Here is a 55699-nt window from a genome sequence, read left to right on the forward strand (position 1 = left end):
GCGTATTGAACCAGGCCATTTCTCTTGGTTACTTCTCTTGACTCCGGGCATCCTGCCCTCCGCCCTTCGGGCCAGCTTCGCTGTTCGCCGCCGCTCCTGCGGCGGCGTGGGCCAGCAAAGAGAAGTGACTCGGGCGCCGCTAGGCGTCCGAAACCGCTCTGAAACTTCCGTCAGATGACCGAAACTGCTTCGTCGCTTGCGCAAGCAGCAAGCAAACCAGATCAGCCGAGCGCATCGCTGCGCTCAGCACCCAATCCTCAGTGAGTCCTGGCGTGCGCCGCCACCTTGCGCGTCTCGCGGGTCTGCAGCGCCACGCGCACCAGGTACACCACGATGGCTACGTTGCCAACCAGGGCGGCCAGTTTCAGCCAACCAAAGCGGTGCAAGGTTTCGTACAGCTCGATCGGGATCAGCGAGGCGGTGGCGATCACTGTGAACCATTCCGCCCAGTACTTGCCCATCAGCAGGCCTACGCCTTCGATGCCGAACAGCACGGCATAACCCAGCGCTACCAGGCCAACGGCCACGAAGCGGCTGGGGCCGAAGTCCTGCAGCATCGACACCATCCGCCAGCGCAGGCCGTTGCTGTCGGACAGCGACAGATGCTCCAGCCAGTGCACCAGCCGCTCGAAGTTCTGCTCGTGGTTGAGGTGGAACGCCGCTGCGGCGACCAGCAGCAGGCACACGGTCTTGATGATTTCGTAGGTCGCGATCACGCGCAGGCCGGCGCGGTGCGACGAGGTCCGCGGCGCGGGGCGCGCGGCGGGCTGGGCGACGGCGATGTTCTCGATCTCGGACATGGGCGTTCGGGCAGTCGGTCGGGCCATTGTTCCTGCCGCGGCATGAACGGACAGTGCGCAAAGACATGGGGGCTTTCCGGGGAATCCCCAAGCCGCAGGGATGCGGGGAGGCGCTCAGCCAGGCTGGCCGGCGCCGGCGACAGCCCGGGATCAGCAGCAGCGCCCGCCGCCGCCCTTGTAGCGGGCCTCCTGGCGCTCGCGGAAGAACTCGGCGTAGCTGGGCACCTTGCGCTCGGGGTGGTGTTCGCGCAGGTGCTTCACGTAGACCTCGTAGTCGGGCACGCCGCAGCAGAGGCGGACGGTTTGCACCGCCCGTTTCCGGAATGCCTGCAATCGCGCACGGATGTCCATCGTCAATGGGCCGCTGCGTCGGCCAGCGCTACGTAGGGTTCTTCGTTGGCGGTGGGGTGGTTGGTGCGCCAGGCCTTCACGAGGGCATTGAGGCAGAACAGCGTCATCGCCACCACCAGCGCCATGAAGATGGCGGTCATCACCATGTCCACGCGGTTGTTGGCGACGATCTGCTGCATCGCCGCCACGGTCTTGGCCGGTGCCAGCATCTGGCCGTTTGCCAGCGCGGCGGCGTACTTGTCCGCAGCGGCAGTGAAGCTGATCGGACCCACCAGCTTCTCGTAGCCGGCCGCCAACGTGCACACGATCAGCCAGATCGCCGGGATGCCCGGCACCCACACATAGCGCTCGCGTTTCAGTTTCACCACTACCACGGTGGCCAGCATCAGCGCGATCGCCGCCAGCATCTGGTTGGCGATGCCGAACAGCGGCCACAGCGTGTTGATCCCGCCCAGCGGATCGACCGCGCCCTGGTACAGGAAGTAGCCCCACAGCGCCACGCAGATCGCGGTGGCCAGCAAGTTGCCTACCCAGGACTCGGTAGCCTGCAGCGGCTTGTGGATGAGGCCGGCGATCTCCTGGATCATGAAGCGGCCCACGCGGGTGCCGGCGTCCACCGTGGTGAGGATGAACAGTGCCTCGAACAGGATCGCGTAGTGGTACCAGAACGCCATCATCCCCTCGCCGGGCAGGATGTTGTGCAGCAGTTGGGCCATGCCCACCGCCAGCGTCGGCGCGCCGCCGGCACGGCTGAGGATGCTCTGTTCGCCCACGTCCTTGGCCGTGCGGACCAGCTCGTCCGGCGTCACCACGAAGCCCCACTGGCTGATCGTCTGCGCCGCGTGCTCCACGGTGGTGCCGATGATCGCGCCCGGTGCGTTCATCGCGAAGTACACGCCAGGGTGCAGCGAGACGGCCGCCACCATCGCCATGATCGCCACGAAAGCCTCCATCAGCATGCCGCCGTAGCCGACCATGCGCGCCTGGCCCTCGTTCGCCAGCAGCTTAGGCGTGGTGCCCGAGGCGATGATCGAATGCCAGCCAGACACCGCGCCGCAGGCAATGGTGATGAACAGGAACGGGAACAGATTGCCCTGGAACACCGGGCCGCTGCCGTCGATGAACTTGGTCACGGCCGGCATTTGCAGCATCGGCGCGGCGAGGAAGATCGCCAGCGCCAGCAGCGCGATGGTGCCGATCTTGAGGAAGGTGCTGAGGTAGTCGCGCGGCGCCAGCAGCAGCCACACCGGCAGCACCGAGGCGCAGAAGCCGTAGCCGATCAGCCACCAGGCCAACGCCTTCGCGCCGAGATCGAAGATCGGCCCCAGCGCGGCCGAGTCGGCCACGAACCGGCCGGCCCAGATCGCCAGCAGCAGCAACACCAGGCCGATGATGGATACCTCCAGGATGCGGCCCGGGCGCAACCAGCGCAGGTAGACACCCATCAGCAGCGCGATCGGAATGGTCATGGCCACGGTGAACGTGCCCCACGGGCTGTGCGTGAGCGCCTTCACCACCACCAGCGCCAGCACGGCCAGCACGATCATCATCAGCACCAGCACGCCGATCATCGCCACGATGCCGGGGATCGGGCCCAGCTCCTCGCGCAGCATGTGGCCGAGCGAACGGCCGTCACGGCGCAGCGAGAGGCCGAGAATCATGAAATCCTGCACCGCGCCGGCGAACACCACGCCGAACAGGATCCACATCGTGCCGGGCAGGTAGCCCATCTGCGCGGCCAGCACCGGACCCACCAGCGGGCCGGCGCCCGCGATCGCGGCGAAGTGGTGGCCGAACACCACCCACTTGTCGGTGGGCACGTAATCCAGGCCATCGTTGCGCAGCACCGAAGGCGGCGCGCGGCTGGGATCGAGCCGCAGCACCTGGTGCTCGATGAACTTGCCATAGAAGCGGTAGCCGATCACGAACACCGCGATCGACGCGGCCACCAGCCAGATCGCGTTGATCGGCTCGCCGCGGCGCAGGGCGACGACGCCCAGGCACCAGGCGCCCATGATGGCAATGGCGACCCAGAGGATCTTCGCCGCCGGGCCGGGTTTGACAGTTGCGCTGTGCATGCAGGGAACTCCCCTGTGGAACTCCCGGCAAGAGTCTCGCCGCGCGTGGTGGGGGTCAATGCCGTGCGGCTTAGCCTTTGGTCGAATGGGGGGCTTGTCGAACAGTCTTCCAGCGGGCCGAAGGATTCGGTATCCGCATGGCTCCGTTTGCGCCGGTCAGGCACTTGTGCGCCTGTGGCGGTGAACCATCTGTGATGCGATGGGCGCCACGGAATTCCCGCCGCGCGTTCATGTGCCGGCACGCCAGCGTCATGCCCGCTCCACTAAAGTGAACCGGCCACGTCACCCAGCCGAGGTTGCGATGATCCGCGAGATCCTGAAGATGGGCGACCCGCGCCTGCTGCGCGTGGCACCGCCGGTGCCCGACGCGATGATCGGCAGCGCGGAACTCGTTGCCCTGATCGATGACATGTTCGACACCATGCAGGACGCCGGCGGCGTAGGGCTCGCCGCGCCGCAGATCGGCGTCGACCTGCAGCTGGTGATTTTCGGCTTCGAGCACTCCGACCGTTATCCGGATGCGCCCGAGGTGCCGCGCACCGTCCTGCTCAACCCCGTCATCACGCCGCTGTCGCAGGACATGGAAGAAGGCTGGGAGGGCTGCCTCTCCGTGCCCGGCCTGCGCGGCGCGGTGAACCGCTACAGCCTGATCCGCTACCAGGGCGTCGATCCCAGGGGCGAGCCGATCGACCGCCGCGCCGAGGGTTTCCATGCCCGCGTGGTGCAGCACGAGTGCGATCACCTGATCGGCCGGCTGTATCCCTCGCGCATCACCGACTTCAGCAAGTTCGGCTACATCGAAGTGCTGTTCCCGGGGATGGATGTGGCGGACGAATAAGGCGCGCGGCGCGGCTTCAGAGTTCCATCAGGTCGCGCCCGACGACCACGCGCCCCTTGAAGTGCCGGGCTACCGCGTCGTGCCATACCGCGTCGGGCACGGGTGGGTTGCCGCCGGGTACGAAGTGGTTGAGCACCAAGGTCTTCACGCCGGCCTCGGTGGCGATGCGGCCGACCTGTTCGGTGCTGGTGTGGGCGGCGAGCAGGTGTTCGCGCAGCCGCACGGCGTTCGGCTCGCTGGCGATCAGCTTGTCCAGCGCCGGCAGATACATCACTTCGTGCACCAGCACATCGGCGCCGCGCGCCAGCGCCACCAGGTTCTCGGAGGGCCGCGTGTCGCCGGAGAACACGATGCTGCGGTCCGGGCAGTCGAAGCGATAGGCGAAGGCCGGCGACACCGGCGGATGCTGCACCAGCGCCGCGGTGACCTTGACCCGCGCGTCCTGCATCACCAGGCCCGCTTGTGTGATCTCGTGCGGCACGATCAGCGGCGCCAGCGGCGGGCGGCCTTCGTCGGCGATGCGGGTGCGGATGTCGTAGTCATTCATCTGCAGGAACAGCTGCGTCATCGCTTTCAGCGGCGGCGGTCCCCAGGTGTCGACCCTGCTGTGCAGCGGTCCCGACCAGGCCAGCAGCAACAGGTTGCCGTAATCGGCGTTGTGGTCGGAATGCTGGTGGGTGATGAACACATCGCGGATCGCGCCGAGGTCCAGTCCCGCCTCGGCCATCTGCCGCGCCACGCCGTTGCCGCAATCGATCACGTAGATCGCGTCGCCCACCACGATCGCGCTGGCCGGTGCGGCACGCGCTGCCTTGGGCGTGGGGCCGCCGGCGGTGCCGAGCAGGATCAGTCGCGAGCGGGATGACGCGTCTGCCGCCCGCGACAACGCGGGGAACGCGGCCATCGCCGCCGAGAACGCGCCCGCCTTCAACAGGCGGCGACGCGAGGGGTTGTCCGGTGTGGTCATGCGGCACCGTGGCATGGAACGGCGCCATCGCGTCGCGGCTGGGCATCGATGGCGCTGGCAGTGTAGCGCGCGACTTGCAAAGCTCAGCCGCTGGAGCTGCACGGACATGTCTGCGTGGGTTGATGGCCTTGCCACGCGTCGCGCCATGCCGCCACCATCGCGTTTCGACATGGAAGGGACAGGGTGCATGCGCGACACGGTACGTTCGGCGGAAACGGCAGCTGCGAATGCGCGCAATCCAGGCATCGACCTGCTGCGTGGCCTGGCGATCGTGCTGGTGGTGTTCAACCACCTCGGAATACGCATCCCGCTGGAGAAGAGCGCACTGGCCAGGGTCGTGCCGACCTGGTTGCTGAACCGGCTCAACTGGAACGGCTACGAGGCCGTGTACGTGTTCTTCGTGATCTCCGGGTTCCTGATCACGGGCAATGCGCTGCGCCGCTGGGGCAGTCTCGCGGCCATCGACGCGCGCGCCTTCTACGCGCGGCGCTTCGCGCGCATCGTGCCGTGCCTGCTGGCCTTGCTGGCGGTGTTGAGCGTGCTGCACCTGCTGGGCGTGACGGACTACGTCATCCACCGGTCCGGGCAATCGTTGCCGGGCGCGCTGCTATCGGCGCTGGGCCTGCATCTGAACTGGTACGAGGGGCGCACCGGCTACCTGCCGGGTTCGTGGGATGTGCTGTGGTCGTTGTCGATCGAGGAGGCGTTTTACCTTGGCTTCCCGCTGGCCTGTCTGCTGCTGCGCCGGCATGCGCTGCTGGTGCCGCCGCTGGCGCTGCTTGCGTTGTCGCTGCCCTGGACGCGCGCCGCGCTGCACGGCAACGAGATCTGGCTGGAGAAGGCGTATCTGCCAGGCATGGCGGCGATCGCCACCGGCGTGCTCGGCGCCTTGCTGGCCGATGCCTGGCAGCCACCGCGCCGCACCGTCGCGATGCTGGGCTGGCTCGGCGCCACCGGCCTGGGCGCGGTGCTGCTGGACGGCGGTGCGCTGTGGCACTTCCTGCGCGACGGCTACATGCTGGTCCTCACGTTCTCCGCCTTGTGCCTGCTGCTGTGCTGCCAGTGGCGTTCCGGCGATGGCGCCAGGCCGCCGCTGCGCGGTTTCGGCTGGCTGCGGTCATGGGGTCGGATGAGCTACGAGATCTACCTCACCCACATGTTCGTGGTGCTCGCCGCGATACGCACATACCGCGCCTGGGGCGGCGATCCGGCGCATGGCTGGCTGTGGTACCCGCCGGCGCTGGGGCTGTGCTGGCTGTTGGGGTTGGCGGTGGAACGCCTGCTGTCCATGCCGTGCGAGCGATGGCTGCGCTCGCGGCTGATGAATGCTGCGCCGGGCGGCCGCATGGATGCGCAGCCAGCCTCATCGCGTAGATGCCGCTTCCAGCATGGAAGCCTGACCGCGACTGAACGCAAGGACGCGGCGACCTCAAGAACAGCTTGTCCAGGCCGATAATGCGGCCATGACGTCGCATGAATTTCATCCTTGTACCGGTACTGTCACAAGTACTGGTGCAGGCACGCACATGCCTGTGCGTGCCGGGCGCCGCGTGAACCAGATGTCCGGTCATGGGTCCCCGAGGACATGAGTCATTACAGCAAGCCGCCATCCGGCAACACCGTGGACTGGAACCATCCGGAGCTCCAGTCGCTGCTCAACAAGACCGAAGGCTGGAGCCTGGACAACCGGGGCGTGCACTCGCCCAGGGCCTGCGAACTGCACATCGGCTGGGGCGCCAGCACGGGCCGGCACGCCACCCTGGTCTACGAGCGCGAAGGGGTGATGGTGGTCGAGACGCAGTTCGCCATACCCAAGGGCGAGCATGTGCGCGTGGATCGCATCCAGGCGGGCGCGTTGCGCTCGAGCTGGGGCACCGTGGTGGACGGGCGCGAGGGTTTCCGCGCCGAGGATCGCGCCAACGGCATCTACGTGCACTGGGTGCACGTGCGCTGAGTTGCCGACAAGCCGTCGCGGCGCTGCGCCGCCTCAGCGGTTGCGCAGGCTGCGCCCGTAGGCGTGCACCTCATCCACCAGCACGCGCACGTGGTCGGGATCGACTTCCGGCGTGATGCCGTGGCCGAGGTTGAACACGTGGCCGGGGTGGTTGCCGTAGCTGTCGAGCACGGCACGCGCCTCGCGGCGGATCACCTCGGGGCTGGCGCGCAGGATCGCCGGGTCGAGGTTGCCCTGCAGCGCCACCTTGCCGGCCACTGCACGGCGGGCATCGGCCAGGTCGATCGTCCAGTCCACGCCCAGCGCGGCGCAGCCTGAATCCGCCATCTCGGCGAGGTGTGCGCCGGCGCCTTTGGAGAACAGGATCAGCGGCAGCTCGCGAGCGTGCGGGTCGGCCTTGAGCGCGGCCACGATCTGCGTCATGTAGCGCAGCGAGAATTCCCGGAACGGCGCGGGGCCGAGCAGGCCGCCCCAGGTGTCGAAGACCATCAGTGCCTGCGCGCCGGCCGCGGCCTGCGCCGCGAGGTACGCGGCCACGCTGCGGGCCAGCACGGCCAGCAGCTGGTGGGCGAGTTGCGGCGCGTTCCAGCACATCGCCTTCAGCGTGGCGAAGTCGCGCGAGCCGCTGCCTTCCACCATGTAGCAGGCCAGCGTCCACGGGCTGCCGGAAAAGCCGATCAGCGGTACGCGGCCGGCCAGTTCGCGGCGGATCAGCCGCACCGCATCCATCACGTAGCGCAGCTCGCCATCCATGTCGGGCACGGCCAACCGCGCGATGTCGGCGGCCGAGCGCACCGTGCGCGCGAATTGCGGACCCTCGCCATGGGCGAAGGAGAGGCCCAGGCCCATCGCATCGGGGATGGTGAGGATGTCGGAGAACAGGATCGCCGCGTCGAGATCGAAGCGCTGCAGCGGCTGCAGCGTCACCTCGCAGGCAAACTCCGGGTTCTGCGCCAGGCCCATGAAGCTGCCGGCGCGCTCGCGGGTGGCGCGGTATTCGGGAAGGTAGCGGCCGGCCTGGCGCATCACCCAGATCGGCGTGGTATCGACGGGTTCGCGCCGCAGCGCACGCAGGAAGCGGTCGTTCTTCAACGGTGCATTCATCGTCCGTAGGGGCCTTCCAGACCTTGCGCGAACATCACCCGGTAGCCGCGCTTGAGCTGGGCGTCGCGGGTTTTCTCGAACGCGGCGATGGCTGCGTCGCGCTCCAGGAACTGTTCGCGGCGCAGCGTGGCCTTGCCGCCCTGGTGGCCCGTCTCGCGGTACAGCGTCCAGCCGCCGAGCAGATCCTGCTCCAGCACGATCTGGACGTAGCGTGGCGGCTCGGCGCTGCCGGGCAGGTTTTGCAGGTAGAGGCGCATGGATGGCGTGGCGTCGAACGTGGACCGGCCTATCGCCGGTACCTACAGTTTATTAGGAGCCGACCCCGCTTTGTAGGAGCGCACCCTGTGCGCGAACGTCGCAGAGCGGACAATCGCGCGCGGGGCGGCGCTCCTAGCGTGGAGCGATGGCCTCGTGCAGCACGGCCAGTACCTGCGCCTCGGCCACCCCGCCCACGATTTCGGCTTCGCCGATGCTGCGCCACAGGATCAGCCGCAGCTTGCCGGCAGTGTTCTTCTTGTCCAGCCGCATCAGCGCCAGCAGCTGCTGTGCGTCCATGCCGGCCGGAACCGCCACGGGCAGGCCGAGCTTTTCCAGCAGGCGTTGCAGGCGCGCGGTGTCGTCGGCGGCCGCCATGCCCAGGCGCTCGGAAAGCCGCGCGGCCAGCAGCATGCCCACGGCCACGCCCTCGCCGTGCAGCAAGGTGGCGTAGCGGCCGGCGGTTTCCAGCGCGTGGCCGAAGGTATGGCCGAGGTTGAGCAGGGCGCGCTCGCCTTGTTCGGTTTCGTCGCGCGCCACCACGCCGGCCTTGTAGCGCACCTTGCGCGCGATCGCCTCGGCCACGGCGTCGTCGTCGCGGGCGGCCAGCGCGTCGGCGTGTGCCTCCAGCCAGGCGAAGAACGGCTCGTCGCCGATGGCCGCGCCCTTGACCACTTCGGCCAGTCCGGCGCGGTATTCGCGCACGGGTAGGGTCGTGAGCGTGTCGATGTCGGCCACCACCGCACGCGGCTGGTGGAAGGCTCCCACCAGGTTCTTGCCGGCCGGCAGGTTCACGCCGGTTTTGCCGCCTACCGAGGAATCCACCATCGCCAGCAAGGTGGTGGGCATCTGGATGAAGTCGATGCCGCGCATCCAGCAGGCTGCGCTGAAGCCGGCGAGGTCGCCCACCACACCGCCGCCCAGCGCGATCACGCAGGCGTCGCGGGTGGCGCCGAGCCCGGCCAGCGCGGCCAGTACGCGCTCCACGTTGGCAAAACTCTTGTGCGCTTCGCCGTCGTCGAGCAGGAAGCTCGACCAGTCGAGGCCATCCAGCCCCTGCGCCACGCGCTCCAGGTACAGCGGCGCCACCGTGGTATTGCTCACCACCAGGGCGTGGCGGCCGCGCAGCATGGTGCGCCAGCGCGCGTGGTCGCCGAGCAGGCCGCGGCCGATCCAGACCGGGTAGCTGCGCGCGCCGAGGGTGACGTCGATGGTGGTGGGGCTGCTTGCGTTCATGCGGTGGGCGAGGGTGTGGGGAGGGAGTGGCGTTGCCAATGCAGGTCGATCAGCGCAACGGCCTGCGCGCTGGTCGCCACGACGCCGTGGGTCGGGGGCAATACCAGGTCGGCGGTTTCGCGGTACAGCGGTTCGCGGACCGCCGCCATGGCCGCGAGGCGTGCGCGGCGGTCGACGCCGGCCAGCAGCGGGCGCTGGGTGTCGCGCGCCAGCCGCTCCAGTTGGTCCTCGATGCCGGCCTGCAGCCACAGTACGTAGCCGCGCGCCGCCAGCAGGGCGCGGTTGCGCGGATCGAGCACCGCGCCGGCGCCGGTGGCGAGCAGTACGCCTTCGCCGGCGCTGAACTCGTCCAGCAAGGTGCTTTCGCGTTGGCGGAAACCGGCTTCGCCCTCGATCGCGAACACAGTGTTCACGTCGGTGCCGGTGTGGCGCTCGATTTCGCGGTCGAGATCGACGAAGGCGAGGCCATAATGCGTGGCGAGCCGTCGGCCGAGCGACGTCTTGCCCGCGCCGGTCGGGCCGATCAGGAACAGATTGCGCGACGGATTCATGCGACAACTTTAACAGCAGGTGTTTGGATGGCCGAACGGATTTTGCTCGCCGGTTGCGGCGACCTGGGCATGCGGGTGGCAGCGCGCCTGCTGGCGCAGGGCGACGAAGTGTGGGCACTGCGACGCCGGCCGCCGGAGCAAACCCTGCCCGGGCTGCGCTGGCTGGGCGCCGACCTCGCCGCACCGCACAGTCTCGCCGGCCTGCCGGCGGGCATCACGCGGTTGGTGTACCTGCCTGCGCCGGACGCACGCGACAAGGCGGCGTACCGCACGCTGTTCGTGGACGGCCTGCGCCATCTGCTGCAGGCGCTGGACGGCGGTGCGCTGCGGCAGGTGCTGCTGGTGTCCTCCAGCGCGGTGTACGGCGAGCACGATGGCGACTGGGTGGACGAAGACACGCCGCCCGCGCCGCCGGGCTTCAACGGCGCGCTGCTGCTCGAAGCCGAACAATGGCTGGCCGCACAGGCCGTGCCGTCCACCGTGTTGCGCCTGGCCGGCCTGTACGGGCCGGACCGCCTGCAACTGGTCGAGCGCCTGCGCGCCGGTGTGCCGCGCGTGCCGCGCGCGCTGCCGCACTGGGCGAATCGCATCCATGTCGACGACGCGGCCACGGCGATCGTGCACCTGCTGCGGCTGCCCGCGCCGCTGCCGCTGTACCTGGGCGTGGACGATACCCCGCTGCCGCTGGACGAGCTGTACGACTTCCTCGCCCGGTTGATCGGTGCGCCATTGCCTGGCGAAGGTCCGGCGCCAGCCGGCGTAGGCAGCAAGCGCTTGAGCAATGCCCGCCTGCGGGCAAGCGGCTGGGTGCCTGGGTGGCCCGATGCACGCGACGGTTACGCGGCCTTGCTGGATACTTGAGCAAGGATGCGCACCCTTCACCGTTCGTGCTGAGCGCAGGACTGCGGGGAGGGAGTCGAAGGACTTCGGCCGCGGTCGCTTCGACGCCGCTTGCTTGCGCAAGCTACGCTCGGCGCGAACGGCGTCGAGGCCGGCGCCCCGGCTACCCCGAGCATGAGGAGAACACGCATGGCCAGTTTCCCGATCCCGCACGGCATGGTCACCACCGGCAACGACCTGCACGGTTATCGCGTGGTGCGCACGCTGGGCATCGTACGCGGCATCACGGTACGTTCGCGCAGCGTGGTGGGCAATATCGGCGCCGCGTTGCAGACCCTGGTGGGCGGCAACATCACGATCTACACCGAACTGTGCGAGAAGGCGCGCGAGGAGGCCTTCGAGCTGATGCTGCAGCATGCCGGCGCGATGGGCGCGAACGCGGTGATCGCGATGCGTTACGACGCCAACGACGTGGCCGAGGGCGTCACCGAGGTGTTGTCCTACGGCACGGCGGTGCAGGTGGAGCCGGCGGCCTGACGGCGGGCGCCGGCACCGGGTTCACGCATGCGTGAGCCCGGTCATGTGGCGATCGTCGTCGTACTCCACGCAACTGTCGGCAAGTGCCGGCAGGGTGGCCAGCGCGTGGCGGCTGAGCCGTTCGAAGTGGTGCAGGAAGCGCTCCATGGTGGACGCGTCCATCGCCAGCGGCGCGTGCCGAGCCAGCAGCTCCTCCTCGGTCTCGCCGCGCCAGCGGCGCACCACGTCCCAGTTCGGCGCCTGCAGCACGATCAGCGCGTCGAACTTGCGCCACAGCGGCTGGTAGCCGCGCAATTGCTTGTTGACCCAGTGGCGCCAGCTGCCGTCGGGGTCTTCCGTGCGCTCCAGCTCGTTCACCGGTTCATCCAGCGCGGCCTGCGACTGCGGCCGGATGCCGAGCGCCCAGCCTTCCACGATCACCAGCCGCGGCGGGCGGATGACGCGCTGCCAGCGCGAAGGCGGCATGCGGGTGTCGCGGCCCTTGTCGAAGCGCGGCCAGGATACCGGCAGCTTATCCGAGGCTTGCGGCAACGCAGCCAGCACCGAGAGCAGCAGCTCGATCTCGTGCGTGCCCGGCACGCCGCGGGTGCGCAGCAGCGGGTGGATCTCGTGGGCCATCAGCTCGCGGTCGCTGCGCGAGTAGTAGAAGTCGTCCAGCGACAGCACCTCGGTAGGCCAGCCGCGCGCCTCGGCCTGCGCTTTCATCTCGCGCGCCAGCGTGCTCTTGCCGCTGCCCTGCAGGCCGGACAGGCCGATGATGTAGGGGCGGCGCGAGCGGGCAATGCGCCCCGCGTACTGGTCCAGCAGGTGGCCGGCCAGTGAGGCGTTCGGGGCGGCGACGTGCGGCTTGCCGGCGCTCATCGGCGGCTTTCCGCTTCGGGTGGGCGCCGCCGGCCGTGGGCGCGGGCGGGGTGGGGGATTGGGTTAAGATGTACCGGCTTCATCCGCGTCATGATGGCGCGAGCGCGCCACGTTTCAAGGGAAAAGTTTCAAAGCCATGCTCAGCCCCGATATTCTGCAGACCTTCCGGCAACTGCTGGAGGAGGCGAAGGCCTCCGGCGACCCCGAGCCCACGGCGGTGAACCTGGCTAGCGTGGACGCCGACGGCCGCGTGGCCTCGCGCATCGTGCTGCTCAAGGGCGCGGACGAGCGCGGCCTGCGCTTTCACACCAATTACGACAGCGACAAGGGCGGCCAGCTGGCGGCGCATCCGCAGGTGGCGCTGTGCTTCCACTGGAAGCAGCTGCGTCACGGCGTGCAGGTACGCGTGGAGGGCGTGGCGCGCAAGCTGCAGGCGGAGGAATCCGACGCCTATTTCGCCACCCGCCCGCGCGGCAGCCAGGTCGGTGCCTGGGCCTCGCTGCAGTCGCAGACCCTGCCCGACCGCCACAGCTTCGACGAACGCGTGGCGCGCTACGAGCGCGAGTTCGAAGGTCGCGACGTGCCGCGCCCGCCGCACTGGGGCGGCTACCTGGTGGAGCCGGATATGGTCGAGTTTTGGTACGGCGCCGAGTTCCGCCTGCACGAGCGCGTGCGCTGGAGCCGGCACGGCCAGACCTGGACCCGTCGGCTGCTGTATCCGTGAGCAAGCGCGCGCCATGAGCCGTTCCGTGCCCGCCGAACATGCCGGGCAGCACGGTTTCGTGGTGCATACGCGTGGCCGCGGCTTCACCGAGATCACCGACAAGGTCGCCGACGTGGTGGCTGCCAGCAACGTGCACGTCGGCATCGCCCACGTGTTCTCCGCGCATACCAGCTGCTCGCTGCTGCTGAGCGAGAACGCCGATCCTACGGTGCGCGAGGACCTGGAACGCTGGCTGGCCCGCGCCGTGCCCGATGGCGATGCGATCTTCGAGCACGACGCCGAGGGTCCGGACGATATGCCGGCGCATGTGCGCGCCGTGCTCACCGGCGTCAGCCTGGTCGTGCCGGTGCACGGCGGCAAGCTGCAGCTGGGTACCTGGCAGGGGCTGTTCCTGTGGGAGCATCGCCGCGACCCGCACCAGCGCCGGGTCATCGTGACCGTGCTGGGTCACTGAGCGTGGTGGACCCTTACCCGCAGCGCATCGTCTGCCTCACCGAAGAACCCACCGAAGTGCTCTACGCGCTGGGCGAACAGCAGCGCATCGTGGGCATCTCCGGCTTCACCGTGCGACCGCCGCAGGCACGCAAGGAAAAACCCAGGGTCGCGGCGTTCACCAGCGCGAAGATCGGCGAGATCCTGAAGCTGGAACCAGACCTTGCGATCGGCTTCTCCGACATCCAGGCCGACATCGCCCGCGAGCTGATCAAGGCCGGCGTCGAGGTGTGGATCAGCAATCACCGCAGCGTGGACGGCATCGTCGCCTACATCCGCCGGTTGGGCGCGATGGTCGGCGCCCACGAGAAGGCCGAGGCGTACGCGCAGCGTGCGGAGCAGCACCTCGCCACGGTGCGCGCCGCGGCGGCGCAGTTGCCGCGCCGGCCGAAGGTGTACTTCGAGGAGTGGGACGAGCCGATCATCACCGGCATCCGCTGGGTGGCCGAGCTGATCCAGATGGCCGGCGGCGAGGACTGCTTCCCCGAGCTGGCGCGCGAACCGCTGGCGAAGCAACGCATCCTGCCGAACGGCGACGAGGTGGTGCGGCGGGCGCCGGACATCATCCTCGGCTCCTGGTGCGGCAAGCGCTTCCGTCCGGAGAAGGTGGCAGCGCGGCCGGGCTGGGACGCGGTTCCCGCGGTGCGCGACGGTGAGCTGCACGAGATCAAGTCGCCGATCATCCTGCAGCCGGGGCCGGCGGCGTTATTCGATGGCTTGGATGCGATTCATCGCATCATCGCGGCGTGGGCGGGGTGTCAGGGGTGATTTGCGGCAGCCCTCCCTAGTGAATCCCTCACCCTTCGGGAGAGGGTGCCGGCAGGCGGGTGAGGGTGCAGGCAGAGCGAGATGCTAGTGACTTGCGCAGGATGTCGGTAGCGCGCCTTGCCCGAACCCTCACCCCAACCCCTCTCCCAGAGGGAGAGGGGCTTAGAAGCAGATCACCAGACTTGCACGCGATCCTTGGCGTCGCGCCACATCGCCTGGCCGGGCTTGACGTCGAATGCCTGGTAGAAGTCCGGGATGTTCGACAGCGGCCCGTTCACGCGCCACTTGGCGGGGGCGTGTACGTCGCTGAGCAGGGATTGGCGCAGCATGGCGTCGCGCTCTTCGAAGATCCATCCCAGCGCATAGCCGAAGAAGAAGCGTTGCAGCGGCGTATAGCCGGCGATCTTCCCGCCCTTCTGGTATTCCGCGGTCTGCTTGAATGCATCCAGTCCGATCAGCACGCCGCCCAGGTCGGCCATGTTCTCGCCGAGGCTGGCGCTGCCATTGATGTGCAGGCCGGGCAGCGGCTCGTAGGCATCGAACTGCTTCACCAGCACGTTGGCGCGCTGGGTGAATTTCTGCGCGTCGTCCTTCGTCCACCAGTCGGCGAGGTTGCCCTTGGCGTCGAACTGGCGGCCTTCGTCGTCGAAGCCGTGGGTGATCTCGTGGCCGATGGTCGAAGCGGCGGCGTAGCCGTATACGACCGCATCATCGATTTCATCGTCCTGGAAGCCCGGGACCATGAACTGCGCGGCAGGCAGCACGATCTCGTTGTTCGACGGGTTGTAGTACGCGTTGTAGGTCTGCGGCGTCATGTCCCATTCGCTGCGGTCGACCGGCTTGCCGAACTTCGACACCTGGTCGTTGAACGCCCAGCGTCGCGCGTTCATCTCGTTCTGCGCCCAGGAATCGCGGCCGATCTGCAGTGCGGAGTAATCCTTCCACTTGTCCGGATAGCCCACCTTCTTGGTCACCGCAGCGAGCTTTTCCAGCGCCTTGGCCTGGGTGGCAGGGCTCATCCAGTCCAGCTTCTTGATGCGTGCGCCGTAGGCGTTGCGGATCGCCTCGACCAGGTCGTTGTAGCGCTGCTTGGCCTTCGCGGGGAAATAGTCCTGCACGTAGATGCGGCCGAGGATCATGCCGATGGCGCCGTTCTCCGCGCGCAGCGCCCGCTTCCAGCGCGGCTGCTGTTCCTGCTGGCCGGTGAGCGCGCGGCCGTAGAAGTCGAAGTGCTCGTCGTCGAAAGGCTTGCTGAGCGTGGCGGCATAACCGTCCACGAGATGTACGCGCAGGTAGTCGCGCAGCACCGGCACCGGCGTCTGCGCGAGCAATTTCTGCAGGCCGCCGAAGAACTCGGGCTGGCCGACGATGACGTAGGACGGGTCCAGCTTCCACGCTTGCAATTGCTGGTTCCACGCGACGCCCGGCGTGTACTTGCGGGTCAGCTCGGCGGGAGACATCTTGTTGTAGTTCTTCTGCGGGTCGCGCAGGTCGGCCAGCGGACGCGACACCTTGGCCAGGGCGGTCTCGAAGGCCATCACCTTGTCGGCGCTGGCGCTAGCCGCGGCGTCGTTCTCGCCCAGCAGCTTGAACATGTGCTGCAGATGCGCGACGTAAGCCGCGCGCACCTTGGCCACACCGGCCTCGGTGTTGAAGTAGTAGTCGCGCTCAGGCAGACCCAGTCCGCCCTGGCTCAGGTGGACCGCCATCACGTCGCTCTGCTTCTCGTCCTGCTGCACGCCGAAGTCGAACAGCGCATCGATGCCCAACGGCTGCAGCGCGAAGGCTTCGTCGAGCGCGCCCGGCGCGTCCTTGATGGCGTCGATGCGGTCAAGCTCCGGCTTCAGCGGCGCCAGGCCCTGGCGTTCGGCCAGGCCGTCGTCCATCGCTGTGCTCCAGAAATCGCCGATCTTCTGCTCGTCGCTGCCCGCCGCGGCGTCCTTCTTGGCAGCGGCATCCTCGCTGATCTTGCGCAGCTTGCCGTACAGCTCTTCCTGCACCAGCTTGCCGATGCCCCAGGTGGCTTCGGAGGCGGGGATGGGGTTCTTCTTCAGCCAGGCGCCGTTCGCGTAGCTGAAGAAGTCGTCGCCGGGATTCACCGAGCTGTCGACGTTCGCGGCCACTACGTCCGCCTTCGCCGCGGGCGCCGCCGCTGCCGTCGCGGCGCTGGCCGGGGCGGTGGAGGCTGCCGGAGCGGCGGAATTCGATGCCTGCGGCGGCGTGGCGTTGCTGCAGGCGCCGAGGGCGATGGCGACGGACGCGGCCAGCAGGCAGCTGGCCAGGCGGTGGGGGTTCGCTTTCATGCACGGGATTCCGGAAGAATGTCGGCGCATGCTAGCGGATCGGGGGATGGCCGGACCGGCGTGGGAGGCGTGACTTCCGACGTGGGTCAGCCCACCAGCGCCAGCTTCATCCCGAGGTCGAGCAGCGGCGCCGCCACCAGGACGCGCGCCAGCAGCAGGCCGATGATCACCACCGTCGGCGAAAAATCGATCATGCCCACCACCAGCCGCCCACGCAGCGGCCGCAGCAAGGGATCGACGATGACGCCGAGCAGACGCTGCAGTGGCTGGCGCTGGTCCGGGGCGAACATGCTCATCAGCGACCAGCCGAACACCAGCACCAGGTAGAACAGCAGCGCGAAATCGAGCAGTTCGGCCAGCGACAGCACGACCAGGCCGGGGATGTGCGGCAGCAGCCCCATCAGCGAGAACAGCGCCAGCCGTTTCAGCAGCATCGCCAGCCAGGCCACCAGCAGCGCGGCGAGATTGATGCGCCGCCAGTTCCCCAGTACGCGGCGGATCGGCGCCAGCACCGGGTTGGTGGTGCGGTAGATGAACTGGCTAAGCGGATTGTGGAAGTCGGCGCGGCAGGCCTCGGCGGCGAGGCGTAGCAGGAACAAGGTGGCGACGGCGTCGAAGGCGAGTTCGACCAGCAGCGCGAGGGCGTTCACGAGGTAGCTCACGAGGCCTCCTGGTCCAGTGCGGCAGCCAGTTCCGCGCCGCGGCGGGTGGCGGCGGCGACGGCGCGTGCGGTGATGCGCGGCAGGCCGTCGGCGGCGAAGCTTTCCAGCGCGGCCTGGGTGGTGCCGTTCGGCGAGGTGACGCGGCGGCGCAGTTCGGCGGGATCTTCGCCGCTTTCCACCAGCATGCGGCCGGCGCCGAGGCAGGTCTGCGCGGCCAGTGCGCGGGCGGTTTCGCGCGGCAGGCCCTGCGCCACGGCAGCCTCTTCCAGCGCCTCGACCAGGGCGAAGAAATAGGCCGGGCCGGAGCCGGACAAGGCGGTGACGGTGTCCATCAGCGCCTCGTCGTCGATCCAGCGGGTGAGCCCGGCCGCGGCCATGATGTGCTGCGCCTGCGCGCGCTGTGCCGGGCTGACCCGGCCGTTCGCGACCAGGCCGGTGGCGCCGGCGCCGATCAGTGCCGGCGTGTTCGGCATGCAGCGCACGATCGGCAGCGCGCCCAGCCAGCGTTCGAGCTGGTCCAGCCGCACGCCGGCGGCAATCGAGATCAGCAACGGGCGGCGACCCTGCAGCGCGATGCGCAGTTCCGCGTGCACCTTGGGCATCGCCTGCGGCTTCACCGCCAGCAGGATCACCTCGGCGTCGGCTGCGGCGAGCCGGTTCTCGGCGAAGGTCGCCACCCCGAAGTCGCGGCCCAACTGTTCGCGCGTTTCGGCCAGCGGCTCGGCCACGCGGATGTCGGCGGGCGCCAAGCCGGTGGCAAGCAGGCCGCCGATCAGGCTGCGGGCCATGTTGCCGCCACCGATGAAGGCGATGCGTGTCATGGGGGAACCCTGGATGATGGGGACGGCCGCATACCATAGAGCCTGTTCAAGGTCTCCGCCATGCCTTCGACTGCCCGCAAGGGGGAGGCCGAAGCCCGCACGGATACCGGGTGAAGCAAGCTTTGGTGACCGGGTGCGCAAACCATCGCGAAAGCTGGCCGCGCGGCCCGTGCCGCGAGTAGTATCGGCTCGCTGCAAGGGGGAGCCAGTGGCCGGGCCGCATTCGCGCATCGCGTCGCGCGCCGTGTCCATCCATCGCCTTTCCGCTGCAGCCATCGCCACAGCATCCTGACGACTGGTTGAGGGGAACCCCTGATGGACATCGCCGAACTGCTTGCCTTCTCGGTGAAGAACAAGGCATCGGACTTGCACCTTTCCTCCGGCCTGCCGCCGATGATCCGCGTGGACGGCGACGTGCGCCGCATCAACATCCCGCCGCTGGAGCACAAGCAGGTGCATTCGCTGGTGTACGACATCATGTCGGACAAGCAGCGGCGCGACTATGAAGAGTTCCTGGAGACCGACTTCTCGTTCGAGATCCCGGGCCTGGCGCGCTTCCGCGTCAACGCGTTCACCCAGAACCGCGGCTCCGGTGCGGTGTTCCGTACCATTCCGTCCGAGGTGCTCACGCTGGAGGACCTCGGCTGCCCGCGCATCTTCAAGGAGTTGATCGAGCAGCCGCAGGGCCTGATCCTGGTGACCGGCCCGACCGGCTCGGGCAAGTCGACCACGCTGGCGGCGATGGTCGACCACATCAACAAGAACGAATACGGGCACATGCTCACGATCGAGGACCCGATCGAGTTCGTGCACACCTCGCAGAAGTGCCTGGTCAACCAGCGCGAGGTGCATCGCGACACGCACGGCTTCAACGAGGCGCTGCGCTCGGCGTTGCGCGAAGACCCGGACTACATCCTGGTGGGCGAGTTGCGCGACCTGGAGACGATCCGCCTGGCGCTGACCGCCGCGGAAACCGGCCACCTGGTGTTCGCCACCGTGCACACCAGTTCGGCGGCGAAGACCATCGACCGCATCATCGACGTGTTCCCCGCCGGCGAGAAGCCGATGGTGCGCTCGATGCTGTCCGAATCGCTGCGCGCGGTGATCTCGCAGTCGCTGCTGAAGAAGACCGGCGGCGGGCGCATGGCGGCGCACGAGATCATGGTGGGCGTCCCGGCGATCCGTAACCTGATCCGCGAGGACAAGGTGGCGCAGATGTATTCGGCGATCCAGACCGGCCAGCAGTTCGGCATGCAGACGCTGGACCAGAACTTGCAGGACCTGGTCAAGCGCGGCCTGGTGTCGCGGCAGGAGGCGTACGCTTACGCCAAGAACAAGGACCTCTTCAGGTAAGCGGCAACGCGCGGAATCGCGGTACCGCGGCCGTTCCACCGATTTGCGTCTCCCGGAGGAGACAAGACCATGAGCGACTTCGATTTCACCTCATTCCTCAAGCTGATGGTGCACAAACAGGCGTCGGACCTGTTCATCACTGCCGGCGTCGCGCCGTCGATGAAGGTGCAGGGGCGCATCGTGCCGATCACGCAGAGCCCGCTGTCCATCCAGCAGTCGCGCGACATGGTGCTCAACGTGATGACGCCCTCGCAGCGCGAGGAGTTCGAGAAGACCCACGAGTGCCAGTTCGCGATTTCCGCGCAGGGCGTGGGGCGCTTCCGCGTGTCGTGCTTCTACCAGCGCAACTGCGTGGGCATGGTGCTGCGCCGGATCGAATCGAAGATCCCGACCATCGAGGAGCTGAGCCTGCCGGCGGTGATCAAGCAGCTGGCGATGACCAAGCGCGGCATCATCATCTTCGTCGGCGGCACCGGCACCGGCAAGTCGACGTCGCTGGCGTCGATGATCGGCTACCGCAACCAGAACTCGACCGGCCACATCATCACCATCGAGGACCCGATCGAGTACGTACACAAGCACGAAGGCTGCATCATCACCCAGCGCGAGCTGGGCATCGACACCGACAGCTGGGACAACGCGCTGAAGAACACCCTGCGCCAGGCGCCCGACGTGATCATGATCGGCGAAGTGCGCACGCGCGAGACGATGGAGCACGCGATCAATTTCTCCGAAACCGGCCACCTGTGCCTGTGCACGCTGCACGCGAACAACGCCAACCAGGCGATGGACCGCATCCTGCACTTCTTCCCGGAGGATCGCCGCCAGCAGCTGTTCATGGATCTGTCGCTGAACCTCAAGGGCGTGGTGGCGCAACAGCTGATCCCGACGCCGGACGGCAAGGCGCGCCGGGTGGCGGTGGAGATCCTGCTAGGCACGCCGCTGGTGCAGGACTACATCCGCCAGGGCGAGATCCACAAACTCAAGGACGTGATGAAGGAATCCAACCTGCTCGGCATGAAGACCTTCGACCAGAGCCTGGTCGAGCTCTACCACGCCGGCGAGATCAGCTACGAGGACGCGCTGCGCCACGCCGACAGCTCGAACGAGGTGCGCCTGCGCATCAAGCTGGCGCAGGGCGGCGACGCGCACACGCTGTCGCAGGGTCTGGAGGGCGTGGAGGTGGAGCAGCCCCGCGGCGGCGACAGCTTCGGCGGCGGCCTGCTGCAGCGCTGACGTCCCGCCGGATGTCCCGGAAATGAAAAAGGCGCCCATCGGGCGCCTTTTTCGTTCGCCGTCGCGGCGGCTTACTTCAGCGTGGTATGGCTGGTGACTACGATGCCGCTGTCGTCCACGTGCAGCTCGGCGTCGATGCTGTCCACGCGCTGCGCCTGCGCTTCCAGCGCGGTGAATTGCGCCTTGGAGCGGGCTGCGTCGGCGGCGGCCTGGGCGGCCTCGTCAGCCGGTGCGGCCTCGCCATTGATCGTGGGCTCGTCGCTCTTGCTCATCTCGGCGGCGGCGGCGGCGAGGCTGTCGGACTTCATCTCCATGAACTTCAGCCAGTCCAGGTACATCGCGCCGCTCAGGTGCATGCGCGCCATCTGGCCGGGTTCGCCGGACGGATCGCGCAGCGTGCCCGCCAGCTTGGCATCCTCGCCGGCGCCGATGCCCAGCGCGAGCGCCTTGTCGCCCGTAGCCAGCCACGCCGGTTCGCCGAGCATGGTGATCACGTCCTGCGGCAGCGACACCGGCGCGGCGTTCGCGGCCGGCTTCAACTTGGCCAGCGCGGGCACCATCATCTGACCGGTGGCGAGCAGGCCGGCGGGATCGCTGGTGCCCAGCACGATGCGGCCGGTGAAGTCCGGCAGGCTGCTGGTCTTGTCCGCACTCAGCGTGTCCAGCGCGAGGCGGATGCCGAGCAGGTTGCCGAATGGCGGGATCGCGGCCTTCGGCATCGCCTCGCCGAGCTTGGCGAAGCTGTCATTGAGATCGACCAGCATCGGGCAGGTGAACGGCTTGGCCGCCACTGCGTCGGCCTGGGCCGACCAGAAGCTGCGCAGCGTGGCCACCGGCAGCGCGAGGCTCAGGTCGAACGGCGCCGCGCTGGCGCCGCTGCCCAGGCCGGGCAGCTCCACCTTGAGGCCGCTGAAGACCTTGCTGATGTCCTCGGCCAGCGCCACGTCCAGGCGGCCGTCCTGGTGCTTGGCGTCCAGCCGGGTGTAGCCGAAGCTCAGCGACGGCATGCGCGCGGCGATGCGGCTGGCTTCGGGAGCACAGTCCGGCGAGCTCTTCAGCAGGTTCGCCACCGGTTCGCCGGTCTTGGCCGATTCGGCGCCGGCGTGGGCTTTCTCGATGGCGGCGATCAGCGGGTCGCTGCCGGAAATCACCAGCCGCAGCGCCCGGGTGAGGTCGAGCTGGCCGACCAGCCACTTCGCATAACCCTTGTCCTTGGCCAGCGTGGTGAGGCGGTCGTCGTCCTGCAGGCTCTTGGACGGGCGATCCAGACCCAGGGTCTGGCGCAGCAGCGGCATGGCGGCATCAGCCGGAAGTATCGCCGCCACCATCTGCTTGCCGACCACGGCGAGGATCAGTTCGGTGCCGGAGGCGGCGAACACCTGATGACGGTAACTCTGCGCACCGATCGCAGCGGTGTCGAGCTTCTTGCCGTAGGCGGTTTCCATCCGGCCCACGAAGCCCTCGAAGGCCTTGGGGTCGGCGAGTTCGACGCGCAGCACCGGCGCCATGCCTTCGCCGTAAAGCGCGAAGCGGCCCTTGAGGTCGAAGCCGGTGGATTTGGTGAAATCCTCTACGGTCTTGTTGTTCTTGTATTCGGCCGCAAAGGCCCGCACCAGGCGCGCGGCATCGGGGTCGTTGGCTTGCAGGCGGGTGGCGAACGCTTCCATCTGGGCGACCTGCGACGGCAGCTGCAGGTCGGCCTGCGCGAGCAGCGCGCGGCGCGTATCGTCGTCCAGCGCGGCCAGATTGGCGGCCGCATACGGCGTATCCGCCGGCACAAAGGCCAGCGGCGCGTTCTTGTCCTTGTGCGAGCAGGCTGCGAGCGCGACGCAGGCCAGTCCCAGCGCGATGAAGCGCGTCCTCGATTGCATGGTGTTCCCCGATGGTGGATGCCGCGTGCGCATTATGCCCGCATTGCGGCTTGCTGCGGTGCAAAACGGACGGCCATCCGGCCGTCCGCAAAGGGTTCCGGCTTGCCGGAAAGCGCGCTCAGCGCGCCAGCAGCTCGGCCAGCACAGCCATGCGCACGAACACGCCGTTGGCCACTTGTTCGAGGATGCGCGACTGCGCGCCGTCGGCCACGTCGTCGGCGATCTCGATGCCGCGGTTGAGCGGGCCGGGGTGCATCACCAGGCAACCCTTCGCGGCGCGCTTCAGGCGACGCTGGTCGAGGCCGTACTGGCGGAAATAGGCCGCTTCGTCGGGCAGGTCGGTGGCGGCCATGCGCTCCTTCTGCAGGCGCAGCATGATCGCCACGTCGGCGCCCTCGATGGCGCTGTCGAAATCCTCGGTGTAGCGGCACTGCGGGAACTCGGCAGCGTCCGGCAGCAGGGCGGCGGGGCCGCACAAGCGGATCTCGCCGACGCCCAGCGCGGCGAGCGCATGCACGTCCGAGCGCGCCACGCGCGAATGGCGGATGTCGCCGCAGATCGTCACCACGAGGTTTTCGAAATCCGGCCGGTGCTGGCGGATGGTCAACGCGTCGAGCAGGCCCTGGGTGGGGTGGGCGCGGTTGCCGTCGCCGGCGTTGACCACCGACACGCCGCTCATCGCGTGGCGCACCAGCTCCTCCGGCGTGCCGGAGACCTTGTGACGCACCACGATCGCGTCCAGGTGCATCGCCTCCAGCGTGTGCAAGGTGTCGTACAGCGCCTCGCCCTTGGCGGTGGAGGAGAAGCCGATGTCGAAGTTGATGACGTCGGCGCCGAGCCGGCGGGCGGCCAGTTCGAACGAGGTGCGCGTGCGCGTGGACGGCTCGAAGAACAGGTTGAGCACGGTGCGGCCGGCCAGCGTGTCCAGCTTGCGGGTGCCGTGCGCGCAGGCGTCGCGCAGGGCGATGGCGCGGTCGAGCAGGCGTTCCACGCTGGCGCGCGGCAAGTGTTCCAGCGTGGTGAGGTGGCGCAGGCGTGGGCTCATGGCAGGGCAGCGGAAGTGGGGGAGTCGGAAAAGGAGGGTGGTTCGGCCAGCCAGCGTTCGAGGATCACGGCGGCGGCCTCGGCGTCGATGGCGGCGGCATCGCGGCGCCGTTTCAGTCCGGCCGCGCGGGCGGTGGCGAAGCGGCGCGCGGCTTCCTGCGAGCTGTGGCGTTCGTCCACCAGCGCCACCGGAGTGCCGTAGCGCGCCTGCAGCTGCCCGGCGAAGCGGCGGGCGCGGCGCGTGGCGGGCTGCTCGCCGCCGTCCAGGGTGAGCGGCAAGCCCACCACCAGAGTCTCGGGCAGCCATTGCGCGCGCAGCGCATCGAGCGCGGGCCAGTCGGGTGCGCCGTCGCGCATCGCCACGGTGCCCAGTGCGCGGGCGCTGGCGGTGAGCCGGTGACCCACGGCGATGCCGATCAGTTTGCTGCCGACGTCGAAGCCGAACGCGCAGCCGCTCATGCGTGGCCCGCGTAGCCGGTGAGCTGCATCGGGTCGACGCCAACCAGGCCGGCGGCGGCGCTCCAGCGGTCCTCCAGCGGGGTGTCGAACACCACCCGTTCGCAGGCTTCGGCGGTGAGCCAGGCGTTCGCCATCAGCTCTTGTTCCAGCTGGCCGGCATCCCAGCCCGCGTAGCCCAGCGCCATGATCGCCTGGCGCGGGCCTTCGCCGGCGGCCATCGCCACCAGGATGTCGCGCGAGGTGGTCACCGACCAGGCGGCGTTGATGCGGTAGCTCGATTCCCAGTGACCGGGCTCGCGGTGCAGCACGAAGCCGCGCTCCTGCTGCACCGGGCCGCCGATCAGCACCGGCGCGTCGGCCAGTTCCAGGTCGTTGCATTCCAGTTTCATCTGCGCGAGCACGTCGCCGAAGCGGTACTGCGAGAGCTGGTTTACCAGCAGTCCCACCGCGCCTTCCTCGCTATGCTGGCAGAGCAGGGCCACGCCGCGCGAGAACGGCGGTTCGGCCAGTCTCGGCATGGCGATCAGAAAGTGGCCGGTGAGGGTGGGCGGTTCGGTGCGGCTCATGCGCGCATTGTAAGCCCGCGGCAGAGCGGCGGGATGAATTGGGTGCATCGGTGCCGCGCGCGCCGGGACTGCCGGCTGCCGGAGTCGGCGGTCCGGCAATGTCTATTTGCTGGTCATCACGCCGCCGGGCAGGAACTGCCAGGTGCGGGTGATGTAGAGCTCGTCCACCTTCGCCTCGGCGGGCAGCGGCGGGAACGGCGCGGCCAGCCGCACAATGCGCTCGGCGGCGGCGTCCAGCAGCGGCTGGCCGGAGCTGCGGATCACGTCGATGCTGTGGATACTGCCGTCGCGGTTGATCCCCACGTTGAGCAGCAGGTCGCCGTGCAGCTCGCGGCGGCGCGCCTCTTCCGGATAGTTGAGGTTGCCCACCCGTTGCACGCGGTCCGACCAGCCGCGCATGTAGGCGGCATAGACGTATTCGCGGGTGTTGGCCGAGATGTATTTCTTGCGCGGGCGCTTGGCGTAGGCCTCGGTCTGATTGCGCAGTTCGGCGGCGAGCTGCGCCATTTCCTGCTGGCGGCGCAGTTCCTGGGCGGTCGGCGCTTCCTGTGGCTGCACCTCGGTCCGTGCGGTGTCGCTGGCCACGCTGAAGCGGCTCTGCCCGCTGGTGGTGACCATGCGCTGCGGCGTGGCCTCGCGCGGTTGCGGGGTGGCCGCGGCCACCATCTGCTCGGCGGTGCCGGGATCGGGTTTGGGCAGGGCGCCGGAGAACGGCTGCGACGGCCGCGCGGCGTGATCGCTCTGGCCGCCGCCCTGGTTGTTCGCCTGGGCCAGGAAATCGGCCTTGTCCGGCATCTCGCGATTGGCCACGTTGACCAGGGTCACGTCCAGCGTGGGCAGGCCGGGCGTGGATTTGGCGAAATGGAAGGTGATGCCCAGCAGCAGCACGCCATGCAGCAGCAGCGAAAACAGCAGGGTCGCGCCGATCGGATCGGCGGCGGGGCGTGCGGCGGCGGAACTCACGGAGCAGTTTTCTCGAGGGCGTCGAACAGCAGGCCTGCGATATTAAGGCCGAATTGCGCGTCCAGTTCGCGCGCGCAGGTCGGCGATGTGACGTTGATCTCGGTGAGCCAGTCGCCGATCACGTCCAGGCCGACGAAGCGCAGGCCGCGCTTGCGCAGCTCCGGCGCCACCTGGGCGGCGATCCAGCGGTCGCGCTCGCTCAGCGGCACGCCTTCGCCGCGGCCGCCGGCGGCGAGGTTGCCGCGGAATTCGTCGCCCTGCGGGATGCGCGCCAGCGCGTAGGGCACGGGTTCGCCGTCGATCAACAGGATGCGCTTGTCGCCCGCGCTGATCGCCGGGATGAACTTCTGCGCGATGGCAAAGTGCCGGCCTTCGCCGTGCGGGCCACCGGCCAGCAGGGTTTCCAGCATGGAGTTGAGGTTGCTGTCGCCGGCCTTCACGCGGAAGATGCCGCGCCCGCCCATGCCGTCCAGCGGCTTCAGCACCGCTTCGCCGTGTTCGGCCACGAAACGGCGCAGCTCGGCGGGATCGCGCGAGACCAGGGTGGGCGCGCAGCATTGCGGGAACTGCAGCGCGAACAGCTTTTCATTGCAGTCGCGCAGTGCCCGCGGATCGTTCACCACGTTCACGCCGCCGCGCTGCGCGGCTTCCAGCACCATGGTGTCGTAGATGAACTGGGCGTCGACCGGCGGGTCCTTGCGCATCAGCACCACGTCCAGTTCGCGCAGGTCGCGCCACTGCGCCTCGCCGAGGCTGAACCAGTCGTGCGCGTCATCGCGTACCGCGAGCGGGCGCAGGCGCGCCCACGGCACCCCGTCGCGCAGCGCCAGGTCGCCTTGCTCCATGTAGTGCAAGGCATGGCCGCGGCGCTGCGCCTCCAGCAACATGGCCAGGCTGGTGTCCTTGGCCGGCTTGATCGCGCCGATGGGGTCCATCAGCACGGCGACCGAAAGCGACATCATGATTCTCCACGGCAAGGTTTTGCGGCGCGGCGCGCCGGCAACGGAACGGCGATGTTCGCCCACGCGGCCGGTTGCGACAAGCGCGGCAGCTATTCCGGTGCCGCGGAAGGTTCAAGGCTGCCGATGAGGGTCACATTGCGTGCTGCAAGGACGCTTTGCAACGCGATTGTTGCTTGACGCGATGGCGGGCAGGCAGTAAACAACGAGGCCTGTACATCCCGCCGCAGAGCGGGTGTTGCGGGTCGCGATACTGGGTTGTCTTGTCATGTGCACCGGCGGCATGCTTGTTGCCTGCTTTGGTGGTTGTCCTGGGCCCGACATGGGCGACAGGGGGGGGAGTGATGAATCTGAACGCGAACGCGAATGGTCTGGCCGGCCTGCGAGTCATGGTGATCGATGACTCCAAGACCATCCGTCGCACGGCAGAGACCCTGCTGAAGAAAGAGGGCTGCGACGTGTTGACCGCGGTGGACGGCTTCGAGGCCCTGGCCAAGATCGCCGACCAGAAGCCCGCCATCATCTTTGTCGACATCATGATGCCGCGCCTGGACGGCTACCAGACCTGCGCGCTGATCAAGAACAATCCGCAGTTCCGCGCCACCCCGGTGATCATGCTCAGCTCCAAGGACGGCCTGTTCGACAAGGCGCGCGGACGCGTCGTGGGCGCGGAGCAGTACCTCACCAAGCCATTCACGCGCGACGAGTTGCTCGGCGCCATCCATCACCATGTCAGTACGGTATCCAGCCGCTGACCACGGATTCTCGGGGGAACCTGTGGCCAACATTCTCATCATCGACGACTCGCCGACCGACGTGCGCGTGCTCACCACGCTGCTCGAACGGGCGGGTCATCAGGTGGCCTCCGTCGGCAACGCCGAGGAGGGCATCGAGCGGGTGCGCAGCGCACCGCCCGCGCTGGTCATCATGGACGTCATCATGCCCGGCATGAACGGCTTCCAGGCCACCCGCACGCTCACCCGCGATCCGGCTACCGCCGAGGTGCCGATCGTGATGATCACCACCAAGGCGATGGAAACCGACCGCGTCTGGGGGCTGCGCCAGGGCGCGCGCGCCTTCATCACCAAGCCGGTGAACGAGGGCGAGCTGCTCGCCTGCATCAACCAGCTGCTGGCGAGCGCGGCATGAACGCGCCGTCCGGCCTCACGCCGTTCGAGATCCTGGCCCGCTATGAGCGGCTCTCCCTGGCGCATGCCTCGGATACCCGCGAACGGATGGATGCGCCGGGCCTTTGGCGCGGCATCGGCTACCGCGTGGGGCCGCGCCTGCTGGTCAGCGAGATCGGCGAGATCAACGAGCTGCTGGCGATGCCGCCGCTCACCGTGGTGCCCGGCACCCGGCCCTGGCTGCTCGGCGTGGCCAACGTGCGCGGCAACCTGATGCCGGTGGTGGACTTCGGCCGCTTCCTGTTCGACGAACGCACGCCGCTGAGCGATCGCGCACGCCTGCTGGTGGTGCGCCAGGGCGGCGGCAGCGTGGCGCTGCTGGTCGACGAGGTGTACGGCCAGCGTACGGTGGACGAGGAGCAGCGGCGCGCGGCAGAGCAGGAGGACGACCCGCGGCTGACGCGTTTCGCCGAGCAGCGGGTGGGCGAGGGAGCGCAGCAGATGGCGATTTTCAGCATGAGCCGGCTGGTGCGGGCGCCCGATTTCCGCCAGGCCGCGGCCTGACGTCGCGGCGACCGCATGCAGCAGGTCCGGTGCCGTCGTGGGCCGGAAACTCCAGGGTGGCAGGTCTTTGGATCCGTTCCCGTCCACGGTGGCGAGGCCGATCCGGCGAAGTAGACGGATGAGGTGAACATGAGCACTACAGGGGGCGTCGGCAAGGAGCGTGGGAATACCGCACTCATTGTCCTGTTGCTGGTCGCGATCGGCTTTGCGGCACTGGATTTCTGGCAGCTCAACGTGAAGAACGGCGAGGACCGCCAGGCGGTCGCGTTGACCACGCAGATCCAGGTGCTGTCGCAGCAGACCGCGAAATTCGCGTTGGAATCGTCCGACGGCAACGCCGATTCGTTCAAGGAGCTAGAGAGCACCCGCAACGCGATCGACTCGGCGGTGCGCCGGCTGGACAAGGGTGACCCGGCCACCGGCATGCACCCCTATGCCGACAACAACGCCTCGCCCGTGGGCCGCGCGGCCAGCGCGCTGGACGGCGCCTGGAAGCAGCTGGACGACGACATCGGCAAGATCCTGCAGAACAAGGCCGTGGTGCTCGACTCCGGCCAGCGCGCGGGCACCGTGTCGCAGCAGATGCCGTTGCTCAACTCCAGCATGGACCAGGTGGTCAACATCCTGCAGCAGCGCAACGGCAGCGCCGAACAGATGCTGGGCACCTCGCGCCAGATGCTGTCGGCCGACCGTATCATCCGCCGCGTGCAGGAAGTGCTGCAGGGCGGCGACAACGCCCAGGCCGCCGCCGACGGCTTGCAGCGCGATGCCCAGCTGTACGGCAGCGTGCTGCAGGGCCTGATCGAGGGCAACCCGGGCAGCGGCGTGCGGCCGATCGGCGACGCCAACGCCCGCAAGATCCTCACCGGCATGCAAGGCGACTGGGGCAAGCTGGCCGACCCGCTGTCGAAGCTGGTGGCCGCTTCCGGCAACCTCGCCGCGGTGAAGCAGGCCGGCAACAAGGCCTCGCTGGATTCGCAATCGGTGCTGCTGCGCGCGAACGACCTCGCCGACCAGGTCGGCAAGCTGCCGCTGCGCCGCCTGTTCCCGAACGTGTGGTGGGGCTTGCTGGCCGCGATCGGCGCGGTGGCGTTCGCCCTGCTGCTGGTGGTCAGCCTGGTGCGCGACCAGCGCCGCCGCTTCGCCGAATCCACCTCGCTCAACCAGCGCAACCAGGAGGCGATCATGCGCCTGCTGGACGAGATGGGCGCGCTGGCCGAAGGCGACCTGACGGTGAAGACCACGGTGACCGAGGAGATCACCGGCGCGATCGCCGACTCGGTGAACTACGCCATCGACGAGTTGCGCACCCTGGTGACCACGATCAACGAGACCTCCGAGCAGGTCTCCTCGTCGGCACAGGAAACCCAGACCACCGCGCGCCACCTGGCCGACGCGGCCGAGCAGCAGGCGCAGCAGATCAGCACTGCGACCAGCGCGATCAACGAGATCGCCAGCTCGATGGACCACGTGTCGAAGAACTCCGCCGAATCGGCCGACGTGGCCGAGCGCTCGGTGCAGATCGCCTCGCACGGCGCCGAAGTGGTGCGCGAGACGATCTCCGGCATGGACTCGATCCGCGACCAGATCCAGGAAACCTCCAAGCGCATCAAGCGGCTGGGCGAGTCCTCGCAGGAAATCGGCTCGATCGTGGAACTGATCAACGACATCGCCGAGCAGACCAACATCCTGGCCTTGAACGCGGCGATCCAGGCGGCCTCGGCCGGCGAGGCGGGCCGGGGCTTCGCGGTGGTGGCGGACGAAGTGCAGCGACTGGCCGAACGCTCGACCAGTGCGACGAAACGTATCGAAACCCTGGTGCAGACGATTCAGTCCGATACCAACGAAGCGGTGAACTCGATGGAGCAGACCACCGCCGAAGTGGTGGCTGGTGCGCGCAAGGCGGAAGACGCCGGCAGCGCGCTGGGTGACATCGAACGCGTGTCGCACGACCTGTCCGCGCTGATTCAGAACATCTCCAGCGCGGCGCGTCAGCAGTCGGCGGCGGCGACGGACATTTCGCAATCGATGAACGCCATCCGGGAGATCACCTCGCAGACCTCGCAGGGCGCTAGCCGCACCGCCGATTCGATCGGTACCCTGGCGCAGCTGGCCAGCGATCTGCGGCGTTCCGTGGCCCACTTCAAGCTGCCGGGTTGACGGACTGGCAGCGACACTTACCGACTGAGGGCAGTCTCGATGGTGGCGTGGCGGCACGCGGCGCAACCGCTGAGAGAGGCGCATGAGACTTCAAGACCACATTGATTTCACCACCTTGCAGTGGGTCCGGCCCGAGCTGGAGCAGACGCTGTCGGACGCCCGCGAGTCGCTGGAGTCCTACGTCGACAACCCCGGGCGGGACGACGCCATGCGCGCCTGCGTCGGCAGCCTGCATCAGGTGCAGGGCACGCTGCGGATGGTCGAACTGCCCGGTCCGGCGATGGTGGCGGCAGAGATGGAAGCGCTCGCCATCGCGCTGCTGGACGGCCGCGTCGCGCAGCGCGAGGAAGCCTATACCGCGCTGATGCGCGGCATGATGCAGTTGCCCGACTATCTCGAACGCCTCGCCGGCGGCCACCGCGACGTGCCGGTGGTGCTGCTGCCGCTGCTGAACGATCTGCGTGCCAGTTACGGCCAGGAGGCCTTGTCCGAATCGGCGCTGTTCCGCCCCAACCTCGACGCGTTCCTGCCTACCCAGGCGCCTGCTGCGATGAGCGAGGCGCAAGCCGCAGCACGCCGCGGCGAGCTGGTCGAGTTGCGCCTGCAGTTCCAGCAGTACATGCTCGTCTGGTTCCGCGGCCAGTCGCAGGCGCAGCCGCTGGCCGGCATGCGCAAGGCGCTGCTGGCGATCGCCGCGCGCTGCTTCCACGTGCACGGGCGGCGCCTGTGGTGGATCACCGCCGGCGTGGTGGAAGGGCTGGAACACGGCATGCTCGGCGCGCATACCACCGAGCTGCGCCAGCTCATCGGCAGGGCGGACCGCCATATCCGCCAGTTGATCGACCAGGGCGAGGACAGCCTGCGCGGCGGCGAAGCCGACGAGCTGTGCAACCGCCTGCTCTACATCGTGGCGCAGTCGCGTCAGCACAGCTCGCACATGGAGCTGCTGCGCCGTACCTACGCGCTGGACAACCTGCTGCCCGACGCCGACGAGCTGGAACACGCCCGCGGCTCGATGGCCGGACACAACCGCGCCCTGCTCGACTCGGTCGCGCGCGCGCTGAAGGACGACCTGCTGCGCGTGAAGGAAGCGCTCGACCTGTTCCAGCGCCAGCCCGATGCCGATCCGGCCTCGCTGGCGCCGCAGTGCGAGTTGCTGGGGCGCGTGGGCGACACTTTGGGCATGCTGGCGCTGTCCGTGCCGCGCCGGGTGGTCGAGGAGCAGCGGCGCGTGCTCGACGAGATCGTCAACCGGATGCGCACCGCCGACGAGGACATCCTGCTCGACGTGGCCGGCGCGCTGCTGTACGTGGAAGCCTCGCTGGACGACCACATCGAGAGCCTCGGTGCGGGTGAAGAGCCGCCGCCGCACGACGCGACAGTGGCGCCGGGGCTGCCGCGCAGCGAAGCGCAAGGCATCCTCAGCACGGTGATGCAGGAAGCGATCCACAACACCGAGAAGGTGAAGGAGGCCATCGTCGCCTTCGTCGAATCCGGTTGGGATCACGCCGGACTGGTCGCCGCACCGGGCCAGATGAACGAGGTCGCCGGCGCCGCGCGCATGCTGTCCGCCGAACGCCCGGCCGAACTGGCCGAGGGCATCGGCCGCTTCATCCACAATGAGTTGCTGGCTGACCGCCGCGTGCCGAGCAGCACGCAGATGGATCACCTGGCCGACGCGCTGGCCGCGCTGGAGTACTACCTGGAGGCGGCGCGCGAGCATCGCGGCGGCCTGGCCCACATCATCGATGTGGCCGAGCACAGCCTCAGCCAGCTCGGCTACTGGCCGCTGCCGGCCGAACGGCCGCTGCCGGAGGCGCCGGCCGAGGCGCCGGTGTCCGATGCGCGGGACCACAGCGACGAGGCTCTGTCCGAGTCGGTCAGCCTGTATACCGGCAGCGATGCCAGCCATTTGTTCGTCGCGCCGGAAACGCCGCGCGAAACGCCGGCGCACGATGTCGACGGCCTGCGCTACGTGCAGACCGAACCCACTGCGCCGCCGCTTGCCGCCGATGCGGCCGACGACGCCGACTGGGTCGAGATCGAGGAGGAGATCGAGGAGCAAGTGCCGGCGCACGACGCGCTGGCCGGCGCGTTCCGCTTCGACCACCAGGCCGAAGGCATTGACGACGACATCCGCGAGATCTTCCTGGAGGAAATGCAGGAGGAGATCGCCAACCTGCGCGGCGGCGAAAGCATCTGGCTGGCCGACACCGCGCAGTTGGCCGCGCTGACCCCGATCCGCCGCTCCTTCCACACCCTCAAGGGTTCCGGCCGGCTGGTCGGCATCCCGGCGCTGGGCGAGTTCGCCTGGAAGGTGGAGGACATGCTCAACCGCGTGCTCGATCACACGATCGAGCCGCACGAGGGCGTGCAGGCGCTGGTGCGCCATGCCATCGACGCGCTGCCGCAGCTGCTGGCCTCGCTCAAGGGCGAGGGCACGCCGCATGCGCCGGTCGAGGCGATCATGCAGACCGCCAGCCGGCTTGCCGCCGGGGATGCATCCGCGCGGATCGAGGATCACGCGCCGCTCGCGCTGGAAACCGTGCGCCGCACCGTGCGCCGCCGCGTGCCGCGGTTCGACGACGCGGCCGCCGCGATTCCGTCCGCCGGCTTCACCGACGCCCACAGCGTCGCCGCGCCGGAACCGGCCGAACCGCCGATGTCGCTGGCTATCTCGCCGCTGCCGTCGGTCGATCCGGTGCTGCTGGAGATCCTGCGCAGCGAGGTCGCGCAGTACCTGCAGGCCATCCGTACGGCTATCCAGCGCAGCAGCGGCGACCTGCCGGTGGGCGAGGATCTGCTGCGCGCCGTGCATACCTTGCATGGCGCGATCGCGATGGTCGAGATCCCGCTGCTCACCCAGCTGCTGTCGCCGCTGGAGAGCCTGCTCAAGCGCGTGCGCCATGCGGGGCTGCCGCTGCCGGTGGAGGGCGTGCGCCTGCTCGACCGTTCGGCCGATGTGGTCGACCACACGATGGCCCAGTTCGACGTGGCCATGCCGCAGCTGCCTAGCGTCGACCTGCTGACCACCCAATTGACCGAGATGCGCGACCGCTATCCGGAGTCGCAGGTGGCGCACGTCGCTTCCGAGACCCATGCGGAGGCCCCGGTCGAGACCGCACAGCCTGCGGCCGAATCCGCGGAGCATGCAGTCGACACGACGCCGGCGGCACCTGCCGCAGGCGATCACGAAGCCATCGCGGCGCTGCCGGAAGATGGCGCGCACGACGATTACGCCAGCGAGCTGATGGCCGCGCTCGGCGCCTTCGAGCCGGGTGCATCGGTCCCGGCCGATCATGCGGCAGCCGATCGCGAGGCCGCCGAGCGTGCCGAGGCCGAACGCGCCGAGACCGAGCGTGCCGAAGCCGAGCGTGCCGAAGCCGAACGTCACGCCCGCGAGGCCGCCGAACAGGAAGCGGCCGAGCGTGCCGCCGCCGAGCAAGCGGCACAGGCGAAGGCCGAGCAGGAGCAGGCAGAACGCGAGCAAGCCGAGCGCGAGCAGGCCGAAAAGGAACGCGTCGAGCAGGAGCGTGCCGAGCAGGCACGGCTGGCGCAGGAGCGCGCTGCCCGCGAAGCCGCCGAGGCGCAGATGCGCGCGGCGGCGGAGAAGGCGGCGGCCGAGCAGCGCGCCGCGGAGGCTGCGGCGGCGGAGCAGGCCAGGCAAGCTGCGGAGCGCGAAGCCGAGGCGGCCCGCCCTGTCGCGGAAGTCGTCCCTGCCGCATCCGTCGCATCCGTCGCCGAGGCGGTGGCAGCGGATACGGGCCTGCCCATCGATGCCGACCTGCTGGAGATCTTCGTCGAGGAGGCGCGCGAGATTCTCGACCACGCCGACGGCGTGCTGGCGCAATGGCATGCCGAGCCGGCCGCGACGGCCGGTCACCTGCCCGAACTGCAGCGCGACCTGCACACGCTCAAGGGCGGTGCGCGCATCGCCGGGCTGATGTCCGTGGGCGACCTCGCGCACGCCATCGAAACGCTACTGGAAAAGCCGGTGGCCGACGCCGCCCAGGCGATTCCGCTGATCGGCGTGCTGGAGACCGGTTTCGACCAGCTGCACACCATGGTGCAGCAGGTGTCGCAGGGGCAGGTGCCGGCCTATCCGCAGTCCGCGATCGACCATCTGTTGGCGCTGGCCGGCGAGCAGCAGTTCGCCGACGATGCGGCCTTGGCCGCCCGCGTGGCACCGGTCGCCCCGGTCGTTCCCGCGGTGCCGCTGCCGGACCTGCTGCCGGCCGAACAAGGTGCCGAAGCGACTTCGGCGCAGGAGCAGATCCGCGTACGCGCCGAACTGCTCGACAACCTGGTGAACCATGCCGGCGAGGTGGCGATCTATCGCTCGCGCCTGGAGCAGCAGGTATCCGGCTACCGCTTCAACCTGGTCGAACTGGATCAGACCGTGCAGCGTCTGCGCAGCCAGCTGCGCATGCTGGAGATCGAGACCGAGGCGCAGATCATCGCGCGCTTCCAGCGCGAGCACCGCGAGGCCGGCAGTACCACCGTGTTCGATCCGCTCGAGCTCGACCGTTTCTCGCAGCTGCAGCAGTACTCGCGTGCGCTGGCCGAGTCGGTATCCGACTTGGTGTCGATCCAGGGCATGCTGGACGAACTGACCCGCCAGGCCGAGACCTTGCTGATCCAGCAGTCGCGCGTCAGCACCGAGCTGCAGGACGGCTTGCTGCGCACGCGCATGCTGCCGTTCGACACCATGGTGCCGAACCTGCGCCGCACCCTGCGCCAGGCCGCGCAGGAGCAGGGCAAGAGCGCACAGCTGTACGTGGATGGCGCCCACGGCGAAATGGACCGTAACCTGCTTGACCGCATCAAGGCGCCGTTCGAGCACATGCTGCGCAACGCCGTGGCGCACGGTATCGAGTCGCCGGCCGAGCGGCGCAAGGCCGGCAAGCCCGAAGAAGGCGCGGTGCGCATCCGCGTGACGCGCGAAGCCACCGAGGTGGTGGTGCGCGTCAGCGACGACGGCCGCGGCCTCGACCGCGAGGCGGTCCGCCAGCGCGCGATCGAGCGTGGCCTGCTGCCCAAGGGCGCCAAGCCCGGCGACGACCAGCTGCTCGCGCTGATCACCCAGCCCGGCTTCTCCACCGCCAGCACGGTTACCCAACTGGCCGGTCGCGGCGTGGGCATGGACGTGGTGGCGAACGAGATCAAGCAGCTCGGCGGTTCGCTGGCGATCGAGTCGCAGCCGGGGCAGGGCACCACTTTCGTGCTGCGCCTGCCGTTCACGCTCGCGGTGACCCAGGCGATCCTGGTGCGCATCGGCGAGAGCAATTTCGCGATTCCGATGACCTCGGTGCAGGGCGTGGCGCGGATCAGCCCCGACGAGCTGGCTGCGCGTCTGGCCGAGCACGATCCGGAGTTCGCCTACAGCGGCGAGCAGTACGGCATCCACGATCTGGCCGAGTTGCTCGGTCTGCCGCCCGGCGTGGTGCCGGAGGGCGAACAGCCACCGCTGCTGCTGACCCGCGCCGGCGACCTGCGCGCGGCGATTCGCATCGATGCGGTGCTGGGTTCGCGCGAGATCGTGGTGAAGTCGGTCGGTCCGCAGGTGAGTTCGGTGCCCGGCGTGCTGGGCGCCACCATCATGGGCGACGGCTCGGTGCTGGTGATTCTCGACCTCGCGCCGCTGGTCCGCCACGGCATCGTGCGGCGCGAGCAGCGTCTGGCCGATGGCCTCGGCGTGGTCGAGCTGCCGATCATCGAGGAGCAGCGCACGCGGCCGCTGGTGATGGTGGTGGACGATTCGATCACCATGCGCAAGGTCACCGGCCGCGTGCTGGAGCGCCACGAGTACGAAGTGAGCACGGCAAAGGACGGCGTCGACGCGCTGGAGAAGCTGCACGAGCGCGTGCCCGACCTGATGCTGCTGGATATCGAGATGCCGCGCATGGATGGCTACGAGCTCGCCACGCACATGAAGGCCGACCCGCGCCTGCGCAACGTGCCGATCATCATGATCACCTCGCGCACCGGCGAGAAGCACCGCCAGCGCGCGTTCGACATCGGCGTGGACCGCTATCTCGGCAAGCCGTACCAGGAGGCCGAACTGCTGTCGCAGATCGGCGAAGTGCTGGAACAGCACGCGGTGGCGCAGCTTGCGCAGGAGCCGGACCATGGCTGAAGCGCGGCCTTCGGTGGCGCTGCTGTTCGACGACGCCGAGCTGGGCGGCCACCTGCGCCAGGTGTTGCAGGAACACGGCGCGCATATCGTGCACGAAGGCACCGTCGCGAGCTTCGACGCCGACTTGCAGCGGCAGCTCGACCCCGACGTGCTGGTGGTGAACCTGGACGACGAGGACGACGAGGCTTTCGATCGCCTGGCCGACATGATCGGGGGCGAGCGTCCGCGCCTGGTGTTCAACGACGCCCGTGCCAGCCGTGAGCTTGGCGGCTGGGACCGTGCGCGCTGGGCCCGCCACCTGGCGGTCAAAGTGCTTGCCGATGGCGACGTGGATCCGCCGCGTCCGGCGGATGCGCTGGTGGTGGAGACGGTGCCGGCAGCGGCAGGCATGCTGGCCGACGAGCCGGCTGCCGCGTTCCATGCCGAGCCGGCGATCCATGAGCCGATGGCGCCGGAGCCGGATGGCTACGATGCGCCGGAACTCGTCGAGAGTCAGGTGCACGACGATGGGCACGAGGCGGAGAGTCGTGCCGCTTCGGACGATCTGGAGGCGGAACTGGCCGCGTTGCTCGCCGGCAGCGATCCGCTGCCGGAAGAGGATGTCGCCGCCGCGCCGCGCCAGGAGCTGCCGCTGCACGACGGCGAATTCAGTCTCGCGATGGCCGCCGACGAGTTGCACGTGGCGCCCCCGGTCGCCATGGCGTCGCCGGTCCTGTCGCCAAGGGCGCCGGCGGCGCCCGACAGCTGGGCGCTGGTCGACGATGACACCCCTGTCCATACCGGCGCGGCGGATGCCGAAGACGTCGAATTCGGCGTCGAGAAGCTGAGCGCCGCCGATTTCCTCGCACCAGATGTCGAGGCGGCGGAGCCCGAGTTCCAGCCGACGATGAGCCTGGAACTGGTGTCGATGGAAGAGGCTGTGGCGCCGCAGGCGTGGGAGCCGAACGAGATGCTGCTGGACGATCTCGGCAGCGTGCCCAGCCGCGTGGTGCTGCTGGGGGCCGCCGCCGACGGCCTGGATTCGGTGTGCGACTTCCTGGCGATCCTGCCGGCCAGTTCGCGCTTGACCATCTTGCTCACCCAGCACTTCGGCGGCCGGCCGGCCGGCGCCGTGCTGCAGCGGCTGTCGACCCATGCCAGCATGCCGGTGCGGCTGGCCGCGCACGGCAGTCGCGCGCGTAGCGGCGAGGTGCTGTTGGTGCCGGTCGAAGGTCCGGTGCAGATGCGCCGCGACGGCAGCGTCGAAGTGCGCAACGCCGACAGCGCGCAGGAGCCCTCGATCGATGCCAGCTTCACCATGGCGGCGAACGTGTTCGGGCGCGACGCGCTCGGCATCGTGTTCGCCGGCCGTTCCACCGATGCGGTGGCCGGCGCGCAGGCGATCCACGACCGCGGCGGCCAGGTGTGGGTGGAAGCTTCCGACGGCGAACACTTCGCCGATATGGTCAGCGGCATTTTCGCCGAGCGGTTGGTGAGTTATTCCGGGACGCTGCATGAACTGGCGGCGCGCCTGATCGAGGTCTATCCATGAGCGACGTTTTGCCCCGCGAAATCCGCTGCGTACTGGTGCCGGCCGGCAACCTGCGCATGCTGCTGCCCAACGCCACCGTGGCCGAGGTGATCACCCAGCCTGCCCATGAGACCGTGGACGGCGCGCCCGACTGGTTGCTCGGCCGCATCACCTGGCGCGGCTGGCGCGTGCCGCTGGTCTCGTTCGCACGGCTTGCCGGCGCGGGTGAGGGCGACGCCGAGCTGACCGTGCGCGTGGCCGTGCTGAAGGCGCTGGGCGGCCATCCGAAGCTGCCTTTCATTGCCGTGCTCACCCAGGGTTTCCCGCGCCTGACCACGCTGAACGCCGAGCTGATCATTCCCACCCACGACGGCAACGAACTGCCGCCGGGCGTGCGCGCACAGGTGCTGGTGCGCGACGACGTGGCGGTGATTCCCGACCTGGAAGGCATCGAGGCGGAGCTGGTGCAGTTGCTGGCGCTGGACAAGCCGGATGAGCACGACGAACAGGATGCGCTGGACGGCGCGGCGTGATGGAGCGTCATCGCGCCCGCCTCGCGAGCGTGCTGTTCGTGCTGGCCGGAGTGATGCAGTTGCTTGCCGCGATGCTCGGCCACCAGCCCGCTTTTTATGGCACGGCTGTAGCGTTTGCCGGTGTCGCGATCGTGTTCTGGACGCGGGCGCGGAAGTAACCGCGCCGCCGCCGATCAGAAATCTCCGTGCAAGACCTGCAGTGCGGCCACCGCCGCCAGCCCCGCCGTCTCCGTGCGCAGGATGCGCGGCCCCAGCCGCAGGCCGGTAAAGCCGGACTCGCCCAATAGCGCCACGTCGCGTTCGCCCAAGCCGCCTTCCGGGCCCACCACCAGCAACGCGCCGGCGTCGGCAGCACGCAGCTCGCGTACGGAAACGGCGGCTTCCGGCAGCAGCGCCAGCCGCATGGCCGCATCGCCATCCAGCGATGCCAGCCAGACCGGCAAGGTCTGTGCGGGAAGAATCTCGGGCAGACGGGCCCGGCCGCATTGCTCGCAGGCGCTGGCCGCCACGGCGCGCCAGTGCGCCAGGCGTTTCTCCGCGCGGGCGGCATCCAGCTTCACCTCCGCGCGCTCGGTGAGCAGCGGCACGATGCGCGCCACGCCCAGCTCGGTGGCCTTCTGCACGATCAGGTCCATCTTCTCGCCGCGCGCCACGCCCTGCGCCAGGGTGAGGCGCAGCGGCGATTCGCGGTCCACGACTTGCTGATCCTGCACGCGCACCAGCACTTCACGCTTGCCGACGCTGGTTATCGTGGCGGTGTAGTCGCTGCCATCGCCGTTGAACAGCGTCAGTGGGTCGCCTGCGGCAAGGCGCAGCACGCGCGCCACGTGTTCGCCAGCCTGAGCCGGCAAGACCGTTTCGATCCCGGCGGCCAACGGCAGATCGACATGGATGCGGATGGTGCGCATATCAGAGCCTGCTCCTGTTACATCACGGCCCGTTCGATGCCGGACGTGGCCACCTCGACCAAGTGGTCGATTTCCGCCTCGCTCACCACATAGGGCGGCATGAAGTAGACCACGTTGCCCAGCGGACGCAGCAGCGCTTCGTGCTGCAGGCCGTGCAGGTAGACGCGCAGGCCGCGCCGCTCGCCGGCCGGGAAGGGGCGGCGCGTGGCTTTGTCCGCGACCAGTTCCACCGCGGCGATCATGCCGGTCTGGCGCACGTCGGCCACGTGCGGGTGGGCGCGCAACGGTTCCAGGCGGCGGGCGAGATGGGCCGCCAGAACGCGGTTGCGTTCCAGCACCGGCTCGTCGCGGAAGATCGCCAGTGTTTCCAGCGCCGCGCGGCAGGCCAGCGGGTTGCCGGTGTAGCTGTGCGAGTGCAGGAAGGCCTTGCCGGCGCTGTACTCGGCGTAGAAGGCCTCGTACATCGCGTTCGTGGTCAGCACCGCCGAGAGCGGCAGCGTGCCGCCGGTGAGTCCCTTGGACAGGCACATGAAGTCGGGCGAGACTTTTGCCTGCTCGCAGGCGAACAGCGTGCCAGTACGGCCGAAACCCACCGCGATCTCGTCGGCGATGAAGTGCACGCCGAAGGCATCGCACAGCTGGCGCAGGCCGGCGAGATAGTCGGGGTGGTACATGCGCATGCCGCCGGCGCATTGCACCAGGGGCTCCACGATCACCGCGCAGGTCTCGTGCGCGTGGCGCTCCAGCAGCGCACGCAACTCGCCCAGCCGGCGTGCGGCGACCTGGGCAGGCGCCTCGCCCGGTTCGCCCTCGTAAGCATCGGGCGAAGGCGCCAGGACCGGGGTGAGCAGCAGCGGCGCGTAGGTCTTGCGGTACAGCGTCACGTCGCTCACCGACAATGCGCCCAGTGTCTCGCCGTGATAACTGCCGGTGAGCGCGATGAAGCGGGTCTTCTCGCCGTGGCCCTGGTTGAGCCAGTAGTGGAAGCTCATCTTCAGCGCCACTTCGATCGCCGCCGAACCATTGTCGGCGAAGAACACCTTCTCCAGCCCCGGCGGCGCCAGCCGCACCAGTTGTTCGGCCAGTTCGATCGCGGGCGGGTGGGTGAAGCCGGCGAAGATCACATGCTCCAGTGTCCGTGCCTGCTCGGCCAGGGCGGCGGCGATGCGCGGATTGGCGTGGCCGAACAGGTTGGTCCACCACGAGCTGATGCCGTCGAGGTAGCGCCGGCCTTCGGCGTCGACCAGCCAGGCCCCTTCGCCGCGCACGATCGGCAGCAGGGGAATGCTCTCGTGGTCGTGCATCTGGGTGCAGGGATGCCAGATGTGTTTCAGGTCGCGCGCGGCGAGCGCGGCGTTGCGATCGGTGGGGTTCGTCATCCGGGTATGATCGACGTGCGCCGATGCGCGCTCAAGTGCGCACGCAACTCCCCGGAAAGCCCGTTTGAAAATCCTGAGGAAAATCCTGCCGGCCGCGGCCGTGTTGCTGCTGGCCGCCGCGGCCCTGCTGTGGTGGCTGCCGGCGAGCTGGGCCTTGCCGCTGCTGCAGCCCCCGCTGCACGGGCTGCGCCTGCAGCAGGTGGGCGGCACGCTGTGGGACGGCCGCGCCGGGCAGGTGCTGGCACCGGACGGCCGCGCGCTGGGCCGGTTGCAGTGGCAGTTGTCGCATCGCGCCCTGTTTGGACAGGTCGGGTTGCAGGTCGATTTCGACGGGCCGCAATTCGGCTTCCGCGGGTATATGCAGAAATTGCCCGCAGGCCAGGTGGCGTGGAGTGCCTTGCGTGCCCGGGTGGAGCTGTCGGCGCTGGCCGACCCGCACCTGCGCCTGCCGCTGGGCCAGCCGCAGGGCGAACTCGCCTTGCATGCCGAACATGCGCTGTTGCAAGGCGGCTGGCCGCTGGAGATGCAGGCCGGATTGCAGTGGCGACAAGCCGCGATGCACACGAAAAACGGCGACGTGGCACTGGGCGATCTGCATGGGCAACTCGTCGCGCAGGGCGGCGTGATCCATGCACAATGGCAGGACGACGGCCAAGGGCCGCTGCACACCACCGGCGATCTGCAATTGAGTCCGTTGGGCTGGCGCCTCGTGGCCGGGTTGCAGCCGCGGCAGGACGATCCTGCGTTGCGGCGCTGGCTCGCTGCGCTGGGCAGGCCCGACGCCGATGGCGCGGTGCACGTCGAACGCAGCGGCGGACTGGCCGCCACATCCATCATGGGGAAAACCGCACGATGAACGCCGAAACCCTCGCGTCGGCCCTGACCGCCGCCCGCGAAGCCGCCGCCGCCGCCGCCGAGGTGATCCTGCATTACTGGAAACGCGGCGTGGACGTGGAGATCAAGCGGGACGCCACGCCGGTGACGATCGCCGACCGCGAGGCCGAGCAGGCGATCCGCAAGCTGCTGCACGCGGCATTGCCGGAGGCTTCGATCTACGGCGAGGAATACGGCCTCGACGGCGCGCGCGATGGCCTGCTGTGGCTGGTCGATCCGCTGGACGGCACCAAGAGCTTCGTGCGGCGCACGCCGTTCTTCTCCACCCAGATCGCGCTGATGGACCGCGGCGAACTGGTGCTGGGCGTGTCCAGTGCGCCGGTCTACGGCGAAACGATGTGGGCCAGCGCCGCTGGCGGCACCTGGTTCGAAGGCGTGCGCGTGCGCGTGGCCGATACGGACGACATGGCGCAGGCGTCGATCTCCACCGGCAACGTCAAGACGCTCACCACGGATGCCCGTTGGGCAGCGCTGGGCGCCATGATCCGCGACAGCAACCGCATCCGCGGCTACGGCGACTTCTGCCATTACCACCTGCTGGCGCGCGGTGCGCTGGACCTGGTGATCGAGTCGGACGTGAACATCCTCGACGTCGCCGCGCTGGCGGTGATCGTGCGCGAGGCCGGCGGCGTGTTCACCGACCTGGATGGCCAGGCGCCGACACTGGACACGCGCAGCGTGCTGGCCGGCACGCCGGCGATCCACGCCGAGGCACTGCGGCGGTTTTCTCCTGGCCATGGTGGAGTGGCGTGACGGTGGAATCCACGATGGCCCTCCTGATGGTCCTGCTGGGGGCGAGCCCGACGCTGCTGGCCGCGCTGATCGGTGGCGCGGCGGCCCTGGTGTACTGGCAGCGCGCGCCACGATCGGCCCTGCTGGTGCTGATGGCCTGCCTCGTGCAACTTGGGCTGACGTTGTTCGGCGTCTGGCTGCAGGGCTGGTGGTTGCCGGCGTCCAGGGAGGCGGGCGGCACGATGGTCCATATCGCGCAACTCATGGGTATCTGGGGCGTGTGCAGCAACCTCTTGCACGGCGCGGTGATCGGGCTGCTGGCGTGGGCGGCATTTGCCCAGCGCCCGAAGGCGCCAGCCGTTCCGCCGCCCATGGTTTGAGCCACGCTACAATCGACCGATGCCCAAGCCTCCCATCATCCACGCTACGCGCGACATCGAACACAGCCGCTTCCTGCGCGTCGAGCAGGTCGACCTGGAATTCTCCAACGGTGAGCGCCGCACCTACGAGCGGATGAAACCCGGCGGCCTCGGCGCGGTGATCATCGTGCCGATGCTGGACGAGTCCACGGTGCTGCTGGTGCGCGAATACGGCGTGGGCCTGGACCGCTACGAGCTGGGCCTGCCCAAGGGCCGGCTGGACCAGGACGAGACTGCCGAGCAGGGCGCCAACCGCGAGCTGAAGGAAGAGATCGGCTACGGCGCGCGCAAGCTGAAGATCCTGCACAACCTGTCGCTGTCGCCGTCTTACATGACTCACATGGCGCACGTGGTGCTGGCGCAGGATCTCTATCCCGAGCGCCTGCCCGGCGACGAGCCCGAACCGCTCGAAGTGGTGCCGTGGAAACTCGCCGAGCTGCATAACCTGGTGGCGCGCGACGATGTCACCGAGGGGCGCTCGATTGCCGCGCTGTTCATGGCGCGCGAATACCTTGCTGGCCGGATGCACTTGTCGTGAACGCACCCTTCGAACATTCCCTGTTGCTGCAGGTCGGCACGCTGGCGCGCCTCGCGGGCGAGGCCATCCTGGAGGTCTATCGCCAGGACTTCGACGTCGAATTGAAGGACGATCGTTCGCCGCTCACCGCCGCCGACCTTGCCGCGCAGAAAGTGATCGCCGAGGGCCTGGCACGCATCGAGCCCGCGCTGCCGCTGGTTTCCGAAGAGGCCAGCCAGGTGTCCTGGGAGCAGCGCCGCGCGTGGACGCGGCATTGGCTGGTCGATCCGCTCGACGGCACCCGCGAGTTCGTCAAGCGCAACGGCGAGTTCACCGTCAACATCGCGCTGATCGATCATCACCAACCCGTGCTCGGCGTGGTGCTGGCGCCGGTCACCGGCGAGCTGTTTGCCGCCGCGCGCGGCGTCGGCGCGTGGTGGCAGGCGGAACAGGGCGGCGACTGGGAACGCATCAATACGCGCGCGCTGGCACAACCGGCCATCGCGGCTGGCAGCCGCTCGCACGGCGGCGCGCAGGAAGAGACCTTGCGCCGCCTGGTCGGCGAAGACTACCTGCTCAAGCCGCTCGGGTCCTCGCTGAAGTTCTGCCTGCTCGCGCGCGGCGGCGCGGACGTCTATCTGCGCCGCGGCCCCACCAGCGAGTGGGACACCGCCGCCGCGCAATGCGTGCTGGAGGAAGCCGGCGGCGCCGTGCTCGACCTGCATGGCAAGCCGCTGCGCTACGACCGCGGCGAGTCGCTGCTCAATCCCGAGTTCATCGCGGTGGGCGACGCCGGCCTCGACTGGCCCGCCAAGCTGCGCGACGCCGGCCTGCCATGAGCGGTGCCGGTCGCCACAGCCTCGACGACTTGCTGGCGATCATGGCACGGCTGCGCGATCCCGAACGCGGCTGCCCGTGGGATGTGCAGCAGGACTTCGCCAGCATCGCGCCCTACACCATCGAGGAGGCCTACGAGGTGGCCGACGCGATCGATCGCGGCGATTTCGATGACCTGCGCGAAGAGCTGGGCGACCTGCTGCTGCAGGTGGTGTTCCATGCACAGATGGCGGCCGAGCAGGGGCGCTTCGATTTCGCCGACGTGGCGCACGCGATCAGTACCAAGATGATCCGCCGCCATCCGCACGTGTTCGGCGAGGTGCGCTACGAGAACCTTGATGCGCAGAAGCAGGCCTGGGAGGAACTCAAGGCCGCCGAACGCGCCACCAAGGGCGGGGCGCACGATGCCAGCGCGCTGGCCGGCATCTCGCACGGCCTGCCGGAGTGGAAGCGCGCCGCCAAGCTGCAGCAACGCGCTGCCACCGTGGGTTTCGACTGGCCCGACCACCGCCCGGTGCTGGACAAGCTGGCCGAGGAGATCGGCGAGGTGCGCGCCGAGTTCGAGGCGGGCGCCGATCCGGCGCGGCTGGAGGACGAGATCGGCGACGTGCTGTTCGTGGTGGCGAACCTCGCCCGCCACGCCGGCGTGGATTTCTCGCGTGCGCTGCGTCACGCCAACACGAAGTTCGAACGGCGTTTCCGCCGCATGGAGCAGTTGGCCGCCGACGCGGGCAGCACGCTTGCCGCGCACGACCTGCCGGCGCAGGAGCGCCTGTGGCAGCGCGCCAAGCAAGACGCGTAAATCTTTGCGATCGTCCCTGATCGCGAAGGTCGAACGGGCGGCCATGCACGGCCGCACTTATCGCAGGCTTGCAACCCTATGGCTGCGAGCTGCATCAGAACCCATCGAAGCCCACCCGAGGAGTTCCGCCATGCGCCGTGTCGCTCTTGCCCTGCTGTTACTTGCCCCGCTCTCCGTCTATGCCGCCGACCAGTGCAAGTACCAGGCACCGCGCAACCTGCAGGTCGATCTCGCTGGCGTGCGCGGCGTGGAAATCGACGTCAACAGCTACGACTTGCACGTGAACGGCACGCCTGGCGCCAGGCAGCTGATGGTCAACGGCCGCGCCTGCGCCTCCGACCAGTCGATGCTGGACAAGCTGCAGATCACCCAGCGCCGCGAGGGGGACCAGCTCATCATCGAACTGGGTGGGCAGAACACGTTCTCGTTCCATCTGTTCGGCAGCTCCTACACGAACCTGGAAGCCAACGTGCAGCTGCCGCCGGAACTGCCGGTGACGGTGCGCGTGGGTTCCGGCGACGCCACCGTGAACGGCTTGCAGCAACTGCGCAGCGTGGTGGGTTCGGGCGACCTGCACGTCAACAACATCGCCGGCGCCTTCAGCACCAGCGTGGGCTCGGGCGACGCCGACGCCAACAACGTCGGCAGCCTGCAGGTCGGCTCGGTGGGCTCGGGCGACTTCAAGGCGCGCGGCGTGAAGGGCGACGCGAAGGTGGGCAGCATCGGCTCCGGCGACGTGACCCTGCACAACGTCGGCGGCAGCGTGCATGTGGACACGCTGGGCTCGGGCGACCTCGGCGTGCATGACGTGGGCGGCGACCTCAGCCTCGGCGCCAAGGGCAGTGGCGATGTCGACCACAGCGGCGTGAAGGGCAAGGTCAGCGTGCCGAACGACGACGACTGATTGCGCTCTGTTTTTCCCTGTGCTGCTGGGGCTGGTTGTTCCGTTTTTTGCGAGTTTCAAAGCGGTTTCGGACGCCTGTCGGCGCCCGAGTTACTTTCTCTTTGCGTGGCCAAAGAGAAAGTAACCAAAGAGAAAGGCCACCCCGGTTGGCGCTTGCCGGGCGTCCTGCCCGGCAAGTCCGTGAGGCGGGGCCGGGCTTTTCGAGCGGGCTCCTGCCCGCGCGAAAAGGCGAGTCCATCCATGGACTCGCCCGCTGCGCGGCCTTCTCGTCCCCGCCTCACCGCCGCTCAGGGGCCCCCGGAAAAGCAGCGCGCTCCTGCGCGCAGAAGCAACGACAACAGCCAGATCAAAGCCAAAGCGTCGCGAAGCGACGCAAGGCTTTGCGCTTTGTGCCTCGGCATCCTGATACGGCGCGGTGTGGCCGCACCGTGTATCGCGTAGGCAGAAGTAGCTCCCCAGTCCTCGAAACGTCCTGCTTGTAATCCCGGCGTATTGAACCCGGCCATTTCTCTTGGTTACTTCTCTTTGGGCCAGCAAAGAGAAGTGACTCGGGCGCCGCTAGGCGTCCGAAACCGCTCCGTCGCAAGCGAACCACACAAGGTCGGCACTGAGCGAGATAGCGAAAGGACGTCCCTTAACCCAGCCAGCGCCAGGCCACGTACACCAGCGGCGCGCATATCAGCAGGAACGGCACCGACACGCGATGAAACAGCCGCAGACTCTGCGGCTGTTTCGCCAGCCGCAGGGCGATCAAGTTCGCCAGCGAGCCGATCGCCAGTCCGAAGCCGCCCACGTTCGCCGCCACCGCCAGCGCGATGGCATCGTGGGCGCGGTCCAGCAACAGCACCGTGGCCGGTACGTTGCTGATCAGCTGCGAGGCGACGATGCCGCCGGCATACATCGTCAAGGGATCGCGGAAATCGAACCGGTCCAGTGCGTGGCGCACCAGCGGCAGTTCGGCGAAATGGCCGAGGCCGAGGAAGATCGCCGCGAAGGTGAGCAGCAACAGCCAATCGATGCGCGCCAGGCTGCGCCGCGCCAGCAGCGCGAACAGCCCCAGCAACAGCACGGCTCCCAGCGGCGCGCGATGGTATTCCATCAGCAGCACCATGCCGAGCAGCGCCAGCAGGGAGCCGATGCCGAGTCGCGTCGAGTTCACCTGGCCGTCGATGTGCGCTGGCACCAGCGCAACCCGGCCGCGCGGCAGCCATAACAAAGTGAGCGCAGCCACCAGCGCGAACATCACTGCAGCGGTCGGCAGCATTGCCGCCGCAAAGCGCAGGAAGGGCAGGCCCGCGTGCTGCCACAGCAGCAGGTTCTGCGGATTGCCGATCGGGCTTAGCGTGCTGCCTGCGTTCACCGCCAGCGCCTCCAGTACCGCCATGCGCGCCACCGGCAGGTTGGACATGCCGCCGATCGCCAGCGTCAGCGGCACGATCAGGAACAGGCTCACGTCATTGGTCAGCACCATCGACAGCAGCGCGGTGGCGCTCACCAGCAACAAGCCCAGGCCGCGCAGCGAGTGCGCGCGCGCCACCACCGCCACCGCCGCATGTTGCACCAGCCCGCTGTCGCGGATGCCCTGGATCGCGATCAGCAGACCCAGCAGGCCCGCCAGCGTGGGCCATTGCAGCCAGCGCTGGTAGGCCGCGAGCGGCTGCGGATCGAGCACAGCCAGCATCAGCCCCAGCGCGGCGAATAGCAGCAACAGCCATTCGGATTTCAGCTTGGCGCGCCAGTCGCTGGCGACGATGGCAGGGGTCATTCCCGATCCTGTTTGTTCATGCCGCCGCCAATCGCGAAACCGATGGCGATACCCACGCCGATGCCCAGCGCAAGGTTGCGTATCGCGATGCCGATACCCGTGCCGATGGCAACGCCGAGAGCGATGCCGACACCCACGCTGCGTCGACGTTCGGGATCGGGTTTGCCGGATGGGGCGGGTGGGTCATGGGCGTGTGGTGGCAGCGGAGTTCGGCTTACGGTGTCGGCGGTGCGCGCATCACCATTCGGTCAGCCCTTCCAGCTCGTAGAGCTTCTTCCAGCTCGGCCTTGCGCGCACCAGATCCGCCAGCCGCTTGAGCGCAGGCCATTCGGTGGCCGGCCGCGGCATGTTGCGCGACCAGCGCATCAGCATGGTCAGCAACAGGTCGGCACCGGAGAACGCGGCGCCGAGCAGGTACGGACCGTGCCGCTCCAGCTGCGCGTCGAGCAGGTCCCATACGTCCTCGATCTTCTTGCGCAAGGCCGCGCGGACTTCCGGCGTGTGTTCTTCTGCGCCCAGTTCGGCAGGGTAGAACCACAGGCGGTATGTCGACATCAGCGTATTGCTGAGATAGACCACCCACTGCTGCCATGCCTCGCGTTCCGGCGTGCCCGGCGGCGGGATCAGCTTCGCTTCGGGGTGGCGTTCGGCCAGCATCGCCAGCAACGCCGCCGACTCGCAGCGCGGCCGCCCGTCGATCACCAGCGTGGGCACCACGCCGCGCGGGTTGAGTTCGAGATACCCAGGGTCGCGCTGCGCGTCCCGGTCGAAATCAACCAGTTTCAGTTCGTGCGGCGCGCCAATTTCCAGTAGCGCCAGATGCACCACCATGCTCGCAGTGCCGGGGGAGTAGTAGAGGGTGTACATGGCGTGCGTTCCTTCGGACGGGGCGCATCATGGTGGCGGTTCGGCTAGGCCTCCCGCAACAAGCGCATCGGCGAAGTGCGCGTGACCTTGCGCGTACCGGCCAGCCCCAGCAGCATCACCACGCACGCAGCGCCGAGCGCGTACGCGGCCAGCGGCCACAGCGGCGGCGCGAAGCGTTCGATGTGGAACACGGCGCGGCCCAGCCACAGGCCCGCGCCGGCAGCGCCGAGCGCGGCGACGAGGCCGGCGATCAGGCCGAGCAGGGCGAACTCGCAGGCGGCGGCCACGCGCAGCTGCGCGCGGCGGGCGCCCAACGTGCGCAGCAGGGCGGCCTCGTGGCGGCGCTCGGCGGCGCTGGCGGCGAGCGAGGCGGCCAGCACCAGCGCACCCGCGAGCAGGCTGAAGCCCAGCACCCAGCGCACCGCGCCGCCGACGCGGTCGACGATCTGGTGGATGCGGTCGAGCAGGTCGTCTACATCCACCAGGCTGAGGTTGGCGTAGTCGCGCGACAGTTGCGCCATGGCCTGCGCGTGGCCGCGCGGCAGGTGGAAGCTGGCCAGCCAGCTGTGCGGCAGCGCATCCGCATGCGCGGGATCGAGCAGCAGGAAGAAGTTGACCCGGAACGAGCTCCAGTCCACCTGACGGAAGCTGGCGACCCTGGCTTCGACGTGGCCTTCGCCCACGTCGAAGCTCATCGTGTCGCCCAGCTTCAGCGCGAACATGTCACGCCACATGCGATCCACCGATACCTCGGCCTGCGCCGGCCGGGCTTCGAACCAGCGGCCGGCGATCACCTGGTTCGCCGGCGGCAGCGCGGCGGCCCAGGACAGCCGCAGCTGGCGATCGGCCCATTCCTTGGCGCGCGGGTCGGCGAAGTGCTGGCCGTCGATGGCCCGGCCGTTGATCGCGGTGAGCTTGCCCACTGCCAGCGGCATCATGTTGAGCTGGTCGGCGCCGATGCGCGCCAGCGACTGCGTGAAGCCGGCGCGCTGGTCGTCCTGCAGGTTCAGCGCGAACCAGTTCGGCGTGTCGGCGGGCAGCTCCCTGCGCCAGCCGTCGAGCAGCGCGGGCGCGACCACCGACAACAGCAGCAGCGCCGTCAGGCCGAGGCTCAGTGCGGTCGCCTGTACCACGCTGAGCCCGCGCCGCCGCGCCAGTGCGGCCAGCCCCAGTCGCAGCGCGGGATGCGCACCCGGCGCCACGCGCCGGGCCAGCCACAGCAGCAACGTCGCCAGCAACGCGGCCACCAGCGCCACGCCGGACAGGCTCGCGGCGAGGATGCCGGCGAGTTTCAACGAGCCGCTCTGGCTCCAGATCAGCGCCAGCGCGACCAGTGCGGGCAGCAGGTACAAGGCGTCGAAGCGGCGCACCCGGCGCGCCAGGCTCTGGCGAAATACGGCAACCGGGGCGACCTCGGCGAGGCGCAGCAGCGGCGGCAGCGCAAAACCGGCGAGCACGGCCAGGCCCATCGCCGCGGCGCCCAGCGCGGGCAGCAACGGCAACTCGGTGGGGATGCCGCCGAACAAGCTGCTGGCGAACTGCCAGGCCAGCTGCGCCACGCCCAGCGTGAGCAGCACGCCGGCAAGTGCCACCGGTACGGCCAGCGCGGCGAGCGTGAGCAGCAGCAGGCCGAGCACGCGCCGGCGCGGCGTGCCCAAGGCGCGCAGCAGTGCCACCTCGGGTGTCTTGCGTCGCGCATAGCGCTGCGCGGACAGCGCGATCGCCACGCCGGCGAGCAGCGCGGCCAGCAAGGCGGTGAGATGCAGGAAGGCGCCCGCGCGGTCAAACGCCGTGCGCATGCGCTCCTGGGTCTGTTCCGGCGTGATCAGTTCCGCGCCTTGCGGCAGGCTTTGCTGCTGCGCCCAGGCGCGCCAGCGCTGTACGGCGTCCGGCGCGCCGGCCAGCAACAGGCGGTGCTGCGCGCGGCTGCCGACGCCGAGCAGGCCGGCCTGTCGGGCGTCGGCCAGGCTCATCAGCGCACGCGGTGCCAGCGTCACCAGCGCGCCGCCGTCGGGCTGCTGCACCAGTTCCGCGGCGATACGCAGCGGCTTGCCGCCCAGCTGCAGCGTGTCGCCCACCTTGAGCGACAGGGCCACCATGGCACGATGGTCGAGATACGCGACCCCGGCGGCAGGGCCGTGGCCGTTGCCTTGTCGGCCATGCGCGTCGGCGAGCAGCAGTTTGCCGCGCAGCGGGTAGGCGCCGTCGGTGGCCTGCACGTCGAGCAGCTGACTGTGACTGTTGGCGAACGCCACGCTGGGAAAGCCCGCGGCGCGGCTGAAGGCGAGGCCGTCGCGGCGCCCTTCGTCGGCAAAGGCGTCCGGCACGGCTTGCGGGGCCGATACGCCGATGTCGCCACCGATCAGTTCGGCCGCGCTGGCGAGGATGCCGCGTTCCATCCGCGTGGCCAGCGTGGTCACCACGCCCAGCGCCAGCACCGCCAGTAGCAGGGAGCTGGCCAGGGTGCGCAGTTCGGGCAGCCGCCATTCGCGGCGTAGGTTGCGCAGGGCGAGGCGCAGGAGCTTCATGGCCGAATCCCGGCGCAGGCGATATGGCTGTTCCGGGTGCCGACTGACATTCGTAACCGCTGGGTCGCTTGCGGAATCCCGGGAGCGGTCGCGCTCATGCGTTCACCGCCGCGGCCTGCGCCACCACGCGGCCCTCCTCCAGCTCGATGCGGCGCTGGCAGCGTGCGGCCAGCTGCACGTCGTGGGTAACCAGCACCAGGGTGGTGCGGTGGTCGCGGTTCAGCGCGAACAGCAGATCGGCGATATGGTGGCCGGTGCGCTGGTCGAGGTTGCCGGTGGGTTCGTCGGCGAACAGCAGGCGCGGGCTGTGCACGAAGGCGCGGGCGATCGCCACGCGCTGCTGCTCGCCGCCGGAGAGCTGGGCCGGGTAATGCCGCCGACGCGCGGTGAGGCCCACCGCGTCCAGCGCCTCGCGCGCCCTGGCGCGTGCCTGCGTATCCCCCTCCAGCTCCAGCGGCAGCATCACGTTCTCTTCGGCGCTGAGCGCTGGGAGCAAGTGGAAGGACTGGAACACGAAGCCTACGAGGCGCCGGCGCAGGTCGGCGCGCGCTTCCTCGCCCAGCGTCTCCAGCGCGTGGCCGTCGAGGTGGATACCGCCGCCGCTGGGCGTGTCCAGTCCCGCGAGCAGGCCGAGCAAGGTGGTCTTGCCGGAACCGGAGGCGCCGACGATGGCGAAGCTTTCGCCCGCGGCGACGCGCAGGCTCACGCGGTCGAGGATCTGCAGCCGCCCCTCGGGGCCGTCCACCGACTTGCTAACATCGTGCGCTTCCAGAACTGGGTGGAGCGTGTCGCTCATGCGTCGATTCCTGTGCTTGCTGCTGTGGCTCGCCGGTGCCGTCGTCGCGGTGCAGGCCGCGCCTGCGCGTACCGTACTGGTGCTGGGCGATTCGCTGTCCGCCGCGCACAACATTGCGACGGAGCAGGGTTGGGTGCATCTGCTGGAAGTCCGTCTTGGCAAGATGGCGCCGCCATGGAGCGTGGTCAATGCCAGCATCAGCGGCGAGACCTCGCTCTCCGGCCGCAACCGGCTGCCGGCCCTGCTGGCGACCTACCGGCCCGCCGTGGTGGTGATCGAGTTGGGTGCGAACGACGGCCTGCGCGGCCTGCCGCTCAACCAGCTGCGCGACAACCTCGTCGCGATGGTCAGCGCCGCCCAGGCCACGCATGCCAGGGTGTTGCTGCTCGGCATCGAACTGCCGGTGAACTATGGCCCGCAATACCGCGACGGTCTGCGTGCGGTCTATGCCGACCTGGCGAAACAGAAGCATGCCGCCCTGTTGCCGTTCCTGCTCGACGGCGTGGCGCTCGATCCGGCCCTGATGCAAGCCGACGGCCTGCACCCGACGGCCGCCGGCGAGCCAAAGGTGCTGCAGAACGTCTGGGGCGCGCTGCAACCCCTGCTGCGCCTGTGAACTGAACGCTTCCGCGCGATTTTCACACCTTCATCACCCCATGCCCGGTTAGCTCTTCACATTTGTGAAGCCACGCAGGAGGAGCGACATGAGCGGACATGACGAGCAGGCCGGCCTGATTCTGCTGGTGGAAGACAATCGCCAGATCGCCGAAACCGTGGGCGAGTTCCTCGAGCGCTGTGGCTATTCGGTGGATTACGCGGCCGATGGCGCCAGCGGTCTGCACCTGGCGGTGACCAGCAGCTACGACGTGATCGTGCTGGACCTGATGCTGCCCGGCCTCGATGGCCTGGAGGTCTGCCGCAAGCTGCGCCGCGAGGCGAAGAAGGCCACGCCGGTGCTGATGCTCACCGCGCGCGACACGCTGGAAGACAAGCTGATCGGGTTGGAGGCCGGCGCCGACGACTATCTGGTCAAACCCTTCGAGGTACGCGAGCTGGAGGCGCGGCTGCGCGCGCTGATCCGCCGCGACCGCCGCCAGGTCTCGGCCGAGGTGCTCAACGTGGGCGACATGACGCTGGATACCGCCACGCTGCGGCTGACTCGCGGCGGGCAGGAGCTCACCGTGTCGCCGATCGGCCTGAAACTGCTGGCGATCCTGATGCGCGAATCGCCGCGCGTGGTCAGCCGGCGCGACATCGAGCGCGAGATCTGGGGCGACATGCTGCCCGACTCCGACACGCTGCGTTCGCACCTGTACAACCTGCGCCGCGTCATTGACAAACCCTTCCCGCGGCCTCTGTTACACACCATCCATTCGGCCGGCTACCGGCTCGCGGATCTCGACGCGGAAGTGGCCTCGGCCGCCCACATGGCGTGATGTGCAGGTAGCAATGAAAGCGAAAGAAGTGCAGGGCGCGATGGTGTTTCGCGCCGGCGCCTTCCGGCGCCGCATTGCCTGGGTGTTTGCGCTGCAGTTCGTCGCGGTGGCGATCGTCTGCGTCATGGGGGCTTACGACCAGGCGCCGCTGCCGGCGGTGATCGCGGTGATCGTGATCGTCACCGGGCTGGCGTGGCTGGCCACCAGCCGCGAATGGCGACCGGTGAGCGCGCTGGCGCGCCTGATCAGCGAGTGGCGCGACGGCCAGTCCGACCCGGCCGCGCTCGAACCCGAACGGCTGTCGCGGCGCACTGATGCCGACCTCGCCGTGCTGGCGCGCGGGCTGCATGGTTTCGCCGCGCGCATCGCCGACTACGGCCAGCGCGAGCGCAACTTCACGCGCGATGCCAGCCACGAGCTGCGCACGCCGCTCACGGTGATCCGCATGTCGGTGGACATGTTGAACGACGAGGCCGGCCTCGGCGAATCCGGGCGGCGCTCGGTGCGGCGCATCCACCGCGCCACGCGCGAGCTGGAGGCGCTGGTCGAGGTGCTGCTGATCCTCGCGCGTGAATCCGATTCTGGCGGTACCGCCGAACAGTTCGTGGTGAACGACGTATTGCGGCGCGAACTGGAAACCGCGAACGACTTGATGGCCGGCACGTCGGTGGAGCTGCATCTAGAGGAACCGGCGCGCTTCGCGCTGCGCGGTTCGATGCGTGCTTTCTCGGTGCTGTGTTGGCAGCTGATCCGCGACGCCTGCCTGCATGCCGATGCGGGCAGGGTCGTGGTTACCGTAATGCCCGACGCGATCACCGTGAGCCACGCAACAGACAACACCGCTGCGGCGCGCGATGGTAGCGAGCGGCTCAGTTTCGAGCTGGCGATTGCCCAGCGCATCAGCGACCGCTTCGCCTGGCCGCTGGAATTGCACACCACCGGTGGGCCGGGTGTGGCCCGCGTACGCTTCCCCGATACCTTGCCGCTGCGGGCCTGAGGCGTACCGCGGGCAGGGGCGCACTCGGTGCGCGCATGCCCGCGTACTTGATCAAGGCAAAAGCATTCGCGCACAAGGTGCGCTGCTGCGGGGTGCCGCGGCTGCGCTTACTGTTTCAGCGCAGAACTCACCGCGAACGCGCAGCCGGTCTTTGCCTTGACCTCATCCACCGTCACGCCGGGGTTGAGTTCGATCAGGGTGAGGCCCTTGCCCTTCTCGACCTCGAATACGCACAGCTCGGTGATGATCAAGTCCACGCATTCCTTGCCGGTGATCGGCAGCTCGCACTCGTCCTTGATCTTCGGTGCGCCGTCCTTGGAGGTGTGCTCCATCAGCACCACCACGCGGCGCACGCCGCTCACCAGGTCCATCGCGCCGCCCGGGCCTTTCACCATCTTGCCCGGGATCATCCAGTTGGCGAGGTCGCCGGTGGCCGAAACCTCCATGCCGCCCAGGATCGACAGGTCGATGTGGCCGCCGCGGATCATCGCGAACGAGTCCGCGCTGGAGAAGAAGCTGGAGCCGGGCAAGGTGGTGATGGTCTGCTTGCCGGCGTTGATCAGGTCGGGGTCGACCTGGTCCTCGGTGGGGAACGGGCCGATGCCGAGCAAGCCGTTCTCCGACTGCAGCACCACGTCCATGCCCGCGGGGATGTAGTTCGCCACCAGCGTCGGGATGCCGATGCCGAGGTTCACGTAGAAACCGTCGCGCAATTCCTTCGCGGCGCGCTGCGCCATCGCGGTGCGCGTGGGGTTTTCCTTGCCGGTGTTCGCACCGGCGAGAGTGCGGATCTCGATGCGCTTCTCGTACTTTTCGCCATGGATGATGCGGTCGACGTAGATGCCTGGCACGTGGATGTTGTTCGGATCGAGGCTGCCCACCTCCACCAGCTCTTCCACCTCGGCTACGCAAACCTTGCCGCAGGTGGCGATCATCGGGTTGAAGTTGCGCGCGGTCTCGCGGAACACCAGATTGCCGAGGCGATCGCCCTTCCATGCCTTGACGATGGAAACGTCGGCGTGGATGGCCTTCTCCAGCACGTATTCCTTGCCGTCGAAAACCTTGGTTTCCTTGCCCTCGGCCAGCTTGGTGCCGAACGCGGTACGGGTATAGAAACCGGGGATGCCGGCGCCGCCGGCGCGCAGCTTCTCGGCCAGCGTGCCTTGCGGGGTGAGGTGCAGCTCCAGCTCGCCGGCCAGCACCTGGCGCTCGAATTCCTTGTTCTCGCCCACGTAGGAGGCGTACACGCGCTTCACCTGGTGGGTCTTCAGCAGCGGCCCCATGCCGAAATCGTC

54 protein-coding genes (1 of these 54 cut by a window edge) are annotated in these 55699 nt (G+C 68.7%); 28 read left to right on the top strand and 26 right to left on the bottom strand.

Annotation, left to right across the window (positions count from 1 at the left end):
* Nucleotides 1-257: 257 nt before the first annotated feature.
* From ISP14_RS07755 to ISP14_RS07765, 3 genes are all read right to left on the bottom strand, one after another.
* Nucleotides 258-800: a DUF2127 domain-containing protein gene (locus ISP14_RS07755; protein ID WP_404537845.1), complete on the bottom strand. Its 543-nt coding sequence runs from the start codon at nucleotides 798-800 to the stop codon at nucleotides 258-260.
* A 150-nt stretch (nucleotides 801-950) separates the two neighbouring features.
* A complete protein-coding gene (locus ISP14_RS07760; RefSeq protein ID WP_404537847.1) occupies nucleotides 951-1151 on the bottom strand; it encodes a YbdD/YjiX family protein in 201 nt (66 codons plus the stop codon).
* Between the two features lie 2 nt (nucleotides 1152-1153).
* Nucleotides 1154-3229 carry a carbon starvation CstA family protein gene (locus tag ISP14_RS07765; protein WP_404537849.1) on the bottom strand — a complete coding sequence of 692 codons (2076 nt, stop codon included), beginning with the start codon at nucleotides 3227-3229 and terminating at the stop codon, nucleotides 1154-1156.
* Between the two features lie 301 nt (nucleotides 3230-3530).
* Here ISP14_RS07765 and def point away from each other — a divergent pair, with 301 nt between their 5' ends.
* On the top strand, nucleotides 3531-4067 hold the full coding sequence (def, locus tag ISP14_RS07770; RefSeq protein ID WP_404537851.1) for a peptide deformylase: 537 nt from the start codon (nucleotides 3531-3533) through the stop codon (nucleotides 4065-4067).
* Between the two features lie 16 nt (nucleotides 4068-4083).
* On the opposite strand, the gene ISP14_RS07775 is transcribed toward def, so the two are convergent.
* Nucleotides 4084-5034: an MBL fold metallo-hydrolase gene (locus ISP14_RS07775; RefSeq protein ID WP_404537854.1), complete on the bottom strand. Its 951-nt coding sequence runs from the start codon at nucleotides 5032-5034 to the stop codon at nucleotides 4084-4086.
* A 187-nt stretch (nucleotides 5035-5221) separates the two neighbouring features.
* On the opposite strand from ISP14_RS07775, the gene ISP14_RS07780 reads away from it, so the two are divergent.
* A complete protein-coding gene (locus ISP14_RS07780) occupies nucleotides 5222-6490 on the top strand; it encodes an acyltransferase family protein (protein ID WP_404537856.1) in 1269 nt (422 codons plus the stop codon).
* 129 nt (nucleotides 6491-6619) lie between these two features.
* Nucleotides 6620-6988: a hypothetical protein gene (locus tag ISP14_RS07785; RefSeq protein ID WP_404537858.1), complete on the top strand. Its 369-nt coding sequence runs from the start codon at nucleotides 6620-6622 to the stop codon at nucleotides 6986-6988.
* A 33-nt stretch (nucleotides 6989-7021) separates the two neighbouring features.
* Here ISP14_RS07785 and hemE read toward each other — a convergent pair whose 3' ends face one another.
* The 4 genes from hemE to ISP14_RS07805 all read right to left on the bottom strand — a co-directional run bounded on the left by hemE (nucleotide 7022) and on the right by ISP14_RS07805 (nucleotide 10134).
* Complete coding sequence (gene hemE / locus ISP14_RS07790; RefSeq protein WP_404537860.1) at nucleotides 7022-8092, bottom strand: uroporphyrinogen decarboxylase; 1071 nt, start codon at nucleotides 8090-8092, stop codon at nucleotides 7022-7024.
* Nucleotides 8089-8349, bottom strand: coding sequence for a hypothetical protein (locus ISP14_RS07795; protein ID WP_404537862.1), 261 nt, complete (start codon nucleotides 8347-8349; stop codon nucleotides 8089-8091). Before ISP14_RS07795 ends, hemE begins: the two co-directional genes overlap by 4 nt.
* A 133-nt stretch (nucleotides 8350-8482) precedes the next feature.
* Nucleotides 8483-9583, bottom strand: a complete 1101-nt coding sequence (gene aroB / locus ISP14_RS07800) for a 3-dehydroquinate synthase (RefSeq protein WP_404537864.1) — start codon at nucleotides 9581-9583, stop codon at nucleotides 8483-8485.
* Complete coding sequence (locus ISP14_RS07805) at nucleotides 9580-10134, bottom strand: shikimate kinase (RefSeq protein WP_404537866.1); 555 nt, start codon at nucleotides 10132-10134, stop codon at nucleotides 9580-9582. The genes aroB and ISP14_RS07805 overlap by 4 nt, the downstream gene beginning before the upstream one ends.
* A gap of 27 nt (nucleotides 10135-10161) precedes the next feature.
* On the opposite strand from ISP14_RS07805, the gene ISP14_RS07810 reads away from it, so the two are divergent.
* A complete protein-coding gene (locus ISP14_RS07810; RefSeq protein ID WP_404537868.1) occupies nucleotides 10162-10995 on the top strand; it encodes an NAD-dependent epimerase/dehydratase family protein in 834 nt (277 codons plus the stop codon).
* Between the two features lie 168 nt (nucleotides 10996-11163).
* Nucleotides 11164-11511 carry a YbjQ family protein gene (locus tag ISP14_RS07815; RefSeq protein WP_404537870.1) on the top strand — a complete coding sequence of 116 codons (348 nt, stop codon included), beginning with the start codon at nucleotides 11164-11166 and terminating at the stop codon, nucleotides 11509-11511.
* Between the two features lie 21 nt (nucleotides 11512-11532).
* On the opposite strand, the gene ISP14_RS07820 is transcribed toward ISP14_RS07815, so the two are convergent.
* The gene (locus ISP14_RS07820) at nucleotides 11533-12372 is read right to left on the bottom strand and encodes a kinase (RefSeq protein ID WP_404537872.1); all 840 of its coding nucleotides are present in this window, start codon (nucleotides 12370-12372) and stop codon (nucleotides 11533-11535) included.
* A 136-nt stretch (nucleotides 12373-12508) separates the two neighbouring features.
* On the opposite strand from ISP14_RS07820, the gene pdxH reads away from it, so the two are divergent.
* The 3 genes from pdxH to ISP14_RS07835 are packed head-to-tail and all read left to right on the top strand — an operon-like array spanning nucleotide 12509 to nucleotide 14356.
* Complete coding sequence (pdxH, locus tag ISP14_RS07825) at nucleotides 12509-13096, top strand: pyridoxamine 5'-phosphate oxidase (protein ID WP_404537873.1); 588 nt, start codon at nucleotides 12509-12511, stop codon at nucleotides 13094-13096.
* Nucleotides 13097-13109: 13 nt separating this feature from the next.
* Complete coding sequence (locus tag ISP14_RS07830; RefSeq protein WP_404537875.1) at nucleotides 13110-13550, top strand: secondary thiamine-phosphate synthase enzyme YjbQ; 441 nt, start codon at nucleotides 13110-13112, stop codon at nucleotides 13548-13550.
* A gap of 2 nt (nucleotides 13551-13552) precedes the next feature.
* A complete protein-coding gene (locus ISP14_RS07835) occupies nucleotides 13553-14356 on the top strand; it encodes a cobalamin-binding protein (protein ID WP_404537877.1) in 804 nt (267 codons plus the stop codon).
* Nucleotides 14357-14529: 173 nt separating this feature from the next.
* Here the strand turns inward: ISP14_RS07835 and ISP14_RS07840 are convergent, their stop codons facing one another.
* The 3 genes from ISP14_RS07840 to proC all read right to left on the bottom strand — a co-directional run bounded on the left by ISP14_RS07840 (nucleotide 14530) and on the right by proC (nucleotide 18142).
* Nucleotides 14530-16659 (bottom strand): M13 family metallopeptidase, encoded by a 2130-nt coding sequence (locus ISP14_RS07840; protein WP_404537879.1) that lies wholly within the window; start codon nucleotides 16657-16659, stop codon nucleotides 14530-14532.
* An 86-nt stretch (nucleotides 16660-16745) separates the two neighbouring features.
* Entirely contained in the window at nucleotides 16746-17321 is a 576-nt protein-coding gene (locus ISP14_RS07845; protein WP_404537880.1) for a YggT family protein, read from the bottom strand.
* Entirely contained in the window at nucleotides 17318-18142 is an 825-nt protein-coding gene (gene proC, locus ISP14_RS07850; protein ID WP_404537882.1) for a pyrroline-5-carboxylate reductase, read from the bottom strand. Before proC ends, ISP14_RS07845 begins: the two co-directional genes overlap by 4 nt.
* Before the next feature lie 315 nt (nucleotides 18143-18457).
* On the opposite strand from proC, the gene ISP14_RS07855 reads away from it, so the two are divergent.
* A complete protein-coding gene (locus tag ISP14_RS07855) occupies nucleotides 18458-19495 on the top strand; it encodes a type IV pilus twitching motility protein PilT (RefSeq protein ID WP_404537883.1) in 1038 nt (345 codons plus the stop codon).
* A 69-nt stretch (nucleotides 19496-19564) separates the two neighbouring features.
* Nucleotides 19565-20731, top strand: coding sequence for a PilT/PilU family type 4a pilus ATPase (locus ISP14_RS07860; RefSeq protein WP_404537885.1), 1167 nt, complete (start codon nucleotides 19565-19567; stop codon nucleotides 20729-20731).
* A 71-nt stretch (nucleotides 20732-20802) separates the two neighbouring features.
* Here the strand turns inward: ISP14_RS07860 and ISP14_RS07865 are convergent, their stop codons facing one another.
* From ISP14_RS07865 to gshB, 6 genes are all read right to left on the bottom strand, one after another.
* A complete protein-coding gene (locus ISP14_RS07865) occupies nucleotides 20803-22602 on the bottom strand; it encodes a hypothetical protein (protein ID WP_404537887.1) in 1800 nt (599 codons plus the stop codon).
* Between the two features lie 118 nt (nucleotides 22603-22720).
* Nucleotides 22721-23647 (bottom strand): aspartate carbamoyltransferase catalytic subunit, encoded by a 927-nt coding sequence (locus tag ISP14_RS07870; RefSeq protein ID WP_404537889.1) that lies wholly within the window; start codon nucleotides 23645-23647, stop codon nucleotides 22721-22723.
* A complete protein-coding gene (gene ruvX, locus ISP14_RS07875; protein ID WP_404537891.1) occupies nucleotides 23644-24105 on the bottom strand; it encodes a Holliday junction resolvase RuvX in 462 nt (153 codons plus the stop codon). The genes ISP14_RS07870 and ruvX overlap by 4 nt, the downstream gene beginning before the upstream one ends.
* Nucleotides 24102-24671 carry a YqgE/AlgH family protein gene (locus tag ISP14_RS07880; RefSeq protein WP_404537893.1) on the bottom strand — a complete coding sequence of 190 codons (570 nt, stop codon included), beginning with the start codon at nucleotides 24669-24671 and terminating at the stop codon, nucleotides 24102-24104. Before ISP14_RS07880 ends, ruvX begins: the two co-directional genes overlap by 4 nt.
* A 102-nt stretch (nucleotides 24672-24773) precedes the next feature.
* The gene (locus ISP14_RS07885; protein WP_404537895.1) at nucleotides 24774-25634 is read right to left on the bottom strand and encodes an energy transducer TonB; all 861 of its coding nucleotides are present in this window, start codon (nucleotides 25632-25634) and stop codon (nucleotides 24774-24776) included.
* Nucleotides 25631-26593 (bottom strand): glutathione synthase, encoded by a 963-nt coding sequence (gene gshB, locus ISP14_RS07890; RefSeq protein ID WP_404539146.1) that lies wholly within the window; start codon nucleotides 26591-26593, stop codon nucleotides 25631-25633. The genes ISP14_RS07885 and gshB overlap by 4 nt, the downstream gene beginning before the upstream one ends.
* A 344-nt stretch (nucleotides 26594-26937) precedes the next feature.
* Between gshB and ISP14_RS07895 the strand changes: the two genes are divergently transcribed.
* The 8 genes from ISP14_RS07895 (at nucleotide 26938) to ISP14_RS07930 (ending at nucleotide 38781) form a co-directional block, all read left to right on the top strand.
* On the top strand, nucleotides 26938-27348 hold the full coding sequence (locus tag ISP14_RS07895; RefSeq protein ID WP_367844349.1) for a response regulator: 411 nt from the start codon (nucleotides 26938-26940) through the stop codon (nucleotides 27346-27348).
* 22 nt (nucleotides 27349-27370) lie between these two features.
* Entirely contained in the window at nucleotides 27371-27742 is a 372-nt protein-coding gene (locus tag ISP14_RS07900) for a response regulator (RefSeq protein WP_404537897.1), read from the top strand.
* The gene (locus ISP14_RS07905; protein WP_404537899.1) at nucleotides 27739-28284 is read left to right on the top strand and encodes a chemotaxis protein CheW; all 546 of its coding nucleotides are present in this window, start codon (nucleotides 27739-27741) and stop codon (nucleotides 28282-28284) included. The genes ISP14_RS07900 and ISP14_RS07905 overlap by 4 nt, the downstream gene beginning before the upstream one ends.
* Nucleotides 28285-28413: 129 nt before the next feature.
* The gene (locus ISP14_RS07910) at nucleotides 28414-30444 is read left to right on the top strand and encodes a methyl-accepting chemotaxis protein (protein WP_404537901.1); all 2031 of its coding nucleotides are present in this window, start codon (nucleotides 28414-28416) and stop codon (nucleotides 30442-30444) included.
* Nucleotides 30445-30526: 82 nt separating this feature from the next.
* Nucleotides 30527-36580 carry an Hpt domain-containing protein gene (locus ISP14_RS07915; protein ID WP_404537902.1) on the top strand — a complete coding sequence of 2018 codons (6054 nt, stop codon included), beginning with the start codon at nucleotides 30527-30529 and terminating at the stop codon, nucleotides 36578-36580.
* The gene (locus ISP14_RS07920; protein WP_404537904.1) at nucleotides 36573-38111 is read left to right on the top strand and encodes a chemotaxis protein CheB; all 1539 of its coding nucleotides are present in this window, start codon (nucleotides 36573-36575) and stop codon (nucleotides 38109-38111) included. Before ISP14_RS07915 ends, ISP14_RS07920 begins: the two co-directional genes overlap by 8 nt.
* On the top strand, nucleotides 38108-38623 hold the full coding sequence (locus ISP14_RS07925; protein WP_404537906.1) for a chemotaxis protein CheW: 516 nt from the start codon (nucleotides 38108-38110) through the stop codon (nucleotides 38621-38623). Before ISP14_RS07920 ends, ISP14_RS07925 begins: the two co-directional genes overlap by 4 nt.
* Nucleotides 38623-38781: a hypothetical protein gene (locus ISP14_RS07930; protein WP_404537908.1), complete on the top strand. Its 159-nt coding sequence runs from the start codon at nucleotides 38623-38625 to the stop codon at nucleotides 38779-38781. Before ISP14_RS07925 ends, ISP14_RS07930 begins: the two co-directional genes overlap by 1 nt.
* Nucleotides 38782-38796: 15 nt before the next feature.
* Here ISP14_RS07930 and ISP14_RS07935 read toward each other — a convergent pair whose 3' ends face one another.
* Nucleotides 38797-39531 carry a 16S rRNA (uracil(1498)-N(3))-methyltransferase gene (locus tag ISP14_RS07935; RefSeq protein ID WP_404537910.1) on the bottom strand — a complete coding sequence of 245 codons (735 nt, stop codon included), beginning with the start codon at nucleotides 39529-39531 and terminating at the stop codon, nucleotides 38797-38799.
* A gap of 17 nt (nucleotides 39532-39548) precedes the next feature.
* Nucleotides 39549-40910, bottom strand: coding sequence for an adenosylmethionine--8-amino-7-oxononanoate transaminase (locus ISP14_RS07940; RefSeq protein ID WP_404537912.1), 1362 nt, complete (start codon nucleotides 40908-40910; stop codon nucleotides 39549-39551).
* Between the two features lie 64 nt (nucleotides 40911-40974).
* Here ISP14_RS07940 and ISP14_RS07945 point away from each other — a divergent pair, with 64 nt between their 5' ends.
* From ISP14_RS07945 to ISP14_RS07975, 7 genes are all read left to right on the top strand, one after another.
* On the top strand, nucleotides 40975-41766 hold the full coding sequence (locus ISP14_RS07945; RefSeq protein WP_404537914.1) for a type II secretion system protein N: 792 nt from the start codon (nucleotides 40975-40977) through the stop codon (nucleotides 41764-41766).
* Entirely contained in the window at nucleotides 41763-42557 is a 795-nt protein-coding gene (locus ISP14_RS07950; protein WP_404537915.1) for an inositol monophosphatase family protein, read from the top strand. Before ISP14_RS07945 ends, ISP14_RS07950 begins: the two co-directional genes overlap by 4 nt.
* A gap of 14 nt (nucleotides 42558-42571) precedes the next feature.
* On the top strand, nucleotides 42572-42916 hold the full coding sequence (locus tag ISP14_RS07955; RefSeq protein ID WP_404537917.1) for a hypothetical protein: 345 nt from the start codon (nucleotides 42572-42574) through the stop codon (nucleotides 42914-42916).
* 19 nt (nucleotides 42917-42935) lie between these two features.
* Nucleotides 42936-43493, top strand: a complete 558-nt coding sequence (gene nudE / locus ISP14_RS07960; RefSeq protein ID WP_404537919.1) for an ADP compounds hydrolase NudE — start codon at nucleotides 42936-42938, stop codon at nucleotides 43491-43493.
* Entirely contained in the window at nucleotides 43490-44311 is an 822-nt protein-coding gene (gene cysQ / locus ISP14_RS07965; RefSeq protein ID WP_404537921.1) for a 3'(2'),5'-bisphosphate nucleotidase CysQ, read from the top strand. Before nudE ends, cysQ begins: the two co-directional genes overlap by 4 nt.
* Nucleotides 44308-45111 carry a nucleoside triphosphate pyrophosphohydrolase gene (mazG, locus tag ISP14_RS07970; protein WP_404537923.1) on the top strand — a complete coding sequence of 268 codons (804 nt, stop codon included), beginning with the start codon at nucleotides 44308-44310 and terminating at the stop codon, nucleotides 45109-45111. Before cysQ ends, mazG begins: the two co-directional genes overlap by 4 nt.
* 130 nt (nucleotides 45112-45241) lie before the next feature.
* Nucleotides 45242-46015 carry a DUF4097 family beta strand repeat-containing protein gene (locus tag ISP14_RS07975; protein ID WP_404537925.1) on the top strand — a complete coding sequence of 258 codons (774 nt, stop codon included), beginning with the start codon at nucleotides 45242-45244 and terminating at the stop codon, nucleotides 46013-46015.
* Nucleotides 46016-46649: 634 nt separating this feature from the next.
* On the opposite strand, the gene ISP14_RS07980 is transcribed toward ISP14_RS07975, so the two are convergent.
* The 5 genes from ISP14_RS07980 to ISP14_RS08000 all read right to left on the bottom strand — a co-directional run bounded on the left by ISP14_RS07980 (nucleotide 46650) and on the right by ISP14_RS08000 (nucleotide 51971).
* Entirely contained in the window at nucleotides 46650-47780 is a 1131-nt protein-coding gene (locus tag ISP14_RS07980) for an SLC13 family permease (RefSeq protein ID WP_404537927.1), read from the bottom strand.
* Complete coding sequence (locus ISP14_RS07985) at nucleotides 47777-47917, bottom strand: hypothetical protein (protein WP_404537929.1); 141 nt, start codon at nucleotides 47915-47917, stop codon at nucleotides 47777-47779. The genes ISP14_RS07980 and ISP14_RS07985 overlap by 4 nt, the downstream gene beginning before the upstream one ends.
* Before the next feature lie 100 nt (nucleotides 47918-48017).
* Nucleotides 48018-48647 carry a glutathione S-transferase family protein gene (locus ISP14_RS07990; RefSeq protein WP_404537931.1) on the bottom strand — a complete coding sequence of 210 codons (630 nt, stop codon included), beginning with the start codon at nucleotides 48645-48647 and terminating at the stop codon, nucleotides 48018-48020.
* Nucleotides 48648-48691: 44 nt separating this feature from the next.
* Entirely contained in the window at nucleotides 48692-51175 is a 2484-nt protein-coding gene (locus tag ISP14_RS07995; protein WP_404537933.1) for an ABC transporter permease, read from the bottom strand.
* 94 nt (nucleotides 51176-51269) lie between these two features.
* Nucleotides 51270-51971 (bottom strand): ABC transporter ATP-binding protein, encoded by a 702-nt coding sequence (locus ISP14_RS08000; protein WP_404537935.1) that lies wholly within the window; start codon nucleotides 51969-51971, stop codon nucleotides 51270-51272.
* Between ISP14_RS08000 and ISP14_RS08005 the strand changes: the two genes are divergently transcribed.
* From ISP14_RS08005 to ISP14_RS08015, 3 genes are all read left to right on the top strand, one after another.
* Nucleotides 51970-52587: an arylesterase gene (locus tag ISP14_RS08005; protein WP_404537936.1), complete on the top strand. Its 618-nt coding sequence runs from the start codon at nucleotides 51970-51972 to the stop codon at nucleotides 52585-52587. The genes ISP14_RS08000 and ISP14_RS08005 overlap by 2 nt on opposite strands.
* Nucleotides 52588-52675: 88 nt before the next feature.
* The gene (locus ISP14_RS08010) at nucleotides 52676-53407 is read left to right on the top strand and encodes a response regulator transcription factor (protein ID WP_404537938.1); all 732 of its coding nucleotides are present in this window, start codon (nucleotides 52676-52678) and stop codon (nucleotides 53405-53407) included.
* A gap of 13 nt (nucleotides 53408-53420) precedes the next feature.
* Nucleotides 53421-54404 (top strand): histidine kinase dimerization/phospho-acceptor domain-containing protein, encoded by a 984-nt coding sequence (locus ISP14_RS08015; RefSeq protein ID WP_404537940.1) that lies wholly within the window; start codon nucleotides 53421-53423, stop codon nucleotides 54402-54404.
* A gap of 107 nt (nucleotides 54405-54511) precedes the next feature.
* On the opposite strand, the gene ISP14_RS08020 is transcribed toward ISP14_RS08015, so the two are convergent.
* Nucleotides 54512-55699, bottom strand: the 3' portion of a protein-coding gene (locus ISP14_RS08020) for a 3-oxoacid CoA-transferase (protein WP_404537942.1). Its footprint extends 171 nt past the window's final position; 1188 of the gene's 1359 nt are visible here — the last part of the coding sequence; the start codon falls outside the window, past its right edge — the gene reads right to left on this strand; it ends in the stop codon at nucleotides 54512-54514.

The organism is Dyella agri, assembly GCF_044904705.1.
Classification (GTDB): domain Bacteria; phylum Pseudomonadota; class Gammaproteobacteria; order Xanthomonadales; family Rhodanobacteraceae; genus Rhodanobacter_A; species Rhodanobacter_A agri.

Coding starts and splice junctions, on each gene's coding strand:
- ISP14_RS07940 (WP_404537912.1), bottom strand. CDS start 40,910: ATGACGAACCCCACCGATCGCAACGCCGCGCTCGCCGCGCGCGACCTG.
- proC (WP_404537882.1), bottom strand. CDS start 18,142: ATGACACGCATCGCCTTCATCGGTGGCGGCAACATGGCCCGCAGCCTG.
- ISP14_RS07915 (WP_404537902.1), top strand. CDS start 30,527: ATGAGACTTCAAGACCACATTGATTTCACCACCTTGCAGTGGGTCCGG.
- mazG (WP_404537923.1), top strand. CDS start 44,308: ATGAGCGGTGCCGGTCGCCACAGCCTCGACGACTTGCTGGCGATCATG.
- ISP14_RS08010 (WP_404537938.1), top strand. CDS start 52,676: ATGAGCGGACATGACGAGCAGGCCGGCCTGATTCTGCTGGTGGAAGAC.
- ISP14_RS07815 (WP_404537870.1), top strand. CDS start 11,164: ATGGCCAGTTTCCCGATCCCGCACGGCATGGTCACCACCGGCAACGAC.
- ISP14_RS07855 (WP_404537883.1), top strand. CDS start 18,458: ATGGACATCGCCGAACTGCTTGCCTTCTCGGTGAAGAACAAGGCATCG.
- ISP14_RS07860 (WP_404537885.1), top strand. CDS start 19,565: ATGAGCGACTTCGATTTCACCTCATTCCTCAAGCTGATGGTGCACAAA.
- ISP14_RS08000 (WP_404537935.1), bottom strand. CDS start 51,971: ATGAGCGACACGCTCCACCCAGTTCTGGAAGCGCACGATGTTAGCAAG.
- aroB (WP_404537864.1), bottom strand. CDS start 9,583: ATGAACGCAAGCAGCCCCACCACCATCGACGTCACCCTCGGCGCGCGC.
- hemE (WP_404537860.1), bottom strand. CDS start 8,092: ATGAATGCACCGTTGAAGAACGACCGCTTCCTGCGTGCGCTGCGGCGC.
- ISP14_RS07955 (WP_404537917.1), top strand. CDS start 42,572: ATGGCCCTCCTGATGGTCCTGCTGGGGGCGAGCCCGACGCTGCTGGCC.
- pdxH (WP_404537873.1), top strand. CDS start 12,509: ATGCTCAGCCCCGATATTCTGCAGACCTTCCGGCAACTGCTGGAGGAG.
- ISP14_RS07780 (WP_404537856.1), top strand. CDS start 5,222: ATGCGCGACACGGTACGTTCGGCGGAAACGGCAGCTGCGAATGCGCGC.
- ISP14_RS07765 (WP_404537849.1), bottom strand. CDS start 3,229: ATGCACAGCGCAACTGTCAAACCCGGCCCGGCGGCGAAGATCCTCTGG.
- def (WP_404537851.1), top strand. CDS start 3,531: ATGATCCGCGAGATCCTGAAGATGGGCGACCCGCGCCTGCTGCGCGTG.
- ISP14_RS07865 (WP_404537887.1), bottom strand. CDS start 22,602: ATGCAATCGAGGACGCGCTTCATCGCGCTGGGACTGGCCTGCGTCGCG.
- ISP14_RS07930 (WP_404537908.1), top strand. CDS start 38,623: ATGGAGCGTCATCGCGCCCGCCTCGCGAGCGTGCTGTTCGTGCTGGCC.
- ISP14_RS07975 (WP_404537925.1), top strand. CDS start 45,242: ATGCGCCGTGTCGCTCTTGCCCTGCTGTTACTTGCCCCGCTCTCCGTC.
- ruvX (WP_404537891.1), bottom strand. CDS start 24,105: ATGAGCGGCTGCGCGTTCGGCTTCGACGTCGGCAGCAAACTGATCGGC.
- ISP14_RS07810 (WP_404537868.1), top strand. CDS start 10,162: ATGGCCGAACGGATTTTGCTCGCCGGTTGCGGCGACCTGGGCATGCGG.
- ISP14_RS07775 (WP_404537854.1), bottom strand. CDS start 5,034: ATGACCACACCGGACAACCCCTCGCGTCGCCGCCTGTTGAAGGCGGGC.
- gshB (WP_404539146.1), bottom strand. CDS start 26,593: ATGTCGCTTTCGGTCGCCGTGCTGATGGACCCCATCGGCGCGATCAAG.
- ISP14_RS07990 (WP_404537931.1), bottom strand. CDS start 48,647: ATGTACACCCTCTACTACTCCCCCGGCACTGCGAGCATGGTGGTGCAT.
- ISP14_RS07925 (WP_404537906.1), top strand. CDS start 38,108: ATGAGCGACGTTTTGCCCCGCGAAATCCGCTGCGTACTGGTGCCGGCC.
- ISP14_RS07760 (WP_404537847.1), bottom strand. CDS start 1,151: ATGGACATCCGTGCGCGATTGCAGGCATTCCGGAAACGGGCGGTGCAA.
- ISP14_RS08005 (WP_404537936.1), top strand. CDS start 51,970: ATGCGTCGATTCCTGTGCTTGCTGCTGTGGCTCGCCGGTGCCGTCGTC.
- ISP14_RS07995 (WP_404537933.1), bottom strand. CDS start 51,175: ATGAAGCTCCTGCGCCTCGCCCTGCGCAACCTACGCCGCGAATGGCGG.
- ISP14_RS08015 (WP_404537940.1), top strand. CDS start 53,421: ATGAAAGCGAAAGAAGTGCAGGGCGCGATGGTGTTTCGCGCCGGCGCC.
- ISP14_RS07980 (WP_404537927.1), bottom strand. CDS start 47,780: ATGACCCCTGCCATCGTCGCCAGCGACTGGCGCGCCAAGCTGAAATCC.
- nudE (WP_404537919.1), top strand. CDS start 42,936: ATGCCCAAGCCTCCCATCATCCACGCTACGCGCGACATCGAACACAGC.
- ISP14_RS07785 (WP_404537858.1), top strand. CDS start 6,620: ATGAGTCATTACAGCAAGCCGCCATCCGGCAACACCGTGGACTGGAAC.
- ISP14_RS07820 (WP_404537872.1), bottom strand. CDS start 12,372: ATGAGCGCCGGCAAGCCGCACGTCGCCGCCCCGAACGCCTCACTGGCC.
- ISP14_RS07795 (WP_404537862.1), bottom strand. CDS start 8,349: ATGCGCCTCTACCTGCAAAACCTGCCCGGCAGCGCCGAGCCGCCACGC.
- ISP14_RS07935 (WP_404537910.1), bottom strand. CDS start 39,531: ATGCGCACCATCCGCATCCATGTCGATCTGCCGTTGGCCGCCGGGATC.
- ISP14_RS07830 (WP_404537875.1), top strand. CDS start 13,110: ATGAGCCGTTCCGTGCCCGCCGAACATGCCGGGCAGCACGGTTTCGTG.
- ISP14_RS07755 (WP_404537845.1), bottom strand. CDS start 800: ATGTCCGAGATCGAGAACATCGCCGTCGCCCAGCCCGCCGCGCGCCCC.
- ISP14_RS07840 (WP_404537879.1), bottom strand. CDS start 16,659: ATGAAAGCGAACCCCCACCGCCTGGCCAGCTGCCTGCTGGCCGCGTCC.
- ISP14_RS07920 (WP_404537904.1), top strand. CDS start 36,573: ATGGCTGAAGCGCGGCCTTCGGTGGCGCTGCTGTTCGACGACGCCGAG.
- ISP14_RS07805 (WP_404537866.1), bottom strand. CDS start 10,134: ATGAATCCGTCGCGCAATCTGTTCCTGATCGGCCCGACCGGCGCGGGC.
- ISP14_RS07895 (WP_367844349.1), top strand. CDS start 26,938: ATGAATCTGAACGCGAACGCGAATGGTCTGGCCGGCCTGCGAGTCATG.
- ISP14_RS07880 (WP_404537893.1), bottom strand. CDS start 24,671: ATGAGCCGCACCGAACCGCCCACCCTCACCGGCCACTTTCTGATCGCC.
- ISP14_RS07950 (WP_404537915.1), top strand. CDS start 41,763: ATGAACGCCGAAACCCTCGCGTCGGCCCTGACCGCCGCCCGCGAAGCC.
- ISP14_RS07870 (WP_404537889.1), bottom strand. CDS start 23,647: ATGAGCCCACGCCTGCGCCACCTCACCACGCTGGAACACTTGCCGCGC.
- ISP14_RS07910 (WP_404537901.1), top strand. CDS start 28,414: ATGAGCACTACAGGGGGCGTCGGCAAGGAGCGTGGGAATACCGCACTC.
- ISP14_RS07905 (WP_404537899.1), top strand. CDS start 27,739: ATGAACGCGCCGTCCGGCCTCACGCCGTTCGAGATCCTGGCCCGCTAT.